This is a genomic window from Pigmentiphaga soli (assembly GCF_039541095.1).
GTDB lineage: Bacteria > Pseudomonadota > Gammaproteobacteria > Burkholderiales > Burkholderiaceae_B > Pigmentiphaga > Pigmentiphaga soli.
Genome location: NZ_BAABFO010000034.1, coordinates 1 through 48,576, shown reverse-complemented (window position 1 = coordinate 48,576; position 48,576 = coordinate 1). Strand labels below are relative to the sequence as shown.

The following is a 48,576-nucleotide window of genomic DNA, read 5'->3' as shown; positions in this document are numbered from 1 at the left end:
TTCGTCTGTGAAAGTAGGTCATCGTCAGGCTAATACCCCCCAGAACCCCTCGTGCCCAACCGCACGAGGGGTTTTGCTTTTGCGCCGACGGAAGCCATCCACCCCCAATAAAAAACGCCCATGCGCGAACGCACAGGCGTTTTCCCTTCTCCCCAGAAGCCCGGACCGCCACCACAAGACGACCCATCCGGGATGCGGCGGATCCGGCTCCGCCGGTCCGCCCGCATCGCCCCCTGGGGCGGCGCGCGTAAGCGCGTAGGGGGGGCCGACTACTTCAAATGAGCGTTGACGATCTTCGTCAGTTCGAACATGTCCACCGAAGGCTTGCCGAACAGCTCCTTGAGCTTGGCGTCGGCGTTGATGTTGCGCTTGGCCTTCGGATCCTGCAGGTTGTTCTTCTTGATGTAGTCCCAGATCTTACGGGTGACTTCCGTCCGCGGCAGCGGAGCCGGGCCGATCACGGCGGCCAGCGTGGGGCTGGGGGTGAGCGGAGTCAGGAAGGCGGCGTTGACCTTGCGCGGCGCCTTCTTGGCCGGCGCCTTCTTGGCGGCGGCCGTCTTCTTCACGGCGGGGGCGGCCTTCTTGGCCGGGGCTTTTGCGGCTTTCTTGGCGGGCGCGGCTTTCTTCGCCGCCGCCTTCTTGGCTGTGGCCATGCTGTACTCCTAGAGAAGGTTCATTCGTCGGATCAGGGGCAGGGCCACACCGCAGTGCGCGAGAGGCAGACTCCAGAACTGCGGAATAACCCCGCGAGCGCAGCATATCGTCTACCAAGGAGCGCTACAACAGAAATCCGACAGAAACGCCCTTCGGCGCGGGTTTTAGACGGGCGCGCAACGTCGCGCGGAGCGACAACGCCGGTAGAATGGCCGCACCGCCGCAGCAAGCCGATACTCCAGGCAGGCCGGCCCAACATTCGCCTGCGCAGCCGAGGTGCGCGTTCCGATGCGGTTTCCCGAGTTCTTCCGTTCGTCGTCCTGCCCCGTTCCGGGCTGGCGTGCGCCGGTCCTGGCTGCCGCCTGGTGCGCCCTGATGGCGCTGGCCGGATGCGCCGGCCGCCCACCAGCGCCGGCCGCATCGGCGACATCCGGCACGTTCGGCGCGGCCGTGTCGTCCCAGTCCGGCGCCACCGCGCCGGGGCCCGCCATCCTGGCGGCAACGCTGGCGCCGCTGGCCTTGTCGGCCACGGCGTCGGCGCCGGGCGAGCCGCCCGCGGGCTGGCAGCCCTGGGTCATCCGTCCCGACAAGAAGAAAACCCGCTACGCCGTCGCGGTGCAGGCCGTGGATGGCCAGGAACGCCGCGTGCTGCATGCCGCAGCCGATTCGGCGGCCAGCGGGCTGTGGGTGCCGGTCGATGTGCCGGCAGCTGCCGCTACGCGCATAAGCTGGTCGTGGCGGGCCGGGGCGCTGATCGAAGGCGCCGACGGCAGCCGCCCGGAGGCCGAAGACGCGCCGGTGCGGCTGGTGCTGGCGTTCGATGGCGACTGGCGCCGCCTGCCGCTGCGCGATCAGATGCAGGCCGAAACCGCGCGCTTCCTGACCGGCCGCGACATGCCCTACGCCACGCTGATCTACACCTGGGACGCCTGCCAGCCGGTGGAAGCCATGATCCCCAATGCCTATTCGGCGCGGATCAAGAAGAAAGTGGTCGAATCCGGCCCGTCGAACGTCGGCCGCTGGCGCCGCTACGAACGCGACTTCGCCCAGGATTTCATCGAGGCCTTCGGCGAGCCGCCGGGGCGCCTGATCGGCATCGGCGTGTTGACCGATACCGACAACACGCGTACGTCCGTCCAGGGCTGGTACGGCGACATCCAGTTGCTGACCGCCGGACGGCGGCCGTTCGGGACGTTCGCGGAACGTGCGGCCCTCGATTGAACCGGCCGGCGGGCCGAACGCGCCCGTCCGGCCAACCGCTGGCGGCTGGCGGAGGAGCTGATGGAAGGTTCGGTTGGATTGCGGTCGCCGCTGGAGGCGATACGCCGGTTTCACGACGAGCTGACGCGGCTGCGGCGCGATCTGCACGCCCATCCCGAGCTGGGATTCGAAGAGGTGCGCACCTCGGGCATCGTGGCGCGCAGCCTGGAATTGCTGGGCATCCAGGTGCATCGCGGCATCGGCAAGACGGGGCTGGTGGGCGTGATCCGCGGCCGCCGCTGCGATAGCGGGCGCGTCATCGGCCTGCGCGCCGACATGGACGCGCTGCCCATGGCCGAGGCCAATACCTTCGGCCACCGTTCCACCAAGCCCGGGCTGATGCACGGCTGCGGCCACGACGGCCACACCGCGATCCTGCTGGGCGCCGCGCGCTACCTGAGCGCGACCCGCAATTTCGACGGCACCGTGGCACTGATCTTCCAGCCGGCGGAAGAGGGCCTGGGCGGCGCCAAGGCGATGATCGACGACGGCTTGTTCGACACCTTCCCGGTCGATGCGCTGTACGGCTTCCACAACTGGCCGCCGCTGCCCGCCGGCCGGATCGGCATCAATCCCGGCCCGATGATGGCGGCGGCCGACCGGTTCGAGATCGTGGTCGAGGGCCGCGGCGGCCACGGGGCCCATCCCTATCTGACGGTCGACCCGGTGCTGGTGGCCGGCCAGTTGATCACCGCCACCCAGTCCATCGTGTCGCGCAATGTCAGCCCGCTGGATTCGGCGGTGGTGTCGATCTGCTCGGTGCAGGCCGGGCACCCCGGCGCGATGAGCGTGATCCCGCGCGAGGCGCGGCTGGTCGGTACCGTGCGGACCTTCCGCAAGACGGTGCAGGAACTGGTGGAAAGCCGGCTGCGCGAGTTGTCGGCCTCGATCGCCGGGGCTTTCGGGGCGAGCGCGACGCTGCAGTACGATCGCATCTATCCGGCCACCATCAATACGCCGGCCGAGGCGAATTTCGTGGCCGACGTCGCTACGGCGATGCTGGGCAAGGAAAACGTGATCCGCGACCTCACGCCGTCGATGGGATCGGAAGACTTCTCGCTGATGCTGCAGGGGCGCCCCGGCGCCTATTTCCGCATCGGCCAGGGTGGCGCCGACGCCGGGCGCGGCCTGCACGGCAGCAGCTACGACTTCAACGACGAAATCATCCCGGTCGGCGCCGCTTTGATGGCAGCGCTGGTCGAACGCGGCATGCCAGTCGTGGATTAGGCCCACCCCTACGCGCTTGCGGGAAGGCCCACCCCTACGCGCTTCGCGCGCCCAGGGGGAAGGCCCACCCCTACGCGCTTCGCGCGCCCCTCAAGGGGCGATGCGGGCGGACCGGCGGAGCCGGATCCGCCGCATCCTGGATGGGGCGCGTTCCACTAAAATGGCTGCAGACTCTTTTCTTCTCGGCCCTCCGGCGGCATCCATGACGCTTTCCACGTTCACCATCACCCGGCCCGACGATTGGCATCTGCACTTGCGCGACGGCGACGCGCTGGCCGCGGTGGCCGCGCATTCGGCCCGCCAGTTCGCGCGGGCCATCGTCATGCCGAACCTGAAGCCGCCTGTGACCACTACCGCGCAGGCGCTGGCCTACCGGCAGCGCATCGCCGACGCGCTGGCCGCCGCGCCCGACGCGCCGGCCTTCGAGCCGTTGATGACGCTGTACCTGACCGATAACACCCCGCCCGACGAAATCGCGCGGGCCCGCGAGTCGGGCGCGGTGCACGCGGTCAAGCTCTATCCGGCCGGCGCCACCACCAATTCCGATGCCGGCGTGACCGACCTGCTCGGCAAGTGCGCGCCGGCGCTCGAGGCCATGCAGCGGGCCGGCATGCCGCTGCTGGTGCACGGCGAGGTCACCGATCCGGCCATCGACGTGTTCGACCGCGAGAAGGCCTTCATCGACACCGTCATGATCCCGCTGCGGCGCGCGCTGCCCGAGTTGCGCGTGGTGTTCGAGCACATCACCACGGCCGACGCCGCGCAATACGTGCGCGATGCCGAAGGGCCGGTGGCCGCGACCATCACGCCGCAGCACCTGCTGTACAACCGCAACGCCATCTTCACCGGCGGCGTGCGGCCGCACTGGTACTGCCTGCCCGTGCTCAAGCGCGAAGTCCACCGCAAGGCCCTGGTGGAAGCCGCCACCAGCGGCAACCCGCGCTACTTCCTTGGCACCGACAGCGCGCCGCATGCGCGCGGCCTGAAGGAGCACGCCTGCGGCTGCGCCGGCTGCTTCACCGGCTTCCACGCCATCGAACTGTATGCGCATGCCTTCGAGCAGGCCGGCCGTCTCGACAGGCTGGAGGCCTTCGCCAGCTTCTTCGGCGCCGATTTCTACCGCCTGCCGCGCAACACCGGCCGCCTGACGCTGCTGCGCGAGCCCTTGCGCATTCCCGACGAACTGCCTTTCGGCCATACCACCATCGTGCCGCTGGCCGCCGGGGAGACGCTGCCGTGGCGAGTGGCGAACTGAACCCGGTCGACTGGAACCGGCCGTGGTTCGCCTCGGTCGCGGCTGTCGGCGAGCGCCTGCCGCACGACGACGGCGCGCCGCTGTGCGACCGCCTCAACATGCTGCTGCGCGCCGAGCGCGGCGAGCGGGTGTCGGGCACGCCCAGCAGGCTCAAGATGGATTCCGGCAAGCCGGTGCTGTTCGTGCCGCCGTCCGACCTGCCGCCGGGCACGGCCTATGAAACGCACGTGCACGACACTGGCCGCATTCCCACCCGCGACAATCTGCACGACCTGTTCAACGGGCTGATGTGGTTCGCCTTCCCGCATATCAAGTCGCGGCTGAACGCGATCCAGGCGCGCGAACTGAAGCGGCAGGCGGCCGGCGCCGCGCCGGCCTCGCAAACGGGCGCGCGCGGCGCGGTGCGCGACGCGGTCACGGTGTTCGACGAGAACGGGCTGGTGCTGGCCTGCTCCAACGACGAGCTGGCGCAGGCGCTGCGGCGCTTCGACTGGCGCACGCTGTTCATCGAGCGGCGCACTGCCACGCTGATGCAGACCGAACCGTGGGTGGTCGGCCATGCGTTGCTCGAGAAGCTGATGCAGCCCTACAAGGGCATCACCGCGCATGCGCTGATCGTGCCGGTCGACGATTCCTATTTCCGCGCCTCGAACGGGCAGCGCCGCGCCACCATCGACCGGCTGGTCAGCGACTGGCTGGAGAACTGGCCGTTCTTCACCACGCGCGATCTGGCGCCGCTGCCGGTTCTGGGCCTGCCGGGCTGGTGGCCGGCCAATACGCAGCCGGCCTTCTACGACGACAGCGAAGTGTTCCGGCCGGGGCGCGTGCGGCGCAAATAGACGTCAACGCCCGGCCGTGTCGTCCTCGGGCTTGTAGCCGTCGGTGAGCGTCTGCAGGAAAGCGATCAGGTCGTCGATCTCGGCCTCGTCCAGCGCCGGCTTGTCGCCCGGCTTGCCGCCGAACGGCGGGTCCATGTTGACGTTCTCGCGGTACCGGACAGGCAGGTCGTCGAACTTGTCGATGGTGCCGTCCGGCTTCTTCGGATACCACTTTTCCGGGTTGGTGTCGCGCTGCACGTAGAACTCGATCACCTGCCGCAGCGAGTGGAACGCGCCGTTGTGGAAGAACACCGTGCGGGTGGCCACGTTGCGCAGCGAGGGCGAGCGGAACAGGCCGCAGTATTCGGGGTGGTCCGACAAGTCCTTGCGCTGCGGGCCGCACAGGCCCATGTCGTAGTAGGCGGGATCGGCGTTGGCCGGGATGTCGGGATTGCGCGGCACGCCCAGCGCGATCAGGCCGAAGTCGTTGAAGACGGGCAGCGTCTTCGGGCCGGAGAAAGTATGGCAGCTCGAGCAGTTGCCCTTGTCCGCCGACGAGAACAGCATCATCCCGTGCGTTTCCTGCGGCGTCAGCTTGGCCTTGCCGAGCACGAAGGCGTCGAACTTGCTGGTGAAGGGAAAGAACTCGGCGGGGGTGTGCTCGAAGTCTTCCAGCGCCTCGGTGATGGCGGCGAAGGCCTTGGCCGGATCGTCGAAGATGTGGCCGCCATAGAGCTTGCGCACGGTATCGGCATAGGGCGCGGCCTTCACCTTCGCCACCACGGCGGCAGGATCGGTGTTGGCCATCTCGTCGGGATCGAGCAGCGGGATGCGGGCCTGGTCGCGGCCGGTGGGCGAGCGTCCGTCCCACGTCAGGCCGCCGGTGGGGCCCTGGTCGGTGCTGTCGTCGCCTTCGTCTTCGCCGGGCACGTAGTGCTCGATGAAGGCCGGCACGGTCTGCAGGTACTTCAGCGAAGGAACGGCGCGCCGGCCGTGATGCGTCATGTCGGCGCCGCCCAGCTGCACCGCGAGATCATTGGGCGGGCCATAGTCGTGCGCCGGGCTGTGGCACGTCGCGCACGATTGCTTGCCCGAGGCCGACAGCGACGGATCGAGGAACATCTGCTTGCCGAGCGCGCTCAGGTCGACCGCGCGCTGCTTCGCATAGGCCCGGTCATAGGTGGCGGGCGGCGGCGGGTAGTCTTCGGGGGCGAGCGCCGAGGCGTCGCCATGGGCCTGCGCGTTCAGCAGGACGTAGAGGCCGGCGGCCGCCAGCACGCCTATCGACAAGGCGGCGGCAAGACGCGTCCGGCGCGGGCGGAGCGGAGTGCGGGAGGGCATCGTCGGGCGCTGGTTCAGAGGTCGCCCAGCATAGTGCGCACGCGTATCAGAATTGCGTCGGTGCGCTTACGGCAGTCTGAACGGCCACGAAAGAGCGCGCCGTTTCCAGGGGCATGCCATCTATCGTTCAGCGCAAGGTCAGCGTCCTTTCATGGGACCGTCAGCAGAACTTAACAAAGCTCTAACGCACGCTCTTCAAGATGCCCGGCGGGATCATGGATCCGCAACCACGGAGAAATCAGTGAAGAGCAAATTCAAGAAGGCATGGCTGGTAATGGCCATTGCGATGGCCGGGGGGCTGTTCGGCTGTGGCAACGATGACGACAGCACCGCTTCGGCGCCGCCGCCGCAGCAGGACCAGACCGCCGCCGCGGTCAACGACATCCAGAACGTTGTCGTGATCTTTGCGGAGAACCGTAGCTTCGACAACCTGTACAGCGACTTCCCCGGCGTGGCCAGCCCGCTCGCCAAGGCCGCCTATCCGGCCCAGGTGAATCGCGACGGCACCACGCAGCTGACGTCGCTGCCCAAGATCTGGGGCGGCCTGACCTCGGCCACCGACGCCGATCCGACCGTGTCGGGCGCTTCGCCGATCCCGCAGTTCGACACCGGCGTGCCGATGGTCACCGCGGCCGAAACCGAGGGCATGCCCAACGCGCCCTTCGCGATCAACGAGGTCTACCAGGGCGTGGGCCTGACCGCGGTCAACCACGACCTGTGGCACAACTTCTACCAGAACCAGATGCAGATCGACGGCGGCAAGAACGACATGTTCGCCGCCTGGGCCGACGACGCGGGCGGCCTGGTCATGGGGCATTTCTCGGGCGACGCGCAAAGCCTGCCGCTGTGGAAGGTCGCGCAGAAGTACACCTTGGCCGACAACTTCTTCATGGGCGCGTTCGGCGGCTCGTTCCTGAACCACCAGTTCCTGATCGCCGCCGCGGCGCCGGTGGACAAGCTCGACACCGACGCCCGCAAAGCCCTGGTGGCCCATCTGACCGACGGTGATACCGGCTACCACCTGAAGGTGAAAGCCGCCGATCCGACCACGCTGCCCACGCCGATGGACGCGATGACGATCTCGGCCAACACCATCTTCGAAAACGCCGGCACCATCACGCCCGACGGCTACGACATCAATACCATGCAGCCGCCGTACCAGCCCAGCGGCAACAAGCCCGCCACCGGCGCCACCGGCAATGCCTTGCTGCTGGCCGACCCGGGCAATGCGAAGACGGTGTCGCCGCAGACCGGCCCCACCATCGGCGATTACCTGAGCCAGAAGAACGTCGAATGGGCCTGGTACTCGGGCGGCTGGGACTACGCCCTGGCGCGCGATACCGACCCGACCGGCTGGAAGGGCGGCGATCCCTACGGCGTGGCGTATTCCGACAACGGCACGCCGTACCCCAACTTCCAGACCCATCACCAACCCTTCAACTACTTCAAGCGCTTCGACCCCACGACCCAGGCGGGCCAGGCCGAACGGGTGGAGCACCTGAAGGATGCCGGCGTCCAGGGCGAGAAGTTCGTTTCCGACATCGATCGCGGCCAGCTGCCGCCGGTGGCGTTCTACAAGCCGGTGGGCTACCTGAACGAGCACAACGGCTACGCCAACGTGAAGCTGGGCGACGACCACATCGCCGACATCATCTCCCACCTGGAGAAGAGCCCGCAGTGGGCGCACATGCTGGTGATCGTCACCTATGACGAAAACGGCGGCCTGTGGGATCACGTGGCGCCGCCCAAGGGCGACCGCTTCGGCCCAGGCTCGCGCATCCCGGCCATCATCGTCGGGCCCACGGTGCGCAAGGGTTGCGTCGACCACACGATGTACGACACGACCTCGATCCTGCGCTTCATCACCCGCCGCTGGGACCTGGACACGCTGCCTGGCCTGCAGACCCGTATCGACGCCCTGGCGAAGAACAACGACGGCGTCTCGCAAGGCGACCTGAGCAACGTGCTGGCCCCCGCCCAGGTGGACAGCAAGCTGATGACCTGCGGCGCCACTTCGTAAGCCGCTTCGCGCAAACGTCGCCGCCTGCGGGCGACCCGCAGGCGGACAGGCGATCTTTGCAACGCGCCCGGTCCCGCCGGGGTAAAATGGCCCGGCAAGGCAGGTCAGGCAGTCGCGGCGCGCTTCGCGCGTCGAGGAAGGTCCGGACTCCGCAGGGCAGGATAGCGGCTAACAGCCGCCCGTTCCGCGCCGGTTCGCCGGCGCGGGGCGAGGAACAGGGCCACAGAGACGAGTCTGCGGCGAGGGCGCGCCGCCAGGCGCGCACCGGCACGGCCATCTCCGTGCCGCGCCGCCCCCGGGGGGCGGCGGCGCCGCAGGGTGAAACGCGGTAACCTCTATCCGGAGCAACACCAAATAGGCATGCGCACGGCCCTCCGGGGCCGGAAAGGGCGGCCCGTCCGAGCATGCGGGTAGGTGGCTAGAGCGCGGGCAGCAATGCCCCGCCCAGAGGAATGACTGCCCGCCCGGGCAACCGGGCGTACAGAATCCGGCCTACCGATCTGTCTTGCATTCCCCCGATGTGACCACTCCCATTTTTGGTTACTTCTCCGCCGCAGGAAGGCCGCGGCGCGGCCCTGTTCAGGCTTCACATTCACTTGCTCCGCCAATCCCCTGATTTTCCACGACATTTCATAATACAAATGCTCGAGGAAGTGCGGCTAAGTCCTTGTTACTAATAGAAAAAGCCCGAGTCTGGCTTGACCGGGGGTGCTTGCTCCTTTAGAGTGGGAAAGAGTGGAATTTTGTGAAAAATAGTGGGGTGAAGGGTCGTGTTCCAGGGCAGCAACGCGCTTACGCTCGATGCCAAAGGACGGGTCTCGTTCCCGACCCGGCATCGTGACGCGCTGATGGCCCAGGCCGAAGGCCGGCTCACGCTTACCCGCCACCCCGACGGCTGCCTGCTCGTCTATCCCCGCCCCGTATGGGAGATCAAGCGCGCGCAGATCGCCGCGTTCCCCATGCAGGCCCGTGCGCTGCAGCGTCTGCTGCTCGGCAACGCGCAGGACGTGGAGCTCGATGGTTCGGGCCGCATCCTGATCGCGCCTGAGCTGCGCAGCGCCGCCTCGCTCACGCGCGAAGCGATGCTGATGGGGATGGGCGAGCATTTCGAGTTGTGGGACGCCGAAACGCTGGCCCGCGTCGAGCAGGCGGCGCTGGCGCAGGGGCTGCCCAGCCCCGAAGTCCTGAACCAGTTTTCCTTCTGAGCCGTGGCAACCACCTTCCAACATCGGCCCGTCCTCCTCGCGCCGACGATCGACGCGTTGGCCGTACCCGCAGCGGGTGGCGGCCGCGGCGTGTGGGTCGACGCCACCTTCGGCCGCGGCGGCCACGCGCGGGCGCTGCTGGCTCGGCTGGGGGCGGGCGACCGCCTGGTGGCCTTCGACAAGGATCCGCAGGCCGTGGCGGCGGCTACGGAGCTGGCCGCCGCCGATCCGCGGCTGGCCATCGTGCACGCCGGTTTCGGCTCGATGCGCGATGCGCTGGCGGAGCTGGGAATCGGCCAGGTCAACGGGATCATGATGGATCTCGGAATTTCTTCGCCGCAGATCGACGACGCCGCGCGCGGCTTTTCCTTCATGCGCGACGGCCCGCTCGACATGCGGATGGATACCACGCGCGGCGAAACCGCCGCGCAATGGCTCGCCCGGGCGAGCATCGACGAAATGCGGGAGGTCATAGCGCGCTATGGGGAAGAACGGTTTGCTTTCCAGATTGCAAAGGCGATTGCAGCTGGCCGCGAGAAACGGCCTCTCGAGACCACCGGCCAGCTTGCCGAACTCGTGGCTGGTGCCGTCCGCACGCGGGAGAAGGGCCAGCATCCCGCGACACGCACCTTTCAGGCTGTACGGATTCACGTCAATCAGGAGCTTGAAGAGCTCCCGCATGCGCTCGCGGCCGCTCTAGAGCTGCTGGCGCCCGGCGGCCGGCTGGCGGTGATCAGCTTCCACTCGCTGGAGGACCGTATCGTCAAGCAGTTCATCGCCGCCGCCGCGCGCCCCGGCGCCGAGACGGCCCGGCTGCCGCTGCGCGAAAGCGAACGGCCGCAGCCGGTGCTGACCGCCGTCGGGCGGGTGCTGCCCTCGGAAGACGAAGTGGCCGGCAATCCGCGTGCCCGTTCGGCCGTGCTGCGGGTGGCCGAGCGCACCGGGGTGCCGCTGCCGGCCGCGGGCGGTCTTGCCTTCGTCAAGGGCGAGGCGCCCGCCGTGGCGCGGCGCGGGGCCGCGCGCCGCCGCGTGCCGCGTTCGTTCGCGGCCGCTTTCGCGTAGCGGGGCCGAGGTGAGCCGCCTGCTGTTCATACTGGTGATCGCCCTGGTGGGCTGCGGGCTGTCGCTCGTCAGCAGCCAGTACAAGGCCCGCAGCCTGTTCGCCGAGCTGGAGCAGGCGCAGGGCGTGGCGCGCGACCTCGACGTCGAATGGCGGCAGCTGCAGCTCGAGCAGACCGACCACGCCAAGCACGCGCTGATCGACGACGTCGCCCGCAAGGCTCTCAAGATGGAGCCGGTCACGCCGGCGCGCACCATCTATCTGTCGCAGCGCGCCGATGCCGGCGGCGCCCCGCGGCTGTTGCCTTACGGCGCGCCCGGCACGCCGCCGGCCGGCGCCAGGCCCGGTACCCCAGGAGCCCAGCGATGAGAAAGCACGTGCCGTTCTCCGCCAATCCGGTGCTGCACCTGACGCTGCCGGCATGGCGCTCGCGTCTCGTGCTGTTCCTGCTGTTCGCCGGCTTCGTCGCCCTGATCGCGCGCGCCATGTACCTGCAGGGGCTGTCCAACGACTTCCTGCAGAAGCAGGGCGAGTCGCGCTATGCCCGCACGCTCACGCTGCCTGCCTCGCGCGGCAAGATCACCGACCGCAACGGCGTGGTGATCGCCTCCAGCCTGCCGGCGCGGGCGATCTGGGCCATCCCGGAAGACGTCAAGGCGCCGCCGGCCAAGCTGGCCGAGCTCGCCAAGCTGCTGGAGATCCCGCTGGCCGACCTGCAGCGCAAGCTGGCCAACGAGGACAAGAGCTTCGTCTACATCAAGCGCCAGGTGCCGGTGGAAACCGCCGACAAGGTGGCCGCGCTGGGACTGGACGGCATTCACCAGCAGCGCGAAACGCTGCGCTACTACCCCGAGGGCGAGGTGCTGGCGCACGTGCTGGGCTTCACCAACGTGGAAGACCGCGGCCAGGAGGGCATCGAGCTGGCCTACAACGCCCAGCTGGCCGGCCGCCCCGGCTCGCGCCGGGTCATCAAGGACCGCCTGGGCCGCGTGGTGGAAGACGTCCAGGCGGTGGTGCCGCCGGCCAACGGGCACGACCTGACGCTGTCGATCGACACCCGGGTGCAGTACCTGGCGTACTCGGCGCTGAAAGAGGCGGTGGAGCGCAACAAGGCGGCCGGCGCCGCCGCCATCGTGGTGGACGCGCACACCGGCGAGATCCTGGCGCTGGTCAACATGCCCACCTACAACCCGAACCAGCGCGGCTCGCTGACCGGGCCGCAGCTGCGCAACCGCGCGTTGACCGACACTTTCGAGCCCGGCTCCACCATCAAGCCGTTCTCGATCTCGCTTGCGCTCGAGCTGGGGCGGGTCAAGCCTTCGACCACCTTCGATACCGGCAAGGGGCACCTGTTCTTCAATGGCCGCACGATCAGCGACACCCACGGCTACGGCGTGCTGGACGTCGGCGGCATCATCCAGAAATCGAGCAATATCGGCACCACGCTGATCTCCCAGCGCCTGGAAAACAAGGAAATGTGGGAGAAGTACACTGAACTGGGCTTCGGCCAGGCGCCCAAGCTGGATTTCCCCGGCGCGGTGGCGGGCCGGCTGCGGCCCTACGAGCGCTGGCGCCCGATCGAAAAGGCCACCATGGCCTATGGCTACGGCCTGTCGGTTTCCCTGGTGCAGCTGGCGCATGCCTATACCGCCTTCGCGCGCAACGGCGACATGATCCCGCTCACTTTCCTGAAGACCGACCGGCCGGGCCCCGCCATCCAGGTGTATTCGCCGGCCACCGTGCGCACCGTGCGGCCGATGCTGGAGGCCGCCGCCGGCTCGCACGGCACCGCCGCGCAGGCGCAGGTGATGGGCTACCGCGTGGCCGGCAAGACCGGCACGGCGCGCAAGAACGTCAACGGCGTCTACACCAACAAATACGTGGCGTCGTTCTCCGGCTTCGCACCGGCGTCCGATCCGCGCGTGATCGTGACCGTGATGGTCGACGCCCCGTCCGCCGGCGACATCTACGGCGGCTCGGTGGCAGGGCCGGTATTCGCCAACATCATGGGCGGCACGCTGCGCCTGCTGGGCGTGCAGCCCGATGCGCCGTTCAAGTCGCTGGTGATTCCGCAATCGCCGCTGGAGGAGGGGCTGTGAGCGTATTCGGCTCTCCGCCGCAGGGCGCTCCGGCGGCGCCGGGCGTGCGCCAGGTGCTCGACTGGCTGCGCGGCCGGGTGGCCGCGTCGGCGCAGCTGGCGCTCGATTCGCGGGCGGTGGGCCGGGGCGACGTGTTCCTGGCGTATCCGGGGGCGCGCAGCGACGGGCGCGGCTACATCGCGCAGGCGGTCGAGCGCGGCGCGGCCGCCGTGGTGTTCGAGGCCGCCGACGCTCCCGCCGGCGCGGTGCCGGCCTGCGTGCCGGCGCTGCCGGTGGCGGGCCTGAAGGCCCTGCTGGGCGGCATCGCCTCGGCCTGGTACGGCGAGCCCTCGCAGGCGATGACCGTGATCGCGGTGACCGGCACCAACGGCAAGACCTCGTGCACCCAGTGGCTGGCCGATGCGCTGACGGCGCACGGCCGGCGCTGCGCGGTGATCGGCACGCTGGGCATCCGCCTGCCCGGCGGCGAGCACGCCAGCACCGGCCTGACCACGCCCGACGCCGTGTCGCTGCATCGCGCGCTGGCCTCGATGCGCGAGGCCGGCGTGGATGCGGTGGCGATCGAGGCCTCGTCGATCGGCATCGCCGAGGGACGGCTGGACGGCCTGAAGGTCGACGTCGCCGCCTTTGCCAACCTGAGCCGCGACCACCTGGACTACCACGGCGACATGGCCTCCTACGAGGCGCAGAAGGCGCGCCTGTTCGACTGGCCGGGCGTGCGCTGCGCCGTGGTCAACCTGGACGACGCCGCCGGCCGGCGCCTGGCCGCGCGGCTGGCGCCGCGCGCGCAGCGCGGCGAACTGGCGCTGAACGGCTTCACGCTGGGCGCCGCATCGGCGGTGCCGGGAGCGCCGGCCGCGTCGGAGCCGCCGGCCGTGCCGGCAACGCCCGGCCTGTTGCGCGCCACCGACGTGCATGCCGCCAGCCAGGGCATGGTGTTCACGCTGGCCGCCGCCGGCGGCACCGCCCAGATCGCCACGCCGCTGCTGGGCGCGCACAACGTGGCCAATCTGCTGCTGGTGGCCGGCGTACTGGCCGGGCTGGGATGGACGCTGCAGGACATCGCCGCCGCGCTGTCGGCCGCGCAGGCGGCGCCCGGGCGGCTGGAGGCGATCGCGCCGCCGGGCCGCCGGGCCGGCCAGGGCGTGCCGCTGGCGGTGGTCGACTATGCCCATTCGCCCGACGCGCTGGCGCGCGCGCTGGAGGCGCTGGCGCCGGTGGCGCGGGCGCGTGGCGGCCGCCGCATCTGCGTGTTCGGCTGCGGCGGCGACCGCGACGCGGGCAAGCGGCCGCAGATGGCGCTGGCCGCGCACGACCACGCCGACGCCGTGGTGGTCACCAGCGACAACCCTCGCAGCGAGTCCCCGCAGGCGATCATCGACCAGATCCTGGCCGGCTTCCCGGCCGGCTCCCAGCCGCGGGTCGAGGCCGACCGCGCGCGCGCGATCCGGCAGACCCTGCTGGCGGCGCGCCCGGCCGACGTCGTGCTGCTGGCCGGCAAGGGCCACGAAACCTATCAGGAGATCGGCGGCGTGCACCATCCCTTTTCCGATGCGGACCAGGCCCGGGCGGCGCTGGCCGAATACCCGGCGGTGGAAACGCCGCCCGGCATGATGTCGCTGGCCGATGCCGCGGCCGCCGTGCGGGGCGCGCTGCGCGCCGACCCGGAAGCGGCCGGCCTGCAGTTCCGGCGAGTCAACACCGATTCGCGCGACGCGGCCGCCGGCGACCTGTTCGTGGCGCTGGCTGGCGAGCGTTTCGACGGCCACGACTACGTGGCGCCGGCCGCGGCCGCCGGCGCGGCGGCCGCGCTGGTGCAGCGGCCGGTGGCCGGCGTCGCGCTGCCGCAGATCGTGGTGGCCGACACGCGCGCGGCGCTGGGCGACCTGGCCCGGGCCTGGCGCGGCCGCTTCGCCATCCCGCTGATCGCGGTGACCGGCAGCAACGGCAAGACCACCACCAAGGAAATGATCGCCGCCATCCTGGCCGCCTGGCAGGGCGAGGCCAACCGGCTGGCCACGCGCGGCAATTTCAACAACGAGATCGGCGTGCCGCTGACGCTGCTGCGGCTGGACGCCGCGCACCGCTGCGCCGTGCTCGAGCTGGGCATGAACCATCCGGGCGAGATCGACCGCCTGGCGCAGATCGCCGCGCCTACCGTGGCGCTGGTCAACAACGCCCAGCGCGAGCACCAGGAGTTCATGCATACGGTGGAAGCCGTGGCGCGCGAGAACGGCGCCGTCATCGAGCGGCTGGGCGCGGGCGGCGTCGCGGTCTTCCCCGGCGACGATCCGCACACGCCGCTGTGGACGGCGCTGGCCGGCACGCGGCCGCACCTGACGTTCGGGCTGGCGGGCGAAGTGGACGTCGGCGCCGCCGACGTCCGCCTCGACGCCTTCGAAACCCGCTTCACCCTGGCGACCCCGCAAGGGCCGGCCGCCGTCACGCTGGCCGCGGCCGGCCTGCACAACGTTCGCAATGCGCTGGCCGCCACCGCCTGCGCCCTGGCCATCGGCGTGCCGCTGGCGACCATCGTGCAAGGGCTGGAGACGTTCGCGCCGGTCAAGGGCCGCATGCAGCGCCACGCGCTGCCCGGCGGCGCGCTGCTGATCGACGACACCTACAACGCCAACCCCGACTCGGTGCGGGCCGCGATCGACGTGCTGGCGGCGCTGCCCGGCCCGCGCGCGCTGGTGCTGGGCGACATGGGCGAGGTCGGCGACCAGGGGCCCGCCATGCACCGCGAGATCGGCGCCTATGCGCGCGAGCGCGGCATCGAGGCGCTGTTCACGCTGGGCGAGGCCACGCGCGAGGCCGCGCGGGCCTACGCCGGGCCGGGGCTGCACGCGGAGGCGGTCGAACAGCTGGCGCCGGCGGTGCAGGCGATGGCGCCGGCCTCGGTGCTGGTCAAGGGTTCGCGCTTCATGCGCATGGAACGGGTGGTGGCGGCGCTGGCCGCCGGCGCCCTGGCATCGTCTTCTACAGGTACTTCGCATGTTGCTTGAACTGGCCCAATGGTTGTCCGAGGATTACCGGGCCTTCTCGGTTTTCAGCTACATCACGCTGCGCGCGGTGTTCGCCTGCGCGACCGCGCTGCTGATCGGGCTGATGGCCGGACCGTGGGTGATCCGCAAGCTGACCGCGCTGAAGATCGGCCAGGCGGTGCGCGCCTACGGTCCCGAATCGCACCTGGTCAAGAACGGCACGCCCACCATGGGCGGTTCGCTGATCCTGATCGCGATCGGCGTCTCGACCCTGCTGTGGGCCGACTGGAGCAACCGTTTCGTTTGGGTCGTGCTGCTGGTCACTTTCGGCTTCGGCTGGGTCGGCTGGGCCGACGACTACCGCAAGGTGGTGCGGCGCGACCCGGAGGGCATGCCGGCGCGCGAGAAATTCTTCTGGCAGACGCTGATCGGCCTGGTGGCCTCGGTGTACCTGGCGTTCGCGGTGGCCGCGCCCGATTCGGCCACCGCGCTGGAGCTGTTCAAGCAGTGGATCTCCGGCGATCTCGGCATGCACCTGCCGCCGCGCGCCGACCTCATCCTGCCCTTCCTGAAGAGCGTGAGCTACCCGCTCGGCGCCTTCGGCTTCATCGCGCTGACCTGGGCGGTGATCGTCGGCAGCAGCAACGCGGTCAACCTGACCGACGGCCTGGACGGCCTGGCCATCATGCCCACCGTGCTGGTGGGCACGGCGCTGGGCGTGTTCGCCTACGTGGTGGGACGGGTCGACTATTCCCGCTACCTGCTGTTTCCGTACATCCCGGGCGCCTCCGAGCTGATGGTGATCTGCGCCGCGCTGGGCGGGGCGGGGCTGGCCTTCCTGTGGTTCAACGCCTATCCGGCGCAAGTGTTCATGGGCGACGTGGGCGCGCTGGCCCTGGGCGGCGCGCTGGGCACGATGGCCGTCATCGTGCGGCAGGAAATCGTGCTGTTCATCATGGGCGGCGTGTTCGTGGTCGAGACGCTGTCGGTCATCGTGCAGGTGGGCTGGTTCAAGTACACCCGCAAGCGCTACGGCCAGGGCCGGCGCATTTTCAAGATGGCACCGCTGCACCATCACTTCGAGGTCAGCGGCTGGAAGGAAACCCAGGTCGTCGTGCGCTTCTGGATCATCACCATGATGCTGGTGCTGATCGGGCTCTCGACACTGAAGTTGAGATGATGAGGCCCTGGATGGAACCCACCCCTACGCGCTTGCGCGCGCCCCTCGAGGGGCGATGCGGGCGGACCGGCGGAGCCGGATCCGCCGCATCCCGGGTGGGCTGGGGTAGTTTTATGCATTGGGGAGGCGCGTAGCGCCATGGAAACCGAAAGCTTCGTCGACGACGCGGTGCCGACCCTGGTCCTGGGGCTGGGCGAGTCCGGCATCGCGTCGGTGCGCTGGTGCGCGCGCACGGGCGCGCCGCTGCGCGTGGCCGATTCGCGCGTCGAGCCGCCGGGGCTGGACGCCGTGCGCGCCGCGGCGCCGGGCGCCGAGCTGCGGCTGGGCGGCGCGGCGCTGCGCGCAGCCGGCGAAGCGATGTTCGATCCGGCGCTGCTGGAGGGCATGGCGCGCGTGGTGCTCAGCCCGGGGCTGGCGCCGCAGCGCGCGCCGGCGCGCGACCTGGTGGCGGCCGCGCGCGCCGCGGGCATTCCGGTAGTGGGCGAGATCGAACTGTTCGCGCAGGCGCTGGCCGGCCTCAAGCGCGAGCGCGGCTATGCCCCGCGCGTGCTGGCGGTGACCGGCACCAACGGCAAGACCACCGTCACCGCGCTGGCCGCCCACCTGGTGGCGGCCGCCGGCCTGTCGGTGGCGGCCGCCGGCAACATCAGCCCGGCCGCGCTGGCGGCGCTGGCCGACGCGCTCGACAAGGACGCGCTGCCCGAGGTGTGGGTGCTGGAACTGTCCAGCTTCCAGCTCGAGACCACGGCCAGCCTGGCGCCCGACGCCGCGGCGGTGCTGAACCTGAGCCAGGACCATCTCGACTGGCACGGCGACATGGCGGCCTACGGCGCGGCCAAGGCGCGGCTGCTGGCGGCCGCGGCGGTGGCCGTGGTCAATCGCGACGACGCGGCGGTGGCGGCCATGGTGCCGCGGCTCGACGCCGAAAATGTGCGCAGCTTCGGCCGCGACGCGCCGCCGCTGGCCGGCGACGCCGGCCTGGAGCAGAGCCACGGCGTGGCTTGGCTGGCCGCCGCCGCGGCCGACGATTTCGACGCGCCGCCGCCCGCGCGGCGCAAGAAGAACGAACCCGTGCTGCGGCCGGCCGGCCGCGTAACGAGGCTGATGCCGGCCGACGCGCTGCAGATCCGCGGCCTGCACAACGCGCTGAACGCGCAGGCGGCGCTGCAGCTGGCGCGCTGCCTCGACCTGCCGTGGGCCGGCTTGCTGCGCGCCGTGCGCGAATACCGCGGCGAGCCGCACCGGGTCGAGTTCCTGCGCGCGATCGGCGGGGTCGAGTTCTTCGACGACAGCAAGGGCACCAACGTCGGCGCCACGGTGGCGGCGCTCGAAGGGCTGGGCTGCCGCTCGGTGCTGATCGCCGGCGGCGTCGGCAAGGGCCAGGATTTCGCGCCGCTGGCGCGCGCCGCCGCGCTGCATGCGCGCGCGGTGGTGCTGATCGGAGAAGACGCGCCGGCCATCGCCGCGGCGCTGGAAGGCAGCGGCGTGCCGACGGTCGGCAGCCCGACACTGGAGGCCGCGGTGGCGGCCGCGCTCGACCGTGCCCAGCCGGGCGACGCGGTGCTGCTGTCGCCGGCCTGCGCCAGCTTCGACATGTTCCGCGACTACAAGCACCGCGCCGACGTCTTCGCCGAGGCGGTGGAAGCGCTGGCCCTGGACCGGGGAGAGGTGTGATGACGGCACCCACGCTTGCTGCATTCGCCGGCCCGGACGCCGGCAGCCCTGCCGGAGGCCTGGCATGAGCCTGTTCGCCGAACTCACCGGAAGCGTCAACGCCGTGCGGCCCAGCCGCACGCGCATGCTCAACTACGACGCGGCGCTGGTGGTGGCCGCCGCCGCGCTGTTGCTGCTCGGCGTGGTGATGGTCTATTCCGCCTCGGTGTCGCTGTCCGACGCCCCCAAGTTCGCCAACTACGGCAACTACTATTTCCTGGTGCGGCACGTGCTGTACATCATGACCGGCCTGGTGGCGGCGGTGGCGGTGTTCACGGTCAGCATGAATATGTGGCAGAAGGCCGCGATGCCGCTGTTCGGCGTGGCGCTGCTGCTGCTGGTGGCGGTGCTGATCCCGGGCATCGGCCGCGAGGTCAACGGTTCGCACCGCTGGGTGCCGCTGGGCCTGGTCAATTTCCAGCCGTCGGAGCTGATGAAGCTGGCCATGCTGATATACGCCGCCGACTACACCGTGCGCAAGCAGGCCCATATGCAGAGCTTCGTGCACGGCTTTTTGCCGATGGCGCTGGCGATGGCGGCCAGCGGGCTGCTGCTGCTGATGGAGCCCGACCTCGGCGCCTTCGTCGTGATCGTGGCGATCTCGATGGGCATCCTGTTCCTGGGCGGCATCAACGGCCGGCTGTTCGGCGGCCTGACCGGCGTGCTGGTGGGCACCTTCATGCTGCTGATCTGGGCCTCGCCCTGGCGGCGCGAGCGGCTGTTCGCCTACCTGGACCCGTGGACCGAAGCCAACGCGCTGGGCAAGGCCTACCAGCTCTCGCATTCGCTGATCGCCTTCGGTCGCGGCGAATGGTTCGGCGTCGGCCTGGGCGGCAGCGTGGAAAAGCTGCACTACCTGCCCGAGGCCCATACCGACTTCCTGCTGGCCGTGATCGGCGAAGAACTCGGCTTCGTCGGCGTCGCGGTGGTGGTGATCCTGTTCTTCGTCATCGTCCGGCGCGGCTTCGAGATCGGCCGCCAGGCGATCGCGATGGACCGCGTGTTCAGCGGCCTGGTCGCCAAGGGTGTGGTGCTGTGGATCGGCTGCCAGGCGCTGATCAACATGGGCGTCAACCTCGGGCTGCTGCCCACCAAGGGGCTGACCCTGCCGTTCATGAGCTTCGGCGGCTCCGGCATCGTGGCCAACCTGTGCGCGCTGGCGGTGCTGATGCGGGTCGACTATGAAAACCGCATCCTGATGCGGGGAGGCCGCCTATGAGCGCGCATCCGCCCGGCCGCCCGCAGGATGCGCGCTCCTCCCTCGGGGAGGATGTCGCGCAGCGACAGGGGGGCCGTTCAATCCGGCGCACCCTGATGGTGATGGCGGGCGGCACCGGCGGCCACATCATGCCGGGCCTGGCGGTGGCCGGCGCGCTGCGCGCGCGCGGCTGGAACGTGGTCTGGATGGGCCACCCCGAAGGCATGGAGGCACGCCTGGTTCCCCAGCACGGCATCCCGCTGGCGCCGGTGCGCTTTTCCGGCGTGCGCGGCAAGGGCCCGGCCACGCTGTTGAAGCTGCCGTTCACGCTGCTGCGCGGCGCCGGGCAGGCGCTCAAGGCGCTGCGCGCCTACCGGCCCGACGTGGTGCTGGGCATGGGCGGCTACGTGGCGCTGCCGGGCGGCCTGATGGCCGCGCTGCGTGGCATCCCGCTGGTGCTGCACGAACAGAATTCGGTGGCCGGCATGACCAACCGCGTGCTGGCGCGGGTGGCAAGCAAGGTGCTGACCGCCTTCCCCAACGCGCTGCCCGGCGAGCAGACCGGCAATCCGGTGCGGCCCGAAGTGGCCGCCGTGGCCGACCCGGCGCAGCGCTTCGCCGGCCGCAGCGGTCCGCTGCGGCTGCTGGTGGTGGGCGGCAGCCTGGGCGCGCAGGCGCTCAACGAGGTGGTGCCGCAGGCGCTGGCGCTGCTGCCGGCCGAGCGCCGGCCGATCGTCGTGCACCAGGCCGGCGAAAAACACCTGGAGGCGCTGCGCGCCGCCTATGCCGCCGCCGGCGTGCAGGGCGATTGCCGCGCCTTCATCGACGACATGGCGGCGGCCTATGCCGACGCCGATCTGGTGATCTGCCGCGCCGGCGCGATGACGGTGGCCGAGATCTGCGCGGCCGGCGCGGCCGCGCTGTTCGTGCCGTTCCCGCACGCGGTCGACGACCACCAGACCACCAACGCGCGTTACCTGAGCGATGCCGGCGCCGGCTGGCTGCAACAGCAATCGGCGCTCGACGCCGGCTGGCTGGCCGACTGGCTGGCGCGGCGCAGCCGCGACGAACTGGCCGCGACCGCCGCCCGCGCGCGAGCGCTGGCCCACCCCCGGGCGACCGAAAGGATCGCCGACATTTGCGAGGCGGCCGCGCGCAGCTGAAGACACCATGAGACATCGCATCCGCAACATCCACTTCGTCGGCATCGGCGGCTCGGGCATGAGCGGCATCGCCGAGGTGCTGCTCAACCTGGGCTACCGCGTCAGCGGTTCCGACCTGGCCGACAGCGCCGCCACGCGCCGCCTGGCCGGGCTGGGCGCGCGCATCGTGCAGGGCCACGCGGCCGACAACATCGAGGGCGCCGACGCCATCGTCACCTCGACCGCCGTGGCCGGCAACAATCCCGAGGTGATCGCGGCCCGCAACCGCCGCATCCCGGTGGTGCCGCGCGCCGTGATGCTGGCCGAGCTGATGCGCCTGAAGCGCGGCATCGCGGTGGCCGGCACCCACGGCAAGACCACCACCACCAGCCTGGTGGCCAGCGTGCTGGCGGCCGGCGGCCTGGACCCGACCTTCGTCATCGGCGGCCGGCTGAACTCGGCCGGCGCCAACGCCAAGCTGGGCCAGGGCGAGTTCATCGTGGTCGAGGCCGACGAATCCGACGCCTCGTTCCTGAACCTGCTGCCGGTGATGGCGGTGATCACGAATATCGACGCCGACCACATGGACACCTACGGCCACGATTTCGCGCGGCTCAAGAGCGCGTTCGTCGAGTTCACGCAGCGCATGCCGTTCTACGGCACCGCGGTGCTGTGCATCGACGACGCCAGCGTGCGCGAGATCCTGCCCTTCGTGTCGCGCCCGGTCACCTCCTACGGCTTCCACCCGGATGCCCAGGTGCGCGCGATCGAAGTCCGCACCGACGGCCCGCGCATGCGCTTCACCGTGCTGCGGCGCGACCGCGCGACCGAACTGCCGCCGCTCGACATCGAGCTGAACCTGCCGGGCGAGCACAACGTGCGCAATGCGCTGGCGGCGATCGCGGTCGGCACCGAACTGGGCGTGCCCGACGATGCGATGCGCGAGGCGCTGGCGGCGTTCCGCGGCGTCAACCGCCGCTTCACCCAGGCCGGCACCTTCCCGGTGGCCGCGGCCCACGGCGGCGGCAGCTTCACCGTGATCGACGACTACGGCCACCATCCGGTCGAGATGGCGGCCACGCTGGCCGCCGCGCGCGGCGCCTACCCGGGCCGCCGCATCGTGCTGGCCTTCCAGCCGCACCGCTACACCCGCACCCGCGACTGCTTCGAGGATTTCGTCAAGGTGCTGGGCACCGCCGACGCGGTGCTGCTGGCCGAGGTCTACGCCGCCGGCGAGGCGCCGATCGTCGCCGCCGACGGCCGCGCGCTGGTACGCGCGGTGCGCGTGGCCGGCCGGGTCGAGCCGGTATTCGTCGAAGACATCGCCGACATGCCGCGCGCCATCGCCGATTTCGCGCGCGACGGCGACGTGGTGATCGCCATGGGCGCCGGCTCGATCGGCGGCGTGCCGGCCAGGCTGGCCGCGCTGTTCGAGACGGCCGAAGGATCGCAAGGAGGACGGGCATGAGCACCGCCACGGAAAACAGCCAGGCGCGCGGCGTCGCCGCTTCGTTCGGCAGGGTGGGCGTGCTGTACGGCGGCCGTTCCGCCGAGCGCGAGGTGTCGGTCATGTCCGGCACCGGCGTGCACAAGGCGCTGGTGGGCGCCGGCGTCGACGCCCACCTGTTCGACACCGGCGCGCGCACGCTGGCCGAACTGGCGGCCGAGAAATTCGACCGCGTCTTCATTGCGCTGCACGGCCGCTACGGCGAAGACGGCACGATCCAGGGCGCGCTCGAATTGCTGGGCATTCCCTATACCGGCAGCGGCCCGCTGGCTTCCGCGCTGGCGATGGACAAGGTGATGGCCAAGCGCATCTGGCTGCACGAGGGGCTGTCGACGCCGGCCTACGCGGTGCTGGGCGCCGGCGCCGACCCGGCCGCGGTGCAGGCCAGGCTGGGCCTGCCGCTGATCGTCAAGCCGCCGCACGAAGGCTCGTCGATCGGCGTGGTCAAGGTCGAGCGCGCCGAAGACCTGCGCAGCGCGGTGGAACAGGCCGCGGCCTTCGAGGACACGGTGCTGGCCGAACAGTTCGTGGCCGGCCGCGAGCTGACCGTCGCCATCCTGGGCCAGGGCGAATCGGCCCATGCCCTGCCGGTCATCGAAGTGGTCGCGCCCGAGGGCAAGTACGACTACCAGAACAAGTATTTCACCGACGTCACCCGCTACCTGTGCCCGGCCGAACTGCCGCAGGCGACGACCCGCGCCGTGCAGCAGCTGGCCGTGGCCGCCTACCGCACGCTGGGCTGCGAAGGCTGGGGCCGCGCCGACGTGATGCTGGACGCCGCCGGCCGCCCCTACCTGCTGGAGATCAACACCTCGCCGGGCATGACCGGCCATTCGCTGGTGCCGATGGCGGCCGCCGCCGCCGGCATGGACTATCCGCAGCTTTGCATCGAGATCCTCAAGGGCGCCCGATGCAAGGTTTCCGCCGCAAGGCCTAGCTGACGCCCGGGACGCCACGTGTGGAACGACAGCCGTACCTTGAACCTGCTGGCCAACGCCCTGTACCTGGCGGCGGCGGTGGCGCTCGGCTGCGCCGCGCTGATCTGGCTGGCGCAGCGGCCGGTGTTCGATCTGCACGGCATCTGGATCGAGGCGGACGAGGGCACGCTGCAGCACGTGACGCCGGCCACGGTGCGGGCGGCGATCGCCGGCCGGCTGCAGGGCAATTTCTTCACCGCCGACCTGGAGCAGGTGCGGCAGGTGTTCGAGACCGTGCCCTGGGTGCGCCATGCCTCGGTGCGGCGGCAGTGGCCCAATTCGCTGGTGGTGACCATGCAGGAGCACCGCGTGCTGGGGCTGTGGAACGAGAACCGGCTGCTCAATACCTATGGCGAGTCGTTCACCGCCAACCTCGGCGAGGCGGAAGAGGACGGCTCGATGCCGGTCTTCGGCGGCCCCGAGGGCTCGGAGAAGATGGTGGCGCAGCGCTATGCCGACATGCTGCGCTGGTTCGCGCCGCTGCACCTCAAGCCGGAACGCGTGCTGCTGACCCCGCGCTACGCCTGGCAGGTGGCGTTGTCGTCGGGCCTGACGGTGGACCTGGGGCGCGACCCGGCGACCGTCTCCACCGTCGACACCGTATCGCTGGAGGCGCGGGTGCAGCGCTTCGTGCAGGCGCTGCCCGTCATCGACAGCCGGATCGGCCGCGCCCAGCACGCCGACCTGCGCTACCCCAATGGATTCGCCATCGTTACTGCCCAGCCGGATAAACAGGTGAAGAAGCCTTCAACCATGACCCTTCCTCAAAGAAAGCCATGACCCGTGAAACCAAGGATCTGATCGTTGCCCTCGACATCGGCACCAGCAAAGTGGTGGCGGTCGTGGCCGAGATGCAGCCCGAGGGCCGCTTCGAAGTGCTCGGCCTGGGGCAGCACGAGTCGCGCGGCATGCGCAAGGGGGTGGTGGTCAACATCGAGACCACCGTCAACTCCATCCAGCGCGCGCTGGAGGAAGCCGAGCTGATGGCCGATTGCAAGATCCGCGACGTGTTCACCGGCATCGCCGGCAGCCACATCCGCAGCTTCAATTCCAGCGGCATGGTGGCGATCAAGGACAAGGAGGTCACCGCGCCCGACGTGGCGCGCGTGATCGAGACCGCCAAGGCGATCAACATCCCGACCGACCAGCAGGTGCTGCACGTGCTGACGCAGGAGTTCATCGTCGACGGCCAGGAAGACATCCGCGAGCCGATCGGCATGAGCGGCATCCGGCTCGAGGTGCGGGTGCATATCGTGACCGGCGCGGTCAGCGCGGCGCAGAACATCGTCAAGTGCGTGCGCCGCTGCGGGCTCGAAGTGCAGGACCTGATCCTGCAGCCGCTGGCCTCCAGCCTGGCCTGCCTGACGGCCGACGAAAAAGAGCTGGGCGTGGCGCTGGTCGACATCGGCGGCGGCACCACCGACATCGCCATCTTCACCGGCGGCGCGATCCGCCACACGGCGGTGATCCCGATCGCCGGCGACCAGATCACCGGCGACATCGCCGCCGCGCTGCGCACGCCCACGCCCGACGCCGAGGAAATCAAGCTGCGCTACGGCGTGGCCAAGCAGGTGCTGGCCAGCCCCGACGAACGCATCGAGGTGCCCGGCCTGGGCGACCGCGGCCCGCGCCAGCTGTCGCGGCAGGCGCTGGGCGCGGTGATCGAGCCGCGCGTGGAGGAGCTGTTCACCTTCGTGCAGCAGGTCATCCGCGAGTCGGGCTACGACGAATTGCTGTCGTCGGGCATCGTGCTGACCGGCGGCACTTCGCAGATGCCCGGCATGGTCGAGCTGGCCGAAGACATTTTCCTGAAGCCGGTGCGGCTGGGCGTGCCCGAGTACGTCGGCAGCCTGGCCGACGTGGTGCGCAGTCCGCGCTTTTCGACCGTGATGGGCCTGCTGTCGGAAGCCCGGCTGCAGCGCGTGCGCGGCCGCAAGGTGGCGCAGCAGACCGGCAACGTCAAGCAGGTGTTCGCCCGCATGAAAGAGTGGTTCATGGGGAGTTTCTGATCCCCGCCGCCGCAGTGTCGTTCTTTGTTCGTTCTTTGCAGTACAGGCAGGCAGTCGTTCCCAAACTTTTTTGTTCCATCCATTGTCGGAGGTGCGCGAGCAGGGAAGATGAAACGTGAAGCGCGATCCTGAAGGACAGGGTCACGGCCGATTTTGTCGGATCACCTTTCACCTTTCACATTCCCTACCCACCACTATCCGCAGACGTCCCTCGGAGAAAGTCATGAAATTCGAAATGCTAGATACGGATACCCGCGGCACGGTCATCAAGGTCGTGGGCGTGGGCGGCGCCGGCGGCAACGCCGTCGCTCACATGATCCGCCGCGGCGTGCAGGGCGTGGACTTCGTCTGCGCCAACACCGACGCCCAAGCGCTGGCCCATACCAACGCGCCGGTGCAGATCCGCCTCGGCCGCAGCGGCCTGGGCGCGGGCGCCAAGCCCGAACAGGGCCGCTCGGCCGCCGACACCGCGCGCGAGCAGATCCGCGACGCGCTGCACGGCGCCAACATGGTGTTCATCACCGCCGGCATGGGCGGCGGCACCGGCACCGGCGCCGCGCCGGTGATCGCCGAAGTCGCCAAGGAGCTCGGCATCCTGACGGTGGCGGTGGTGACCAAGCCCTTCCACTTCGAGGGCAGCAAGCGCATGCGCATGGCCGAGGAGGGCATCGATTCGCTGTCGCAGCACGTGCACTCGCTGATCGTCGTGCTCAACGAGAACCTGTACGAGCTGATGGGCGACGACGCCACGCAGGAAGACTGCTTCAAGAGCGCCGACGACGTGCTGCACAACGCTTGCGCGGGCATCGCCGAGATCATCAACGTCGACGGCAACGTCAACGTCGACTTCGAAGACGTCAAGACCATCATGAGCGAGCAGGGCAAGGCCATGATGGGCACCGCCATCGCCGGCGGCGTCGACCGCGCCCGCGTGGCGGCCGAGCAGGCCATCGCGTGCCCGCTGCTGGAAGGCATCGACCTGAACGGCGCGCGCGGCGTGCTGGTCAACATCACCGCCAGCCGCTCGCTGAAGATGCGCGAAACGCGCGAGATCATGGACACCATCCGCAGCTACGCGGCCGAGGATGCCACCGTGATCTTCGGCGTGTCGTACGACGACGAGATGGGCGACGACCTGCGCGTGACCGTGGTCGCCACCGGCCTGGGCCGCAACAAGGCCAAGCCGCAGCTGGTGCCCAGCGCCATGCCGCAGCTGCGCACCGGCACCGACAACCAGGTCTACCAGGCGCATGCCGGCGGCCACGTGCCGGGCAACTACCACGACTACGACACCCCCACGGTGTTCCGCAACCCGCGCGACGCGTCGATGCGGGTGCAGGCGCTGGAGAGCTCGGGCATGGACCACCTGGACATCCCGGCCTTCCTGCGCAAGCAGGCGGATTGATAGGGCCCCCTACGCGCTGACGCGCGCCCCCCAGGGGGCGATGCGGGCGGACCGGCGGAGCCGGATCCGCCGCATCCCGGGTCTGGCGGGGGTGGCGTCAGGCGTCGGGGGCGGGGCTTATTAGCCGGGCGTCGGGCCAGGTGCCGGCCTGGAACAGTTCGCGCACCTTGCGTTCGATCACGCGCTTGACGCTCATCAGCGCCAGCGAGACGTCTTCGCGCCGCGCGTGGGCGATGCACAGTTTCCAGCTGACCAGCGGCGACGAGAACGGCACGGCGCGCAGCCTGCCGGCTTCGATGTCCTGCGCCAGCCAGGCGCGGCTGAACAGCGTGCAGCCGAAGCCGCGCTCGACGATGCTCTTGGTCGAACGGATGCTGTCGCTTTCGAACGCGATGTTGGGATGGATGCCGTTGCCGGCGCACAGCCGCTCGACCAGCACGCGGATGCTGTGCGGCCAGCGCGGCAGGATCAGCGGCAGCGTGGCCAGCGCGGACAGCGGATAGCTGACGGGATACGACGCCGGCCGGCCGCTTTCGCGCTCGAACGCGGGCGCGATCAGGAACAGCGGCTCGGAGATCATCGGCTCGATTTCGAAATCGGCGCCGTACTCGGGGTTGTACATCAGCGCGATGTCGACCTCGCCGGCCGACAGCCAGGCATGGATGGCCTCGGACGTGCTTTCGCGCAGCTGCGGACGGATCAGCGGGAACTCGATCCGGCATTGCTCGAAGATCAGCGGCGCCAGCAGCGGGCTGGTGGCCGGCGGCAGCGCGATGCGCACCGTGCCGGTGGGCTGGGCGGCGATGCCGCGCACGTCGCGTTCGACGTCGGCCATGTCGTCGGCCAGCCGCTGCGCCCGCGCCAGCAGCGTGGTGCCGGCCTCGGTCAGGCTCACGCCGCGGCCGTGCCGGTTCAGCAGCGGCACGCCGAAATGGTGTTCCAGCCGCTGCACCCGCTTGGACAGCGACGACTGCGCCACCCGCAGCCGCACCGCCGCGGCCGAGAAGCTGCGCAGCTTGGCGACGGCGATGAATGCATTCAGGTCTTCGAACAGCATGGCGCGCGGCGGAGATGGCGGAGGCGGCTATTGTGGCATGGCCGCCGGGACGCCCGGCGCGGCCGGCCGCCGCGCGGGCGCCGGCCCGTTCACTGCGGCACGATGCCGGCCTGGGAGATCACGCGCTTCCAGGTCGCGGTCTCGGAGGCCAGCAGCTTGCCGAGGTCGGCCGCCGGGCCCGGCCGCGGATCGATGTTCATCTGCGCCAGCCGCGCCTTGACCTCGGGATCGGCCAGAGCGCGCTCGATCGCCTTGTTCAGCGTCTCGGCCACCGGCGCCGGCAGGCCGGCCGGCGCGAAGATGCCCCACCACGACCCGACGTTGAGCTCCGGCAGCGGCAACCCGGTGGCCTCGGCGAAGGTCGGCACGTCGGGCAGCTGCGGCGAGCGCCGGGTGCCGGTGATGGCCAGCGGCCGCACCCGGCCGTTGTCGATGAAGCCCTTGGTGCTGGACAGGCCGGTGATGACCATCGAGATCTGGCCGCCGACCAGGTCCGTGAGCGCCGGGCCCGAGCCCTTGTACGGAATCTGCCGGATGTCGACCTTGGCGGCGGTCTTCAGTACTTCGCCGGCCAGGTGGGTCAGGTTGCCGTTGCCGGCGGTGCCGTTGCTGAGCTGGCCGGGATGGCTGCGCGCATAGGCCAGCAGCTCGGTCATGTTGCGCACCGGAATCGAAGGATGGACCACCAGCACCAGCGGCGCGGTCGCCACCGGGGCCACCGGCCCCAGCTGCTTCACCGGATCGAACGGCATGTCCTTCATCAGGCTCGGGTTGGTGGCCAGCGTCAGGTCGCCCATCAGCAGCACGTAGCCGTCGGGCTGCGCGCGCGCCGTTTCCAGCCCGGCGATGTTGCCGTTGGCGCCGGGCTTGTTCTCGACCACGACCTGCTGGCCGAGCGCCTTGGACAGCGCCGGTCCGATCTGCCGGGCCAGGATGTCGGTGGGGCCGCCGGGCGAATAGCCCACCAGCAGGCGGACCGGCTGGTTCGGGTAGGCGCCGGCCGGCTGCGCCTGCGCGCCGCCGGCGGCCGCCAGGGCCAGCAGGGCGGCGCCGGCCTGCAAGGCTTGGCGGCGGGAAGTGGAAAAAGTCATAGGTGTCTCCTTTGTGGTGGGAATCGCAAGGGGCAGGGCTCTGGCTCTGGCTCTGGCCGGCGCGCCCGCGCGGACCAGCCGGCCGGGGCGCAGCGGCATCATTGGCGGGCCGCCATCGCGGCGCCGGTCATGCAGTCGAGCAGGCGCTCCACGCCGCCTGCGGGCCAATCGTCGCCGCGCCAGGTGACGTGGCCGTCGGGCCGCACCAGCACCAGGCGGCGCCGGTAGGCCTGCAGCACCTCGGCCTCGTCCAGCGCATGCACGGCCAGCGGGACGCCGCGGGCGCCGGCGGCGGCCGCCAGCGGGTCGGCCGCCGGGGCGTCGGCGCCCAGCCGCAGCAGCACGTAGCCGCCGCCGAACAGGTCGAGCGTGGAGCGGCCGTCGCGCAGCCATACGTGCGGCGCGCGCGCGCCGGGCGCCGCGGTCTGCCGGTAGATCATCACCTCTTCCGGCGGCAGCTCCTGCCATTCGGTCTGGACCGGATAGCCGTCGGCCACGTGCAGCGCCAGCCGCTGCCATTCGCGCAGCAGCGAGGGCGTGACCGGCGTGCCGTCGGCCAGCGCGCCGCGCAGCACGGCGCCGTTGGTGGCGCCCGAGATCGCGTGCCGGGCCGGCATCGGACGCGGCGCGGGCGGCTCGTCTTCCGGCACGCACAGCGGCGAATGGGCATAGGTGTAGCCCATGTCGATGCCCAGCTTGTACCACTCGCGCAGCATGGTGGCCGAATAGCGGCGGCCCAGTTCGTAGCGCGCCAGCGCGCCTTCGTAGGTGGGTTCGAGCAGGGCGGGGCCCGGCTGCGGCGACATCATCCGCCGCAGGTTGCCGCTGGCCTCGCGCACCGCGCGCTGCGCCACCGGGCGGCGCTCCAGCTCATAGCTGTCGAGCAGGCCGTCGCCGCCCCAGCCTTCGATCACTGCCGCCAGCTTCCAAGCCAGGTCTACCGAATCGCCTATGCCGGTATTCATGCCGAAGCCGCCGGTGGGCGAGGTCGCATGGACGGCATCGCCGGCCAGCAGCACGCGGCCGGCGCGGTAGCGGTCGGCCACGAGTTCGCGCCGCACCCACGGCATGACGGAGACGATCTCGTAGTCGAACGGGCGGCCGACGATGCGTTCGATGGCGGCGCGGATCTCGGCCTCGGTCAGCTGGCGCTTTTCGCGGTTGCCGACCAGTTGCACGCGCCACTGGTCGACGCCGTTGATCGCCACCATGGTGGCCCATACGCCTTCGGGGCCGATGAAGAGGTGGCGGTAGGCGAGCGCCTTGTCGTGCAGCGCGAACAGATTGGCGCAGCGGAAGATGACGTTGGTGGTGTAGGTCAGCACGCCCAGGCCCTGGGTGCCGATGCCGAGCTCCTGGCGGATGCCGCTGCCGGCGCCGTCGCAGGCCACCAGCCAGTCGGCGGCCAGCGTCCGTTCGGCGCCGTCGCGCGTCTGCACCCGCACCCGCACGCCGCGCTCGTCCTGGCTGTGGCCCAGGTAGCGCGTTTCATAACGCAGGTCGACGTGCGGGAAGGAGTCCGCGAAGCGGCGCAGGATGGGGTCGAACATGTTCTGCGGGCAGCGGATGCGGACTTCCGGGCTGGCGCCCAGGCGCCGCTCTTCCGGGCCGCCGGACGGCGTCAGGAAGGTCTCGCGGCCCAGTTCGTAGCCGTTCAGGCTGGTCAGATAGACCATGTCCTGCGGGTACGACGAGGGGTAGGGGCAGGCGCGGATCTGCTCCACCAGCCCCCAGCGGCGGCAGAACTCCATCGTGCGCACGTTGATGCCGTCCATCTTGGGCTGGGTGATGGTGCCGTCGGTCTGTTCGATCAGCAGGCAGGGAATGCCGCGCCAGCCCAGGTCGCCGGCCAGCGCCAGCCCGACCGGGCCGCCGCCCACGATGATGACGCGCGGGTCTTGCCGAGTGTTGTCCATATGCATATAAAAAGAAATCAGGTCTTGTCCAAGGCGCGGTCTCATCCAGGGCGCTGCGGATCCGGCTCCGCCGGTCCGCCAGCGCCGCCCCTTGAGGGGGAGCGGCCGAAGGCCGCTAGGGGGTGGGTTCTTCCCGCAGATAGTGCAGTTTCCGCTGCAGGGCCTCGTCCGACACCACGAACAGGTCGGCCTCGGCACGGGCGTTCAATTGATAGCGGTGCCACGATGGCACGACGAATACGTCGCCGGGCTGCCATTCGAAGCTGCGCTCGCCCACCTGGGCGGTGCCGCTGCCCGACTTCACGCACACGATCTGGTTGGCCGTGGTGCGCCAGGCGCGCCCGGCAAAGCCGGCCGGCAGCCGTTGCATGGACAGCGCCATGGTGGGGATCGCGGCGTCGCTGTCCAGGCGCACCCGCCTGCCGTGGCGGCCGGAAGGGTCGGGCGCGGCCGCCGCCAGCAGGCGTTCGGTGTCCGCCCACGGGAAGACGTAGGGATGGGCGCGCGTGGTCTGTTCGGGCGCCTGGTACTGCGCCGGCCAGTGCTCCAGGAACATGGGCTCCAGCAGATGCACGGTCGGCACGTCGAGGAAGTCGACCCAGTAGCCGGGCCGGTCGCCGTCGTTGCCGTGGCCGTGCCAGCCCCAGCCGGGCGTCAGCAGCACGTCGCCCGGCTGCATGTCGATGCGCGCGCCGTCGACCACCGTGTACGAACCGGCGCCGACGTCGAGCACGAAGCGCAGCGCGTGCGGCGAGTGGCGGTGCGAACGCGCGCGTTCGCCCGGCAGGATCATCTGGTAGGCACAGACCAGGGTGCGCAGCGTGGCGTAGTGGTTGCCCGGGTGCGGGTTCACCATGAACAGGTTGCGCCGCTCGGCCAGTTCGGTATCGATCAGGCGGCCGGCGGTGTCGAGCCCGGCGCGCGCGTCCTGCCAGCGCCAATGGGCCGGCACGAAGCGCGTGCGGGGTTCGGCCCACAGCGAGGGTTCGGCCTTGTTCCAGCCGGCGCGGAACGACAGCGGGGCCAGCCGCTCGTTCAGCGTGTCGAGGTCGGCCGGGGTGGAAAGGGGATGGTCAGGCATGGCGATGCTCCATCAGCGGGCGGCACGGGGCGCCGCCCGTGCCGCTAAACCGAGCGCGGGATGGCGATGTTCCATCCGCCCCGGCCCTGTTCGACGCGGACCGCCATGCGGCCCACGCCGGGGGTGATGTCTATGGTCACGACGTCGCCCGGCACCACCGGGCCCACGCCCTCCGCGGTGCCGGTGGCGATCACGTCGCCCGGCTCCAGCGTGACGACCGACGCGCACATCGAGACGATCTCCGGCACGTCGACGATCATGTCGCGCGTGTACGCGTCCTGCCGCAGTTCGTCGTTGACCCACAGCTGCACGCGCAGCGCCGACGGATCGGGCACCTCGTCGGCGGTGGTGATCCACGGGCCGACCGGGGTGAAGGTGTCGTACGACTTGCGGATCGCGCGTTCCTGCTTGCCGCGCACCGTCATGTCGAGCAGGCAGGCGTAGCCGAACACGCAGTCCAGCGCCTCTTCGCGCGATACGTGGCGCGCCCGGCGGCCGATGACGATGGCCAGTTCGGCCTCGTGGTGGACCGCGCGGCCGGGCAGGTCGGGCAGCAGCACCGGGTCGCTGGCGCCGCTCAGCGAGGAGGCGCTCTTGACGAAGAAGCCGCCGTTCTTCGAGATCGCCGGCGACGACATCTCCAGCGCGTGCGCATGGTAGTTGACCGGGATCGCGATCAGCTTGTTGGGCCAGGGCACGGGCGTGTCGAAATGGACGTCTTCCGGGCGCAGCGGCGGCGCGCCGCGGGCGGCCCGTTCCAGTTGCTCGCGCCGCTCGGCGAACGAGGCGATCAGCTGCACCATGCCGATGGGCGGCCACTGGGCCGGATCGACGCCGGCCGCCTCGGTAACGTCGCGGACCGTGCCGTCGACCACCAGGCCGACCCGGCCGCCGTTGAATCGAAGCAATTTCATCGTTGCAATTCCGGTGAAGGGGGAAGAAGGTTGCGCCGGCTCACAGGCGCAGCGCGCGCGCCAGGCGCGGGAAGAGCTGCAGCGCGTTGTTGCGTTCGACGTCGGCGCGCTGCGCCTCGGTCAGTAGCCCCGCCGCCGACAGGCTGGCGATCGAATCGGCCGTCATCGTCTCGGGCGCGTAGGGCCAGTCGCTGCCGAACAGGATGCGCGACGGGTCGGCCACCGCCTGCAGCGCGCCCAGCGTCTGCGCGCCGGGCGACAGCGCGGTGTCGTACCAGAAGCGGCGCAGGCGCGACAGCACGGTGTCGAGCGACATGCGCTCGCGCTCCTGTTCGATCAGCGGCAGCGGGTACTTGGCGGCGTGCTCTTCTTGCGCCAGCTGGCGCCACGCGATGTCGGCGATGCGCCAGGCGGCGTACGGCAGCGTGCCGCCGGCGTGCGACAGGATGAAGCGGATGCGCGGGAAGCGGTCGAGGGCGCCGCTGAACACCAGGCTGGTCGCGGCGCGCGTGGTTTCGAACAGATACTCGACCAGGAACGGCGGCACGCCGATGGAAACCGCCTGGCCGTACGGCGGGAACGTGGGGTGGATCAGCACCACGGCCTCGCGCCGGTCCAGCTCCTGCAGCACCGGGTCGAAATCGGGATGGCCCAGGTACTTGCCGGCGTAGTTGGTCAAGAGGCCCATGCCGTCGAGCTTGAGCGTGTCCAGCGCATAGGCGACGTCGGCGCAGGCGGCCTCGACGTCGGGCAGCGAGGTGGAGCCGAAGGCGCCGAAGCGGTCCGGATGGCCGGCCACGCACTGCGCGTAGTAGTCGTTGCACTGCCGCGTCAGCACGCGCGCCTTGGCGTCGTCGCCGAAGTGGGTGCCGGGCACCGACAGCGAGGTGACGGCGGCGGCGATGCCGTGGCGGTCCATCATGGACAGCGCCAGGTCGGGCGACCATTCGGGCGTGCGCGCATTGATGCCGTCGCGGCGGATGGCCTCGACGAAGGCCGGCGGCACGGTATGGAAGTGGACGTCGATGCGGTGGGGAGAGCTCATGGTAGGAGGCGTATCCGGGAAGGTTGGAGGCGGCCGTTCAATCGGCGTGGATGTTGCGCGAGGCGATGACCTCGCTCCATTTCCTGACGTCGGAGGACACCTGCTGCGCCATCGATGCGGCGTCCTGCGACTTGACGGTGAAGCCGGCGCCGGCCAGCTGCTTGATGAAGTCGGGGTCGGCGCAGACCTTCACCAGCGCCTGGTTCAGCCGGTCGACGATGGGCTGCGGCGTGCCGGCCGGCGCCATCAGGCCGAGCCAGTTGTTGACCCGGTAGCCGGCCACCGTCTCGCCGATGGTGGGCGCGTCGTTCAGTTCCGGCAGCCGCCGTTCTTCGCCGGTGCCCAGCAGGCGCAGCTGGCCGGCGTCCACGTACGACATCACCGAGCTGGGCGTCGACACCAGCAGCGACAGCACGCCCGACACGCTGTCGGTGACGGCCTTGGAGGCGCCCTTGTAGGGAATGTGGAGCAGGTCGGTGCCGGTCTGCGCCTTGAACAGTTCCATCGCCACGTGCTGGGTGGTGCCCACGCCGGGCGTGCCGTAGCTGAGCTTGCCCGGATGCGCCTTGGCATAGCGGATCAGGCCGGCGATGTCGTCGATGCCCAGGCCCGGGTGGGCCAGGAACAGGATCGGGAACGAGCCCACGATGCCGAGCGGGACGAAATCCTTCTCGACGTCGAACGGCAGGTTCTTGAACATCGCCGGCCGCATCGTCAGCGACTGCGCGGTCATCAGCAGGGTGTAGCCGTCCGGCGCCGCCTTGGCCACGTAGTCGGTGCCGATGTTGCCGCCCCCGCCCTCGCGGTTCTCGACGATGACGGTCTGGCCCAGCTGCGCGCCGAGCTTGTTGGCGACCGCGCGCGCGATCAGGTCGTTGCCGCCGCCCGGGCTGTACGGCGAGATCAGGCGGACGGGTTTGGACGGGTAGGGGGCGGCGGCCGAGGCGCTCAGCGCGGTGAGCAGCATGGCCGCGGCCGCGGCGAGCCGGTGCCGGAGCTTGCAGGGCATGGCGGGTGTCTCCTGTATGGGTATGTATGCGGAAACCGAAAATTACCCTGCCATCGCGAAAAGCTGAATGTGATTATGGAGATGCGAGATATCTCGAAAAAGAATTGATACGCAAGCCTGCCGCGCGACGCATGGCGGCGGCCCCGTCGCGCATATACTGCAAGGCCTATCCCCGTTTTCCTCTTACGGAGACTCGTCATGACCATCAAAGTTGGCGACCGCGTGCCCGACGGCACCCTGACCGAATTCATCGCCGTGGAAACCGAAGGCTGCAGCCTCGGACCCAACGCCTTCCAGGTGTCCGACCTGGCCAAGGGCAAGAAGATCGCCGTGTTCGCCGTGCCCGGCGCCTTCACGCCCACCTGCTCGGCCAAGCACGTGCCGAGCTATGTGCAGAACTACGACGCGCTCAAGGCCAAGGGCGTCGACGAAATCTGGTGCGTGGCCGTCAACGACGCCTTCGTGATGGGCGCCTGGGCCAAGGACCAGGGCTCGCAGGGCAAGGTCCGCATGCTGGCCGACGGCTCGGCCAAGTGGACCAAGGCGCTGGGCCTGGAGCTCGACCTCACCGAACGCGGCATGGGCGTGCGCTCGCAGCGCTATTCGATGGTGCTCGACGATGGCGTGGTCAGCCAGCTCAACATCGAAGCCCCCGGCAAGTTCGAGGTGAGCGACGCCGCCACCATGCTCAAGCAGCTGTAGGCCTGCCCCGCACGGTCCGCCAGCGTCCCCTGCCCGCAGCCCGCGGGGGGCGCTCCCCAGGGCGCGCGCCGGAACTTCATGGTCTACATGAGGTCTACACGTTACAATCGCATGTCAGATCTCCACGGCCCGTCCCCATGCTCCGCCAGCGCACCATCCATTCCCTGACCCGCACCACGGGCGTCGGACTCCACTCCGGCCGCCGGGTCGAACTTACGCTGCGGCCGGCCGCCCCCGATACGGGCATCGTGTTCCACCGGATCGACCTGGCCGAGCCTGTCGACCTGCCTGCCTCGGCGCTCGACGTGGGCGATACCCGGATGGCCTCGGTGCTGCAAAAGGGCAATGTGCGCGTTTCCACGGTCGAGCACCTGATGTCGGCCTGCGCCGGCCTGGGCATCGACAACCTGCACGTAGACCTCACTGCCGAAGAAGTGCCCATCATGGACGGCAGCGCCGGCACCTTCGTGTTCCTGCTGCAATCGGCCGGCATCGAGGAGCAGAACGCGCCCAAGCGCTTCATCCGCCTGAAGGAAACGGTGGAAGTGCGCGAGGGCGAGGGCGCCCAGGCCAAATGGGCGAAGCTCGAGCCGTACGACGGCTTCGCGCTGGCCTTCTCGATCGATTTCCACCACCCCGCCATCGATTCCACGTCGAACTTCGCCGAGATCGATTTCGCCCGCGATTCCTATGTGCGCGAGATCGCCCGCGCGCGCACCTTCGGTTTCATGCAGGACGTGGAAAACCTGCGTGCGGCCGGGCTGGCGCGCGGCGGCAGCCTCGACAACGCCATCGTGATGGACGAGTTCCGGGTGCTCAACAGCGACGGCCTGCGCTATGGCGACGAGTTCGTCAAGCACAAGATTCTCGACGCCATCGGCGACCTCTACCTGATCGGCAAGCCGCTGATCGCCCGCTACGTTGCGCACAAGTCCGGCCATGCGCTGAACAACCAGCTGGTGCGCGCCGTCCTGGCCCGCCAGCAAGCCTGGGAACTGGTCAGCTTCGAGTCGCGCGAAACCGCCCCCGCGGCCTTCCGCGAAGAGTGGGCGATCGGTTGACCCGCCCTACGCGCTGACGCGCGCCCCGCAAGGGGGCGATGCGGGCGGACCGGAAGGGGAGGCCCACCCCCGCGCGGCCTGCGGCCGCACCCCCTCAAGGGGGCGATGCGGGCGGACCGGAAGGGGGGCCACCCCCCGCGCGGCCTGCGGCCGCACCCCCCTCAAGGGGGCGATGCGGGCGGACCGGCGGAGCCGGATCCGCCGCATCCTGGATGCGGTTGTCTCAGTTTGAATCGGGTTCTTTCTGGCGGCGGGCGAGGAGGTGTTCTATGGCTTGCGCCAGGCGGCCTTGGGGCAGGGTCTGGCGCAGGTCGGCGAAGGCCTGGAGGCCGTCGGGGCCGATGTCGTGGGGCTGGTGGCGGGGGGCCGCATCGGACGGGAATGTCCCGGCGGGGCGGGTCAGGGATGCTTGAACGCGTACCGCGATTCCGTTAACCTGCCAGCCTTGCTTTTCCAACGCCGCCGCGATCCGGGGGGCAAGCTGCCGCAGCTTGGCCGAATGCGTCGCCGCTGGCACGCCCAGCGTCAGGTTGCCGTCCTCCAGCCGGAGGACGCGGCAGGCCGACCGCAGCGGTTCCTGCAGAACGGCTTCCACTTCGCGCTGCAGCGCCATCAGGCGCCTGGCGGTCGCCAGCAGGCTGGCGCCGCGTCCGTCCTGGCCCAGCCAGGACAGCGTGGCCGTTTGCGCGGCCGGGTCGGCGAAGGTTTTGCGGCGTCGATTCACGCGGGAAAATCCGGAAAAAGCGAAAAGGTCATCGCAGCGGCGCCGCCGGCGCCGCGCGTACGCGAAGGGATACGGGCGCCGGGCAAGGCGCGTCTGAACGCCAGGAGGCACGTTCCGTGCAGATCATCATAGTGCATCCGCGCCTGCAAGAGGCCCGCACGCTGAACGTCACGCCGCGCATCGCGGCCGCGGCCGCCGTCTCGCTGGCGGCCCTGCTCGTGCTGGCCGCCATCGTCCTGCAGGGCGTGGGTTCCCGCCTGGGCCTGTCCTGGCTCGGCGGCACCCCGGCACATGCGGTGGCCGATGCCCGCCGCCAGCAGCAGCAACAGGCCTTCCTGCGCGACAACATGCACCTGCTGGCCCGCCGCGTGGGCGAGATGCAGGCCAAGCTGATGCAGCTCGACGCCCTGGGCGAACGGGTGGCGGGGCTGGCCGGCGTGTCGCCCGCCTTCAATTTCAAGCAGGCGGCCGGCCGCGGCGGCCTGCTGGTGGCGCCGCACGAGATGTCGCCGCAGGAAGTGGGCGCCGAGCTCGACAAGCTCGAAACCCAGCTGGCCGAGCGTTCCGACTACCTCAGCGTGCTCGACGCCCAGCTCACCACGCTGTCGGTGCGGCGCTCGATGACCCCTACCGTGCTGCCGGTCGACCACGCCTACAACGGCTCGTCGTTCGGCTGGCGCGTCGATCCCTTCACCGGCGCCCGCGCGCTGCACGAAGGCATCGATTTCGTCGCGCCCGCGGGCACGCCCATCGTGGCGGCGGCCGGCGGCGTGGTGGTGGCGGCCGAATACCACAGCGGCTACGGCTACATGGTCGACATCGACCACGGCAACGACCTGATCACCCGCTATGCCCATACCTCGCGCCTGCTGGTCAAGACGGGCGACCTGGTCCGGCGCGGCCAGCGCATCGCGCTGGTCGGCAGCACCGGCCGCTCGACCGGCTCGCACCTGCATTTCGAGGTCCGCATCAGCGGCGTGGCGGTCGACCCCAACCGTTTCCTGGCGCGCGGCCCCGCCAACGCGCCGCTCTTGCCGGCGCCCGCCATCGCCTCCGGCCCGGCGCCGCTCGACTGACGCGTCCGCGCCCTACAGGCGCAGCCCGGCCGCGCTGTCGCGCAGGCAATCCATGAACTGCTTGGTCGCCGGCGACAGCGCCCGGTGCCGGCTCCATGTCAGCCCGATGGGCCGCAGCGGGTTGGGCAGTTCCAGCGGCAGGATCGCCAGCTGTCCCAGGTCGGCATAGTGCCGCGCCACCACGCGCGACAGGATGCCGATGGCGTCGGTCGAGCCCAGGTAGCCGACGATGACGTGCACCGATAGCGTCTCCACGTAGTTGCTGGGCATGTTCAGGCCGTGGTACTGGAAGGCCGTCTCCAGCGGTTCGCGCGGCAGCGATCCCATGGGCGGCAGCACCCACGGGTAGCCTGCCAGGTCTTCCCAGGCCAGGCGCCGGCGACCGGCCAGCGGATGGCCGATGGCCGCCACGACGGTGCTCGATCCCTCGAACAGCGGCTCCTCCGCCAGATCGTCGGCCGCGTGCCGGTTGGCCAGGCGGCCGACGATCAGGTCGAGCGCGCCCCGGCGCAGGTCCGGCAGCAGGGAATCCATCGATCCTTCGTGCACCAGCACCGTGTTGTTGGGCAGGCGCTGCTTGAGCAGCGTCAGTGCCTGCGGCACCAGCCCCGGCGTCATCGCCGGCATGGTGCCCAGCGTCGTCTTGCCGGATGCGCCCGATTGCAGCGCCCGCAGTTCGTCGCGCGCCTGCGCCAGGCTGGCCAGCACCACGCGGGCCTGTCGGATCAGGCATTCGCCGTAGGCGTTCGGGATGACGCCGCGCGCCGTCCGTTCGAACAGCTTCAGGCCCAGCCCTTTCTCCAGCTCGCCCAGCGCCAGCGATACCGCCGGCTGGGTGACGTGCAGGCTGGTGGCCACCTTGCCGAGGTTGCGCAGGTTGTCGAGCGCCACCAGCAGCTGCAGATGCTTGGGCTTGAGATTGGCGCGGATGTACCAGTCCAGCTGTGCCACGGCGGCTCCTTCCTTTGCGGCAGGGTTGGCATAAGTAATTGCTAATGATATACGCCCAGTTTTTTAGTGGATGGCTTATGAAGGACGGCGCATGATGCTGCACCCCATTCCTATTCGCCGGGAGACATCGTGTCCGTTGCATTGCCCGCTTCCATCGTCGACATCCATAGCCACGTCATCGCCGGCGATCCGGTCCGCTTTCCGCCGGCCCCCACCACCGGCCGGCAATCCGACTGGTCGCGCGAGCGGCCGGTGGACGCCGCAGCGATGATCGCCGCCATGGACGCCGCCGGCGTGGCGCGTTCGGTGCTCGTGCAGGCCTCGACCTGCTACGGGCATGACAACAGTTACGTGGTCGAATCGGTGCGCGCCCGCCCGGACCGCTTCGTCGGCGTGTTCTCGGCCGACCTCACCGCCCCCGACGCGGTCGACGTGATCGACGGCTGGATGGCGCGCGGCCTGTCGGGCCTGCGCGTGTTCGTGGCCGGCCATACGGCCGCCGACCGCAGCGTGCGCCTGGACGATCCGCGCGCCTATCCGGCCTGGCGCCATGCCGCCGAGCGCCGCATCCCGATCAGCGTGCAGATCCGGGCCGACGGCCTGCCGCAGCTGGCTGCGCTGCTCGACCGCTTTCCCGGCGTGCCGGTGGTGCTCGACCATTTCGCCCGGCCGGCGCTGGAAGACGGTCCGCCGTACGAGGCGGCGGCCGCGCTGTTCGCCCTGGCCCGCTACGACAACCTGCACTTCAAGCTGACCACGCACAACGTGCGCGAAGCGCGGCAGGGCCGCTCGACCCAGGCCGCATTCCTGCGGCGGGCGGTGGACGCCTTCGGCGCGCACCGCATCGCGTGGGGATCCAACTATCCGGCCTCGCCCGGCACGCTGGGCGGCCTGCTGGGCGAGGCGCTGGAAGCCGCTGCCGAACTGAGCGCGCAGGAGCGCGCATGGATCTTCGGCGGCACGGCCAGGGCGCTGTACCCGGCGCTGGGAGCGGCATGATGGCGAGCCACCCGATCCGTCTGCGCACCTTGCTGGGCGACTATCCGAATACCCGCGCCCTCAGGAACGGCGAACTCGAATCGCCGCTGGCGGCCTTCGATTTCGCCGACGTGAAAGTGGCCAACCGCGCCTTCAAGAAGGTGGTGCGCGAGCATGCCTTCGACGTGGCCGAGCTGGCGCTGGTGACCTTCCTGCAGGCCCGGGCCTACGGCAAGCCGCTGGTGCTGCTGCCGGCGGTGGTGGGCGCCGGCCGCTTCCAGCACCACTGCCTGGTCCACGACGCCACGCGCGGCAAGCTGGGCGTGGCCGGGCTGGCCGGCAAGCGCATCGGTATCCGCGCCTATGCGCAGACCACCGTGACGTGGGTGCGCGGGGTGCTGGCCGACGACTACGGCGTCGACCTCGACGCCATCGAATGGGTGACCTTCGAAGACGGCCACCTGGCCGAATTCCCGGACCCGGCCGGCACACGGCGCGCGCCGGCCGGCGCCACCATGGCGCAGATGCTGTTCGCCGGCGAGCTGGACGCCGCCATCATCGGCACCGAGCTGCCCGACGACCCGCGGCTGCAGCCGGTGCTGCCGGACCCGTTCGCCGCCGCGCGCGCCTGGAGCGAGCGGCATGGAATGCTGCCCATCAACCATATGGTGGCGCTGGACGCCGGCTTGTGCCGCGACCGGCCCGACGTCGTGCGGGACATCTACCGGCTGCTGCAGGAAAGCAAGCGGCGGGCCGGGGCGCCGGCCGACGGCGTCGACATGACGCCGTTCGGCGTGGAGGCCAACCGCCGCGCGCTGGCGCTGCTGATCCGCTACGCCCACGAGCAGCGGCTGATCCCGCGGCGCTACGAGGTGGACGAGTTGTTCGACGACACGACGCGGATGCCCTAGGCGCCGTCGCATACCAACCAAATCACAGGGGGACACCATGAAACTACGATTCGCAGCAATGACGCTGGCCGCGGCCGCCGCCATTCTTCCGGCGGCCGCGCCGGCGCAAGGCAGCGGGGCGCTCACCAGGATCGAGGTGCCGTTCGCGGCGGGCGGCGCGCGCGAACTGCTGGCGCGCACCTTCTACCAGGAGCTGGGCCAGGAACTGGGCGAGACCGTCATCATCGAGAACCGGCCGGGCGCCGGCGGCGCGATCGGCACGGCCTACGTGGCCCACGCCGAACCCGATGGCAAGACGCTGCTGATGGCCGCGTCCAGCCATTTCGTGACCGCCGCCATGGGCATGAAGCCCGCCTACGACCCGGTCAGGGAGTTCGCCCCGGTGGCCAACATCGGCACCCAGAACTACGTGCTGATGATCAACGCCCGGCTGCCGGCCAGGGACGTGAAGGAATTCGTCGCCTACGCCAGGAAGCATCCCGGCGAGCTGAACTACGGCTCGGCCGGCGTCGGCAGCTCGACCCACCTGGCGATGGCCTACTTCACCACGGTGGCCGGCATCGAAATGCTGCACGTGCCGTACAAATCGACCCAGGAGGCCGCCAACGACGTGGTCGCCGGCCGGCTGCAGGCGGTGATCGTGCCCAACGCCGGCGTCGGCGCGTACGCCCAGGATGCGCGGCTGCGGCTGATCGGCGTGACCTCGAAGAAGCGCTCGGCGCTGCTGCCCAGCGTGCCGACTATCGCCGAATCGGGCCTGCCCGGCTACGTGTTCGAGTCGTGGTTCGGCCTGCTGGCCCCGGCCGCCACGCCCAAGGACGTGGTCGCCCGGATCAATGCCGCCACCAACAAGATCCTGGCCTCGCCCGCCATCAAGGAGCGGCTGGCGACCCAGGGCGTGCTGCCCGACCCCCAGAGCGTGGAGGGCTTCACCCGGATCTTCCTGGCCGACCGCGACCTGATGGCCAAGGTGGTCAAGGACTCGGGCATTTCGAAGGAGTAGCCCCCTGCGGCCGGCGCGATCCGCCTGCAGGCTCAATATCACGCCGCGGTGCTAAACTTGCCGGCTTACTCCCCTATCCGGGCCGGGGTGGCCGCGTCTCGTCGCGCCGCCGCGGCTCGCTGCTGAAACGCGCATGGTTTCCTCTCTGCTCAAGAAGATTTTCGGTAGCCGCAACGACCGGCTCCTGAAGCAATACCGCAAGCTGGTCGAGCGCATCAATGCGCTGGAAGCCCAGACCGCGGCCCTGTCCGACGAGCAGCTCGCCGCCCGTACGCAGGAGTTCAAGCAGCGCTTCCAGAACGGCGAAACGCTGGACGACCTGCTGCCCGAGGCGTTCGCGGTGGTGCGCGAGGCCGGCAAGCGGGTGCTGGGCATGCGGCATTTCGACGTCCAGCTGCTGGGCGGCATCGTGCTGCACACCGGCCGCATCGCCGAAATGCGCACCGGCGAAGGCAAGACCCTGGTGGCCACGCTGCCGGCCTACCTGAACGCGCTGGCCGGCCGCGGCGTGCACGTGGTCACCGTCAACGACTACCTGGCCACGCGCGACGCCGGGTGGATGGGCCGACTCTACCGTTTCCTGGGCCTGACGGTCGGCGTGGTGGTGGCCCAGCAGCCCAACGACGAAAAAAAGGCCGCCTACCAGGCCGACATCACCTACGGCACCAATAACGAGTTCGGCTTCGACTATCTGCGCGACAACATGGAGTACCGGGTCGACGACCGCCGCCAGCGCCCGCTGTACTACGCGATCGTCGACGAAGTGGATTCCATCCTGATCGACGAGGCGCGCACCCCGCTTATCATCTCGGGCCAGGCCGAAGACCACACCGAGATGTACGTCCGCATGAACGCGGTGCCGCCGCTGCTCACGCGGATGGAATCCGAGCCCAAGTCCAACGAACCCGAGCCCCCGGGCGACTTCTGGGTCGACGAGAAGGGCAACCAGGTGTTCCTGTCGGAAGCCGGCCACGAAAAGGCCGAAGAGATCCTGGAGCGCCAGGGCCTGCTGCCGTCCGGCGAATCGCTGTACGACCCGCGCCACATCAGCCTGATGCATCACCTGATGGCGGCGCTGCGCGCGCACAACCTGTTCTTCCGCGACCAGCACTACGTGGTGCAGAACGGCGAAGTGGTCATCGTCGACGAGTTCACCGGCCGCCTGATGGTCGGCCGCCGCTGGTCCGACGGCCTGCACCAGGCGGTCGAGGCCAAGGAAGGCGTGAAAATCCAGCTCGAAAACCAGACGCTGGCCTCCATCACCTTCCAGAACTACTTCCGGATGTACGAGAAGCTGGCCGGCATGACCGGCACGGCCGACACCGAAGCCTACGAGTTCCAGGAAATCTACCGGCTCGAAACCGTCATCATGCCGACCAACCGGCCGATGATCCGGGTCGACCAGAACGACCAGGTCTTCAAGACCGTCCAGGAAAAGTACAACGCCATCCTGGAAGACATCCGCGATTGCCAGAAGCGCGGCCAGCCGGTGCTGGTGGGCACCACCAGCATCGAGAACTCCGAGGTGCTGTCGGCCATGCTGACCAAGGCCGGCCTCGACCACCAGGTGCTCAACGCCAAGCAGCACGCGCGCGAGGCCGAGATCGTGGCCGAGGCCGGCAAGCCCGGCCGCATCACCATCGCCACCAACATGGCCGGCCGCGGCACCGACATCGTGCTGGGCGGCAGCGTCGACAAGCAGGTCGACCTGATCCGGGCCGACGAATCGCTGTCCGAGGCCGAGAAGGAAGCCCGCATCGCCAAGGTGCGCGAGGAGTGGCAGCCGCTGAACGAGGCCGTCAAGCAGGCCGGCGGCCTGCGCATCATCGGCACCGAGCGCCACGAATCGCGACGCATCGACAACCAGCTGCGCGGCCGCGCCGGCCGCCAGGGCGACCCGGGCTCGTCGCGCTTCTACCTGTCGCTGGAAGACCCGCTGATGCGGATCTTCGCCGGCGACCGGGTGCGCGCCATCATGGACCGCCTGAAGCTGCCCGAGGGCGAGCCGATCGAGGCCGGCATGGTCACGCGCTCGATCGAGACCGCCCAGCGCAAGGTCGAAAGCCGCAACTTCGACATCCGCAAGCAACTGCTCGAATACGACGACGTCGCCAACGACCAGCGCAAGGTCATCTACACCCAGCGCAACGAAGTGCTCGAGGCGCCGTCGGTAACCGACATGGTCGGCAACCTGCGCGACGCCACCTTCACCCAGGTGTTCCGGCAATACGTGCCCGACGACTCGGTGGAAGAGCAATGGGACGTGCCCGGCCTGGAGAAGGCGCTCGAGCTGGAATGGCACGTGCAGCTGCCGCTGGCCAAGATGCTGGAAGACGAGCCGGACCTGACCGACGACGACCTGCTGGCCCGCGTGGTGGGCGCCGCCGCCGACGCCTACAACGCCAAGCTGACGCTGGTGGGCGCCGAGATGTGGACGCAGTTCGAGCGCTCGATCATGCTGCAGTCGATCGACACCCACTGGCGCGAGCACCTGTCGGCGCTCGACCACCTGCGGCAGGGCATCCACCTGCGCGGCTACGCGCAGAAGAACCCGAAGCAGGAATACAAGCGCGAAGCGTTCGAGCTGTTCTCCGACATGCTGGACCGCATCCGCAACGACGTGGTCAAGATCCTGATGACGGTGCGGATCCAGAACGCCGAGCAGGTCGAGCAGGTGGAAGACACGGCCGCCGTGCAGAACGTGCAGTACCACCATACAGGCTACGACGAGGCGATCGCCGCCGCCGAGGCCCAGGTGGCCGCCGCCGCGGCCGCCACGCCGGTGCGCAACTTCGCCGGCAAGGTCGGCCGCAACGATCCCTGCCCTTGCGGCAGCGGCAAGAAGTACAAGCACTGCCACGGGAAGCTGGCGTAGCCCCCGCCAAGGCATAGGCCTAGCCAATCCATCGGCGACCTTCCGCATGCTGCTATCCCCTCCCGGATGCGGCGGATCCGGCTCCGCCGGTCCGCTCGCATCGCCCCCTGGGGGGCGCGCGTAAGCGCGTAGGGGGGACCCTAGACGGGGCGGCTACAGCAGGAAGATCGTGGCCAGCCCCAGGAAGATCAGAAAGCCCATCGTATCGGTGGCGAAGGTCAGCAGCACCGACGAGCCGATGGCCGGGTCCTTGCCGAAGCGCGAGCGGGCCAGCGGCACGGCCATGCCGACGATGGCGCCCACCAGCAGGTTCAGGATCATCGCCGCCATCATCACCAGGCCCAGCGAATAGCGGCCCGAGATGGCCCACGCGAACAGCGCCGCCACCGAGCCGCCGCCGATTCCCACCATCAGCGAGATCTGCAGTTCGCGGCGCACCAGCTTGCCGACGTTGGCGCTGTTGATGCGGCCGACCGCCAGCGCGCGGATGATCAGCGTCATGGTCTGGTTGCCCGAGTTGCCGCCGATGCCGGCCACGATCGACATCAGGAAGGCCAGGATGACGATGCGGCCGACGGTTTCCTCGAAGCGCGAGGCCACGAAGGCCGCCGTCGACGCCGTGCACAGGTTGACCAGCAGCCACGGGGCGCGGTTGCGCAACGCCTGCGGCACCGGCGCGAAGATGTCTTCTTCCTGCAGGCCGGCCTTCGACAGCGTTTGCTCGGCCGACGCTTCGCGGATCACGTCCACCACGTCGTTGACGGTGACCCGGCCGATCAGCCGGCCGACGGCGTCGACCACCGGCGCCGACACCAGGTCGTAGCGTTCGAACGCGGCGGCTGCCTCGGCGGCCTCGTCGAGCGGCGCCAGCGTGAGGATCTCGGTATCCATCACGTCGATCACCTGGGTGTCGGGATCGCTCACCAGCAGGCGGTTGACCGGCAGGCTGCCCAGCAGTTTCTCGCTGCGGTCCACCACGAAGATCTGGTCGGTGTGGTGCGGCAGCTCCTGCAGCCGGCGCAGGTAGCGCAGCACCACTTCCAGCGTGACGTCGTTGCGCACGCGGACCATTTCGAAGTCCATGATGGCGCCCACCGAATCCTCGGGGTAGCTCATCACGGCGGTCAGCCGCGCGCGTTCTTCGTCGGTCAGGCCTTTCTGGACCTCGGCCACCACCTCGGGCGGCAGGTCGGGCGCCAGATCGGCCAGCTCGTCGGCCTCCAGGTTCTCGGCGGCGGCCACCAGCTCGCGCGGGTCCATGGTGGCGATCAGCGACTCGCGCACCCAGTCGGCCACTTCCAGCAGGATCTCGCCGTCGCGCTCGGGGCGCACCAGCAGCCAGACGCGCTGGCGGTCTTCCTTGGGCAGCGATTCGAGGATGAAGGCGACGTCGGCCGGGTGCAGGTCGTCGAGCAGGGCGCTTAGCTCGGCCTCGTGCTGGCGGTGCACCAGGGCCTCGACCAGCGGCCCCCGGGTGTCGCCGACTTCCTGCCGGTGGACGAGGTCTTCGACCAGGTGCTGGCGACGCAGCAGTTCCTGGACGTGCTCCAGGGCTTCCTGGGCGTCTTCGGGCTCGAGCCGGTTGCGCTCGAGGGATTTGCTGGGTTTCGTTTCTTCGACCATCGCGCGGAAAACACAAGGTGGCCCCGCGCGGGCCTATCGGGCGCTGGACGCGCCCGGCGGGGGCGTCAGCGGCGGCTCGTGCGAGTGCCGGAAATCAATGGGCCGGCTGTAAAGCAGGGTCTAGGTCGTGGCTGTGAGGCCATTCCGGTTGGACGATGCGCGAGCACCGCATGGTTGACGACGCGTGAATTGTACGCTTCACAACATGACATCCGGCCGTCCGGACGCACTGTTTTTGGGAATTTTGTGGGCTGCCAGTCACGGAATCGTGGAGGCGGGCAGGCGCCGCAGCAGCGTATCGGTGCGCGAGGCCAGGTAGGCCGAACCGCGGTTGCGGTCGTAGAAGCGCGGGCGCGGCAGCATGGCGGCCAGCCGCGCCGCCTGCCAGGCATTGAGCTGCGCGGCGGAGACGTTGAAGTAGTGGCGGGCGGCGGCTTCGGCGCCGAACACGCCTTCGCCCCATTCGGCCACGTTCAGGTATAGCTCCAGGATGCGCCGCTTGCTCATGACCAGCTCGATCATGTAGGTGATGACCAGTTCCTGGCCCTTGCGCAGGTAGCTGCGCGAATTCGACAGGAACAGGTTCTTGGCCAGCTGCTGGGTGATGGTCGAGCCGCCGTGCAGCGGCTGGCGGGGCGGCTTGCGGCCGCGCGCAAGGGCGCGCTCGGTCGCTTCGGCCAGCTCCCGGTTGTGGGCGTAGGCGCGCTCGATGGCGTCCCAGTCGACGCCGCCGTGTTCGACGAAGTTGGCGTCTTCGGCCGCGATCGCCGCCCGTTTCAGCTGGTTGCTGATGCGGTCGTAGCCGACCCAGCGGTAGCTCAGCGTGCGCCGCGGATCGGATTGCTGCAGGCGGGCCAGCTCGGCCCGCATGACGGCGGTGGAGGCCGGCGCCCGGTACGCATACCACACCACCCAGCCGAACAGCCAGGCCTGGTAAAGCAGGACCAGCAGGATGAAGACGCCGATCGTCTTGGCCGCGTTGCGCGCCAGGCGCGCCGGCCAGCTTCTTCCGCGGGAGCGCGCGGCGCGGGCCATGCTAGCGCCCGGCGTCCAGCAGCGCGCGCAGGCCGGCCAGCACCGGACCGGTATCGGGACGCACGCCGCGCCAGATGAAAAAGCTTTCGGCCGCCTGGCCGACCAGCATGCCCAGGCCGTCGGCCACTGCGGCGGCGCCGTCGGCCTGCGCCTGCCGCATGAAGGCGGTGGGCCGTGGGCCATAGACCATGTCGTAGGCCAGCGCGCCGGGCGCGTACAGCCCGGCGGGCAGCGGCGGCGCCTGGTCGGACAGGCCGCTGGCGGTGGCGTTGACGACGATGTCCCAGCGTTCGCCGGCAGGCAGCTCGTCGTAGCCGCCCGCGCCCAGCACGCCCGGCGCGGCGGCCGCGGCGAAGGCGGCGCCCAGTTCGCGCGCCCGCGCGGCGGTGCGGTTGGCGATCTGCAGCCGCGCACAGCCGGCGGCCAGCAGCGGCAGCACCACGCCGCGCGCGGCGCCGCCGGCGGCGGCC

39 protein-coding genes, 1 other RNA gene and 1 pseudogene are annotated in these 48,576 nt (G+C 70.0%); 27 read left to right on the top strand and 14 right to left on the bottom strand.

Features of this window, described 5'->3' with window-relative positions; translation table 11 throughout:
- Positions 1 to 269: 269 nt before the first annotated feature.
- Complete coding sequence (locus ABD927_RS22735; RefSeq protein WP_345252174.1) at positions 270 to 653, bottom strand: SWIB/MDM2 domain-containing protein; 384 nt, start codon at positions 651 to 653, stop codon at positions 270 to 272.
- Between the two features lie 451 nt (positions 654 to 1,104).
- Between ABD927_RS22735 and ABD927_RS22730 the strand changes: the two genes are divergently transcribed.
- The 4 genes from ABD927_RS22730 to ABD927_RS22715 all read left to right on the top strand — a co-directional run bounded on the left by ABD927_RS22730 (position 1,105) and on the right by ABD927_RS22715 (position 5,235).
- On the top strand, positions 1,105 to 1,875 hold the full coding sequence (locus ABD927_RS22730) for a DUF3047 domain-containing protein (protein WP_345252173.1): 771 nt from the start codon (positions 1,105 to 1,107) through the stop codon (positions 1,873 to 1,875).
- Between the two features lie 60 nt (positions 1,876 to 1,935).
- Positions 1,936 to 3,141, top strand: a complete 1,206-nt coding sequence (locus ABD927_RS22725) for a M20 aminoacylase family protein (RefSeq protein ID WP_345252172.1) — start codon at positions 1,936 to 1,938, stop codon at positions 3,139 to 3,141.
- A gap of 202 nt (positions 3,142 to 3,343) precedes the next feature.
- Entirely contained in the window at positions 3,344 to 4,396 is a 1,053-nt protein-coding gene (gene pyrC, locus ABD927_RS22720) for a dihydroorotase (protein WP_345252171.1), read from the top strand.
- Complete coding sequence (locus ABD927_RS22715) at positions 4,378 to 5,235, top strand: DUF3025 domain-containing protein (protein WP_345252170.1); 858 nt, start codon at positions 4,378 to 4,380, stop codon at positions 5,233 to 5,235. Before pyrC ends, ABD927_RS22715 begins: the two co-directional genes overlap by 19 nt.
- Positions 5,236 to 5,238: 3 nt before the next feature.
- Here the strand turns inward: ABD927_RS22715 and ABD927_RS22710 are convergent, their stop codons facing one another.
- Positions 5,239 to 6,555, bottom strand: a complete 1,317-nt coding sequence (locus ABD927_RS22710; protein ID WP_345252169.1) for a cytochrome-c peroxidase — start codon at positions 6,553 to 6,555, stop codon at positions 5,239 to 5,241.
- Between the two features lie 274 nt (positions 6,556 to 6,829).
- On the opposite strand from ABD927_RS22710, the gene acpA reads away from it, so the two are divergent.
- The 16 genes from acpA to ftsZ all read left to right on the top strand — a co-directional run bounded on the left by acpA (position 6,830) and on the right by ftsZ (position 27,054).
- Complete coding sequence (gene acpA, locus ABD927_RS22705) at positions 6,830 to 8,575, top strand: acid phosphatase (RefSeq protein WP_425570347.1); 1,746 nt, start codon at positions 6,830 to 6,832, stop codon at positions 8,573 to 8,575.
- Between the two features lie 96 nt (positions 8,576 to 8,671).
- Positions 8,672 to 9,086: RNase P RNA component class A (gene rnpB, locus ABD927_RS22700), an RNA gene on the top strand.
- Positions 9,087 to 9,345: 259 nt separating this feature from the next.
- Entirely contained in the window at positions 9,346 to 9,780 is a 435-nt protein-coding gene (mraZ, locus tag ABD927_RS22695; protein WP_345252167.1) for a division/cell wall cluster transcriptional repressor MraZ, read from the top strand.
- 3 nt (positions 9,781 to 9,783) lie between these two features.
- Positions 9,784 to 10,842, top strand: coding sequence for a 16S rRNA (cytosine(1402)-N(4))-methyltransferase RsmH (rsmH, locus tag ABD927_RS22690; protein ID WP_345252166.1), 1,059 nt, complete (start codon positions 9,784 to 9,786; stop codon positions 10,840 to 10,842).
- A 10-nt stretch (positions 10,843 to 10,852) separates the two neighbouring features.
- A complete protein-coding gene (ftsL, locus tag ABD927_RS22685; protein WP_345252165.1) occupies positions 10,853 to 11,209 on the top strand; it encodes a cell division protein FtsL in 357 nt (118 codons plus the stop codon).
- The gene (locus ABD927_RS22680; RefSeq protein WP_345252164.1) at positions 11,206 to 12,939 is read left to right on the top strand and encodes a peptidoglycan D,D-transpeptidase FtsI family protein; all 1,734 of its coding nucleotides are present in this window, start codon (positions 11,206 to 11,208) and stop codon (positions 12,937 to 12,939) included. Before ftsL ends, ABD927_RS22680 begins: the two co-directional genes overlap by 4 nt.
- Positions 12,936 to 15,944, top strand: a complete 3,009-nt coding sequence (murF, locus tag ABD927_RS22675; RefSeq protein ID WP_345252163.1) for a bifunctional UDP-N-acetylmuramoyl-L-alanyl-D-glutamate--2,6-diaminopimelate ligase MurE/UDP-N-acetylmuramoyl-tripeptide--D-alanyl-D-alanine ligase MurF — start codon at positions 12,936 to 12,938, stop codon at positions 15,942 to 15,944. The genes ABD927_RS22680 and murF overlap by 4 nt, the downstream gene beginning before the upstream one ends.
- Entirely contained in the window at positions 15,934 to 17,103 is a 1,170-nt protein-coding gene (mraY, locus tag ABD927_RS22670) for a phospho-N-acetylmuramoyl-pentapeptide-transferase (RefSeq protein ID WP_345252162.1), read from the top strand. The genes murF and mraY overlap by 11 nt, the downstream gene beginning before the upstream one ends.
- A 138-nt stretch (positions 17,104 to 17,241) precedes the next feature.
- Positions 17,242 to 18,777, top strand: a complete 1,536-nt coding sequence (gene murD / locus ABD927_RS22665) for a UDP-N-acetylmuramoyl-L-alanine--D-glutamate ligase (RefSeq protein ID WP_345252161.1) — start codon at positions 17,242 to 17,244, stop codon at positions 18,775 to 18,777.
- Positions 18,778 to 18,841: 64 nt separating this feature from the next.
- Positions 18,842 to 20,035, top strand: coding sequence for a putative lipid II flippase FtsW (gene ftsW / locus ABD927_RS22660; RefSeq protein ID WP_345252160.1), 1,194 nt, complete (start codon positions 18,842 to 18,844; stop codon positions 20,033 to 20,035).
- 95 nt (positions 20,036 to 20,130) lie between these two features.
- Entirely contained in the window at positions 20,131 to 21,177 is a 1,047-nt protein-coding gene (gene murG / locus ABD927_RS22655) for an undecaprenyldiphospho-muramoylpentapeptide beta-N-acetylglucosaminyltransferase (protein WP_345252159.1), read from the top strand.
- 7 nt (positions 21,178 to 21,184) lie between these two features.
- Positions 21,185 to 22,624, top strand: coding sequence for a UDP-N-acetylmuramate--L-alanine ligase (murC, locus tag ABD927_RS22650; protein ID WP_345252158.1), 1,440 nt, complete (start codon positions 21,185 to 21,187; stop codon positions 22,622 to 22,624).
- Positions 22,621 to 23,604, top strand: coding sequence for a D-alanine--D-alanine ligase (locus ABD927_RS22645; protein ID WP_345252157.1), 984 nt, complete (start codon positions 22,621 to 22,623; stop codon positions 23,602 to 23,604). The genes murC and ABD927_RS22645 overlap by 4 nt, the downstream gene beginning before the upstream one ends.
- A 15-nt stretch (positions 23,605 to 23,619) precedes the next feature.
- Positions 23,620 to 24,420: a cell division protein FtsQ/DivIB gene (locus ABD927_RS22640; protein WP_345252156.1), complete on the top strand. Its 801-nt coding sequence runs from the start codon at positions 23,620 to 23,622 to the stop codon at positions 24,418 to 24,420.
- The gene (ftsA, locus tag ABD927_RS22635) at positions 24,417 to 25,649 is read left to right on the top strand and encodes a cell division protein FtsA (protein WP_345252155.1); all 1,233 of its coding nucleotides are present in this window, start codon (positions 24,417 to 24,419) and stop codon (positions 25,647 to 25,649) included. Before ABD927_RS22640 ends, ftsA begins: the two co-directional genes overlap by 4 nt.
- 223 nt (positions 25,650 to 25,872) lie before the next feature.
- Positions 25,873 to 27,054: a cell division protein FtsZ gene (gene ftsZ, locus ABD927_RS22630; protein WP_345252154.1), complete on the top strand. Its 1,182-nt coding sequence runs from the start codon at positions 25,873 to 25,875 to the stop codon at positions 27,052 to 27,054.
- 97 nt (positions 27,055 to 27,151) lie between these two features.
- Here ftsZ and ABD927_RS22625 read toward each other — a convergent pair whose 3' ends face one another.
- The 7 genes from ABD927_RS22625 to ABD927_RS22595 all read right to left on the bottom strand — a co-directional run bounded on the left by ABD927_RS22625 (position 27,152) and on the right by ABD927_RS22595 (position 35,167).
- Complete coding sequence (locus tag ABD927_RS22625) at positions 27,152 to 28,111, bottom strand: LysR family transcriptional regulator (protein ID WP_345252153.1); 960 nt, start codon at positions 28,109 to 28,111, stop codon at positions 27,152 to 27,154.
- 89 nt (positions 28,112 to 28,200) lie between these two features.
- On the bottom strand, positions 28,201 to 29,202 hold the full coding sequence (locus ABD927_RS22620; protein WP_345252152.1) for a Bug family tripartite tricarboxylate transporter substrate binding protein: 1,002 nt from the start codon (positions 29,200 to 29,202) through the stop codon (positions 28,201 to 28,203).
- 98 nt (positions 29,203 to 29,300) lie between these two features.
- Entirely contained in the window at positions 29,301 to 31,118 is a 1,818-nt protein-coding gene (locus tag ABD927_RS22615; protein WP_345252151.1) for an FAD-dependent monooxygenase, read from the bottom strand.
- A gap of 115 nt (positions 31,119 to 31,233) precedes the next feature.
- A complete protein-coding gene (locus tag ABD927_RS22610; protein ID WP_345252150.1) occupies positions 31,234 to 32,199 on the bottom strand; it encodes a cupin domain-containing protein in 966 nt (321 codons plus the stop codon).
- Between the two features lie 44 nt (positions 32,200 to 32,243).
- Complete coding sequence (locus tag ABD927_RS22605; RefSeq protein WP_345252149.1) at positions 32,244 to 33,113, bottom strand: fumarylacetoacetate hydrolase family protein; 870 nt, start codon at positions 33,111 to 33,113, stop codon at positions 32,244 to 32,246.
- Positions 33,114 to 33,153: 40 nt separating this feature from the next.
- The gene (locus tag ABD927_RS22600) at positions 33,154 to 34,158 is read right to left on the bottom strand and encodes an amidohydrolase family protein (protein WP_345252147.1); all 1,005 of its coding nucleotides are present in this window, start codon (positions 34,156 to 34,158) and stop codon (positions 33,154 to 33,156) included.
- Between the two features lie 37 nt (positions 34,159 to 34,195).
- On the bottom strand, positions 34,196 to 35,167 hold the full coding sequence (locus ABD927_RS22595) for a tripartite tricarboxylate transporter substrate binding protein (protein ID WP_345252146.1): 972 nt from the start codon (positions 35,165 to 35,167) through the stop codon (positions 34,196 to 34,198).
- Between the two features lie 198 nt (positions 35,168 to 35,365).
- Here ABD927_RS22595 and ABD927_RS22590 point away from each other — a divergent pair, with 198 nt between their 5' ends.
- Complete coding sequence (locus tag ABD927_RS22590) at positions 35,366 to 35,869, top strand: peroxiredoxin (RefSeq protein WP_345252145.1); 504 nt, start codon at positions 35,366 to 35,368, stop codon at positions 35,867 to 35,869.
- A 137-nt stretch (positions 35,870 to 36,006) separates the two neighbouring features.
- On the top strand, positions 36,007 to 36,930 hold the full coding sequence (gene lpxC / locus ABD927_RS22585; protein ID WP_345252144.1) for a UDP-3-O-acyl-N-acetylglucosamine deacetylase: 924 nt from the start codon (positions 36,007 to 36,009) through the stop codon (positions 36,928 to 36,930).
- Between the two features lie 223 nt (positions 36,931 to 37,153).
- On the opposite strand, the gene ABD927_RS22580 is transcribed toward lpxC, so the two are convergent.
- Positions 37,154 to 37,654 (bottom strand): DciA family protein, encoded by a 501-nt coding sequence (locus ABD927_RS22580; RefSeq protein ID WP_345252143.1) that lies wholly within the window; start codon positions 37,652 to 37,654, stop codon positions 37,154 to 37,156.
- A gap of 116 nt (positions 37,655 to 37,770) precedes the next feature.
- Here ABD927_RS22580 and ABD927_RS22575 point away from each other — a divergent pair, with 116 nt between their 5' ends.
- The gene (locus ABD927_RS22575; protein ID WP_345252142.1) at positions 37,771 to 38,730 is read left to right on the top strand and encodes a M23 family metallopeptidase; all 960 of its coding nucleotides are present in this window, start codon (positions 37,771 to 37,773) and stop codon (positions 38,728 to 38,730) included.
- Between the two features lie 12 nt (positions 38,731 to 38,742).
- Here the strand turns inward: ABD927_RS22575 and ABD927_RS22570 are convergent, their stop codons facing one another.
- A complete protein-coding gene (locus tag ABD927_RS22570) occupies positions 38,743 to 39,681 on the bottom strand; it encodes a LysR family transcriptional regulator (RefSeq protein ID WP_345252141.1) in 939 nt (312 codons plus the stop codon).
- Positions 39,682 to 39,810: 129 nt separating this feature from the next.
- On the opposite strand from ABD927_RS22570, the gene ABD927_RS22565 reads away from it, so the two are divergent.
- From ABD927_RS22565 to secA, 4 genes are all read left to right on the top strand, one after another.
- On the top strand, positions 39,811 to 40,680 hold the full coding sequence (locus ABD927_RS22565) for an amidohydrolase family protein (protein WP_345252140.1): 870 nt from the start codon (positions 39,811 to 39,813) through the stop codon (positions 40,678 to 40,680).
- Positions 40,677 to 41,570: a substrate-binding domain-containing protein gene (locus ABD927_RS22560; RefSeq protein WP_345252139.1), complete on the top strand. Its 894-nt coding sequence runs from the start codon at positions 40,677 to 40,679 to the stop codon at positions 41,568 to 41,570. The genes ABD927_RS22565 and ABD927_RS22560 overlap by 4 nt, the downstream gene beginning before the upstream one ends.
- Positions 41,571 to 41,607: 37 nt before the next feature.
- On the top strand, positions 41,608 to 42,573 hold the full coding sequence (locus ABD927_RS22555; protein WP_345252138.1) for a tripartite tricarboxylate transporter substrate binding protein: 966 nt from the start codon (positions 41,608 to 41,610) through the stop codon (positions 42,571 to 42,573).
- A gap of 133 nt (positions 42,574 to 42,706) precedes the next feature.
- The gene (secA, locus tag ABD927_RS22550; RefSeq protein ID WP_345252137.1) at positions 42,707 to 45,448 is read left to right on the top strand and encodes a preprotein translocase subunit SecA; all 2,742 of its coding nucleotides are present in this window, start codon (positions 42,707 to 42,709) and stop codon (positions 45,446 to 45,448) included.
- Positions 45,449 to 45,601: 153 nt separating this feature from the next.
- Here the strand turns inward: secA and mgtE are convergent, their stop codons facing one another.
- The 3 genes and pseudogenes from mgtE to aroE form a co-directional block, all read right to left on the bottom strand.
- Positions 45,602 to 47,071: a magnesium transporter gene (gene mgtE / locus ABD927_RS22545; RefSeq protein ID WP_345252136.1), complete on the bottom strand. Its 1,470-nt coding sequence runs from the start codon at positions 47,069 to 47,071 to the stop codon at positions 45,602 to 45,604.
- 258 nt (positions 47,072 to 47,329) lie between these two features.
- Positions 47,330 to 48,106, bottom strand: coding sequence for a monofunctional biosynthetic peptidoglycan transglycosylase (gene mtgA / locus ABD927_RS22540; protein WP_345252135.1), 777 nt, complete (start codon positions 48,104 to 48,106; stop codon positions 47,330 to 47,332).
- Between the two features lies 1 nt (position 48,107).
- A pseudogene (gene aroE, locus ABD927_RS22535) lies at positions 48,108 to 48,576 on the bottom strand (shikimate dehydrogenase); the annotation flags it as partial.

Coding starts and splice junctions, on each gene's coding strand:
- ABD927_RS22560 (WP_345252139.1), top strand. CDS start 40,677: ATGATGGCGAGCCACCCGATCCGTCTGCGCACCTTGCTGGGCGACTAT.
- mraY (WP_345252162.1), top strand. CDS start 15,934: ATGTTGCTTGAACTGGCCCAATGGTTGTCCGAGGATTACCGGGCCTTC.
- ABD927_RS22735 (WP_345252174.1), bottom strand. CDS start 653: ATGGCCACAGCCAAGAAGGCGGCGGCGAAGAAAGCCGCGCCCGCCAAG.
- ABD927_RS22590 (WP_345252145.1), top strand. CDS start 35,366: ATGACCATCAAAGTTGGCGACCGCGTGCCCGACGGCACCCTGACCGAA.
- ftsW (WP_345252160.1), top strand. CDS start 18,842: ATGAGCCTGTTCGCCGAACTCACCGGAAGCGTCAACGCCGTGCGGCCC.
- mtgA (WP_345252135.1), bottom strand. CDS start 48,106: ATGGCCCGCGCCGCGCGCTCCCGCGGAAGAAGCTGGCCGGCGCGCCTG.
- murG (WP_345252159.1), top strand. CDS start 20,131: ATGGTGATGGCGGGCGGCACCGGCGGCCACATCATGCCGGGCCTGGCG.
- ABD927_RS22555 (WP_345252138.1), top strand. CDS start 41,608: ATGAAACTACGATTCGCAGCAATGACGCTGGCCGCGGCCGCCGCCATT.
- lpxC (WP_345252144.1), top strand. CDS start 36,007: ATGCTCCGCCAGCGCACCATCCATTCCCTGACCCGCACCACGGGCGTC.
- acpA (WP_425570347.1), top strand. CDS start 6,830: ATGGCCATTGCGATGGCCGGGGGGCTGTTCGGCTGTGGCAACGATGAC.
- secA (WP_345252137.1), top strand. CDS start 42,707: ATGGTTTCCTCTCTGCTCAAGAAGATTTTCGGTAGCCGCAACGACCGG.
- ABD927_RS22615 (WP_345252151.1), bottom strand. CDS start 31,118: ATGGACAACACTCGGCAAGACCCGCGCGTCATCATCGTGGGCGGCGGC.
- ABD927_RS22605 (WP_345252149.1), bottom strand. CDS start 33,113: ATGAAATTGCTTCGATTCAACGGCGGCCGGGTCGGCCTGGTGGTCGAC.
- ABD927_RS22625 (WP_345252153.1), bottom strand. CDS start 28,111: ATGCTGTTCGAAGACCTGAATGCATTCATCGCCGTCGCCAAGCTGCGC.
- pyrC (WP_345252171.1), top strand. CDS start 3,344: ATGACGCTTTCCACGTTCACCATCACCCGGCCCGACGATTGGCATCTG.
- ABD927_RS22620 (WP_345252152.1), bottom strand. CDS start 29,202: ATGACTTTTTCCACTTCCCGCCGCCAAGCCTTGCAGGCCGGCGCCGCC.
- ABD927_RS22610 (WP_345252150.1), bottom strand. CDS start 32,199: ATGCCTGACCATCCCCTTTCCACCCCGGCCGACCTCGACACGCTGAAC.
- murD (WP_345252161.1), top strand. CDS start 17,242: ATGGAAACCGAAAGCTTCGTCGACGACGCGGTGCCGACCCTGGTCCTG.
- ABD927_RS22645 (WP_345252157.1), top strand. CDS start 22,621: ATGAGCACCGCCACGGAAAACAGCCAGGCGCGCGGCGTCGCCGCTTCG.
- ftsA (WP_345252155.1), top strand. CDS start 24,417: ATGACCCGTGAAACCAAGGATCTGATCGTTGCCCTCGACATCGGCACC.
- mgtE (WP_345252136.1), bottom strand. CDS start 47,071: ATGGTCGAAGAAACGAAACCCAGCAAATCCCTCGAGCGCAACCGGCTC.
- ABD927_RS22710 (WP_345252169.1), bottom strand. CDS start 6,555: ATGCCCTCCCGCACTCCGCTCCGCCCGCGCCGGACGCGTCTTGCCGCC.
- ABD927_RS22680 (WP_345252164.1), top strand. CDS start 11,206: ATGAGAAAGCACGTGCCGTTCTCCGCCAATCCGGTGCTGCACCTGACG.
- ABD927_RS22725 (WP_345252172.1), top strand. CDS start 1,936: ATGGAAGGTTCGGTTGGATTGCGGTCGCCGCTGGAGGCGATACGCCGG.
- murC (WP_345252158.1), top strand. CDS start 21,185: ATGAGACATCGCATCCGCAACATCCACTTCGTCGGCATCGGCGGCTCG.
- ABD927_RS22595 (WP_345252146.1), bottom strand. CDS start 35,167: ATGCCCTGCAAGCTCCGGCACCGGCTCGCCGCGGCCGCGGCCATGCTG.
- ftsZ (WP_345252154.1), top strand. CDS start 25,873: ATGAAATTCGAAATGCTAGATACGGATACCCGCGGCACGGTCATCAAG.
- ABD927_RS22600 (WP_345252147.1), bottom strand. CDS start 34,158: ATGAGCTCTCCCCACCGCATCGACGTCCACTTCCATACCGTGCCGCCG.